The sequence below is a fragment of the Lactobacillus rizhaonensis genome, from assembly GCF_036246345.1.
Lineage (GTDB): Bacteria > Bacillota > Bacilli > Lactobacillales > Lactobacillaceae > Lactobacillus > Lactobacillus rizhaonensis.
Map to the genome: position 1 here is coordinate 403,699 of NZ_BTTV01000001.1, position 57,671 is coordinate 461,369.

57 protein-coding genes are annotated in these 57,671 nt (G+C 35.1%); 16 read left to right on the forward strand and 41 right to left on the reverse strand.

Going from position 1 to position 57,671, the window contains the following annotated elements; genetic code table 11:
* The first annotated feature begins 591 nt into the window (after positions 1–591).
* Positions 592–924: a helix-turn-helix domain-containing protein gene (locus AAA915_RS01935; protein ID WP_338199390.1), complete on the forward strand. Its 333-nt coding sequence runs from the start codon at positions 592–594 to the stop codon at positions 922–924.
* A 68-nt stretch (positions 925–992) separates the two neighbouring features.
* Here AAA915_RS01935 and AAA915_RS01940 read toward each other — a convergent pair whose 3' ends face one another.
* Positions 993–1,721 (reverse strand): YebC/PmpR family DNA-binding transcriptional regulator, encoded by a 729-nt coding sequence (locus tag AAA915_RS01940; RefSeq protein ID WP_338199392.1) that lies wholly within the window; start codon positions 1,719–1,721, stop codon positions 993–995.
* A 262-nt stretch (positions 1,722–1,983) separates the two neighbouring features.
* Here AAA915_RS01940 and AAA915_RS01945 point away from each other — a divergent pair, with 262 nt between their 5' ends.
* From AAA915_RS01945 to AAA915_RS01975, 7 genes are all read left to right on the forward strand, one after another.
* On the forward strand, positions 1,984–3,591 hold the full coding sequence (locus AAA915_RS01945; protein ID WP_420915102.1) for an APC family permease: 1,608 nt from the start codon (positions 1,984–1,986) through the stop codon (positions 3,589–3,591).
* 177 nt (positions 3,592–3,768) lie between these two features.
* Positions 3,769–4,581, forward strand: coding sequence for a Cof-type HAD-IIB family hydrolase (locus AAA915_RS01950; RefSeq protein WP_338199396.1), 813 nt, complete (start codon positions 3,769–3,771; stop codon positions 4,579–4,581).
* Between the two features lie 46 nt (positions 4,582–4,627).
* Positions 4,628–5,329, forward strand: a complete 702-nt coding sequence (locus AAA915_RS01955; RefSeq protein WP_338199398.1) for an ABC transporter ATP-binding protein — start codon at positions 4,628–4,630, stop codon at positions 5,327–5,329.
* A gap of 12 nt (positions 5,330–5,341) precedes the next feature.
* Positions 5,342–8,134, forward strand: coding sequence for an ABC transporter permease (locus tag AAA915_RS01960; RefSeq protein ID WP_338199400.1), 2,793 nt, complete (start codon positions 5,342–5,344; stop codon positions 8,132–8,134).
* Positions 8,135–8,322: 188 nt separating this feature from the next.
* Positions 8,323–9,087 carry an ABC transporter ATP-binding protein gene (locus AAA915_RS01965; protein ID WP_338199402.1) on the forward strand — a complete coding sequence of 255 codons (765 nt, stop codon included), beginning with the start codon at positions 8,323–8,325 and terminating at the stop codon, positions 9,085–9,087.
* Between the two features lie 2 nt (positions 9,088–9,089).
* The gene (locus AAA915_RS01970) at positions 9,090–9,821 is read left to right on the forward strand and encodes a multidrug ABC transporter permease (RefSeq protein WP_338199404.1); all 732 of its coding nucleotides are present in this window, start codon (positions 9,090–9,092) and stop codon (positions 9,819–9,821) included.
* Positions 9,822–9,853: 32 nt separating this feature from the next.
* Positions 9,854–10,540, forward strand: a complete 687-nt coding sequence (locus AAA915_RS01975; RefSeq protein ID WP_338199406.1) for an antibiotic transporter permease — start codon at positions 9,854–9,856, stop codon at positions 10,538–10,540.
* A gap of 62 nt (positions 10,541–10,602) precedes the next feature.
* Here the strand turns inward: AAA915_RS01975 and AAA915_RS01980 are convergent, their stop codons facing one another.
* The 6 genes from AAA915_RS01980 to AAA915_RS02005 all read right to left on the reverse strand — a co-directional run bounded on the left by AAA915_RS01980 (position 10,603) and on the right by AAA915_RS02005 (position 15,896).
* On the reverse strand, positions 10,603–12,510 hold the full coding sequence (locus tag AAA915_RS01980) for a copper-translocating P-type ATPase (protein WP_338199408.1): 1,908 nt from the start codon (positions 12,508–12,510) through the stop codon (positions 10,603–10,605).
* A 13-nt stretch (positions 12,511–12,523) separates the two neighbouring features.
* Positions 12,524–12,895, reverse strand: coding sequence for a cupredoxin domain-containing protein (locus AAA915_RS01985; protein WP_338199410.1), 372 nt, complete (start codon positions 12,893–12,895; stop codon positions 12,524–12,526).
* Positions 12,896–13,030: 135 nt separating this feature from the next.
* Positions 13,031–13,234, reverse strand: a complete 204-nt coding sequence (locus AAA915_RS01990; RefSeq protein ID WP_338199412.1) for a hypothetical protein — start codon at positions 13,232–13,234, stop codon at positions 13,031–13,033.
* Positions 13,235–13,333: 99 nt separating this feature from the next.
* Complete coding sequence (locus tag AAA915_RS01995) at positions 13,334–14,116, reverse strand: ABC transporter permease (RefSeq protein ID WP_046324653.1); 783 nt, start codon at positions 14,114–14,116, stop codon at positions 13,334–13,336.
* 2 nt (positions 14,117–14,118) lie between these two features.
* Positions 14,119–14,916 carry an ABC transporter permease gene (locus tag AAA915_RS02000; RefSeq protein WP_294757136.1) on the reverse strand — a complete coding sequence of 266 codons (798 nt, stop codon included), beginning with the start codon at positions 14,914–14,916 and terminating at the stop codon, positions 14,119–14,121.
* Positions 14,910–15,896, reverse strand: a complete 987-nt coding sequence (locus AAA915_RS02005; protein WP_338199416.1) for an ABC transporter ATP-binding protein — start codon at positions 15,894–15,896, stop codon at positions 14,910–14,912. The genes AAA915_RS02000 and AAA915_RS02005 overlap by 7 nt, the downstream gene beginning before the upstream one ends.
* Before the next feature lie 498 nt (positions 15,897–16,394).
* On the opposite strand from AAA915_RS02005, the gene guaB reads away from it, so the two are divergent.
* Complete coding sequence (gene guaB / locus AAA915_RS02010; RefSeq protein WP_338199418.1) at positions 16,395–17,540, forward strand: IMP dehydrogenase; 1,146 nt, start codon at positions 16,395–16,397, stop codon at positions 17,538–17,540.
* Between the two features lie 58 nt (positions 17,541–17,598).
* Here guaB and AAA915_RS02015 read toward each other — a convergent pair whose 3' ends face one another.
* From AAA915_RS02015 to glmS, 7 genes are all read right to left on the reverse strand, one after another.
* On the reverse strand, positions 17,599–18,024 hold the full coding sequence (locus AAA915_RS02015) for a MarR family winged helix-turn-helix transcriptional regulator (protein WP_338199420.1): 426 nt from the start codon (positions 18,022–18,024) through the stop codon (positions 17,599–17,601).
* Between the two features lie 4 nt (positions 18,025–18,028).
* Positions 18,029–19,426: a DHA2 family efflux MFS transporter permease subunit gene (locus AAA915_RS02020; RefSeq protein WP_338199422.1), complete on the reverse strand. Its 1,398-nt coding sequence runs from the start codon at positions 19,424–19,426 to the stop codon at positions 18,029–18,031.
* Positions 19,427–19,558: 132 nt separating this feature from the next.
* Entirely contained in the window at positions 19,559–21,082 is a 1,524-nt protein-coding gene (locus AAA915_RS02025; protein WP_338199424.1) for a glycosyltransferase, read from the reverse strand.
* Positions 21,083–21,212: 130 nt separating this feature from the next.
* The gene (locus AAA915_RS02030; RefSeq protein WP_338199426.1) at positions 21,213–21,923 is read right to left on the reverse strand and encodes a hypothetical protein; all 711 of its coding nucleotides are present in this window, start codon (positions 21,921–21,923) and stop codon (positions 21,213–21,215) included.
* A 35-nt stretch (positions 21,924–21,958) separates the two neighbouring features.
* Entirely contained in the window at positions 21,959–22,396 is a 438-nt protein-coding gene (locus tag AAA915_RS02035; RefSeq protein ID WP_294764034.1) for a CopY/TcrY family copper transport repressor, read from the reverse strand.
* A 24-nt stretch (positions 22,397–22,420) separates the two neighbouring features.
* Positions 22,421–23,236, reverse strand: a complete 816-nt coding sequence (locus AAA915_RS02040) for a Cof-type HAD-IIB family hydrolase (protein ID WP_338199430.1) — start codon at positions 23,234–23,236, stop codon at positions 22,421–22,423.
* A gap of 114 nt (positions 23,237–23,350) precedes the next feature.
* A complete protein-coding gene (glmS, locus tag AAA915_RS02045; RefSeq protein ID WP_338199432.1) occupies positions 23,351–25,162 on the reverse strand; it encodes a glutamine--fructose-6-phosphate transaminase (isomerizing) in 1,812 nt (603 codons plus the stop codon).
* A 383-nt stretch (positions 25,163–25,545) separates the two neighbouring features.
* On the opposite strand from glmS, the gene AAA915_RS02050 reads away from it, so the two are divergent.
* Complete coding sequence (locus AAA915_RS02050) at positions 25,546–26,559, forward strand: SLAP domain-containing protein (RefSeq protein ID WP_338199434.1); 1,014 nt, start codon at positions 25,546–25,548, stop codon at positions 26,557–26,559.
* 115 nt (positions 26,560–26,674) lie between these two features.
* Here AAA915_RS02050 and glmM read toward each other — a convergent pair whose 3' ends face one another.
* From glmM to murB, 4 genes are read right to left on the reverse strand one after another with little or no spacing between them, the layout of a single operon-like run.
* Entirely contained in the window at positions 26,675–28,027 is a 1,353-nt protein-coding gene (gene glmM, locus AAA915_RS02055) for a phosphoglucosamine mutase (RefSeq protein ID WP_338199436.1), read from the reverse strand.
* Between the two features lie 20 nt (positions 28,028–28,047).
* Positions 28,048–29,025 carry a CdaR family protein gene (locus AAA915_RS02060; RefSeq protein WP_294603063.1) on the reverse strand — a complete coding sequence of 326 codons (978 nt, stop codon included), beginning with the start codon at positions 29,023–29,025 and terminating at the stop codon, positions 28,048–28,050.
* Positions 29,022–29,867 (reverse strand): diadenylate cyclase CdaA, encoded by an 846-nt coding sequence (cdaA, locus tag AAA915_RS02065; RefSeq protein ID WP_294603068.1) that lies wholly within the window; start codon positions 29,865–29,867, stop codon positions 29,022–29,024. The genes AAA915_RS02060 and cdaA overlap by 4 nt, the downstream gene beginning before the upstream one ends.
* Positions 29,868–29,911: 44 nt before the next feature.
* Positions 29,912–30,811 carry a UDP-N-acetylmuramate dehydrogenase gene (gene murB, locus AAA915_RS02070; RefSeq protein WP_338199439.1) on the reverse strand — a complete coding sequence of 300 codons (900 nt, stop codon included), beginning with the start codon at positions 30,809–30,811 and terminating at the stop codon, positions 29,912–29,914.
* 99 nt (positions 30,812–30,910) lie between these two features.
* Between murB and AAA915_RS02075 the strand changes: the two genes are divergently transcribed.
* Complete coding sequence (locus tag AAA915_RS02075; RefSeq protein ID WP_110445887.1) at positions 30,911–31,444, forward strand: 3'-5' exonuclease; 534 nt, start codon at positions 30,911–30,913, stop codon at positions 31,442–31,444.
* Positions 31,445–31,476: 32 nt separating this feature from the next.
* Here AAA915_RS02075 and tsaE read toward each other — a convergent pair whose 3' ends face one another.
* From tsaE to AAA915_RS02090, 3 genes are read right to left on the reverse strand one after another with little or no spacing between them, the layout of a single operon-like run.
* Complete coding sequence (gene tsaE / locus AAA915_RS02080) at positions 31,477–31,950, reverse strand: tRNA (adenosine(37)-N6)-threonylcarbamoyltransferase complex ATPase subunit type 1 TsaE (protein WP_110445886.1); 474 nt, start codon at positions 31,948–31,950, stop codon at positions 31,477–31,479.
* On the reverse strand, positions 31,940–32,938 hold the full coding sequence (gene pta, locus AAA915_RS02085) for a phosphate acetyltransferase (RefSeq protein WP_338199442.1): 999 nt from the start codon (positions 32,936–32,938) through the stop codon (positions 31,940–31,942). The genes tsaE and pta overlap by 11 nt, the downstream gene beginning before the upstream one ends.
* Before the next feature lie 11 nt (positions 32,939–32,949).
* Positions 32,950–33,645, reverse strand: a complete 696-nt coding sequence (locus tag AAA915_RS02090) for a uracil-DNA glycosylase (protein WP_338199444.1) — start codon at positions 33,643–33,645, stop codon at positions 32,950–32,952.
* A gap of 181 nt (positions 33,646–33,826) precedes the next feature.
* On the opposite strand from AAA915_RS02090, the gene AAA915_RS02095 reads away from it, so the two are divergent.
* Both AAA915_RS02095 and AAA915_RS02100 read left to right on the forward strand, forming a co-directional pair.
* Positions 33,827–34,702: a Cof-type HAD-IIB family hydrolase gene (locus tag AAA915_RS02095; RefSeq protein ID WP_338199446.1), complete on the forward strand. Its 876-nt coding sequence runs from the start codon at positions 33,827–33,829 to the stop codon at positions 34,700–34,702.
* 10 nt (positions 34,703–34,712) lie between these two features.
* Positions 34,713–35,234: an LURP-one-related/scramblase family protein gene (locus tag AAA915_RS02100; RefSeq protein WP_338199448.1), complete on the forward strand. Its 522-nt coding sequence runs from the start codon at positions 34,713–34,715 to the stop codon at positions 35,232–35,234.
* A gap of 69 nt (positions 35,235–35,303) precedes the next feature.
* On the opposite strand, the gene AAA915_RS02105 is transcribed toward AAA915_RS02100, so the two are convergent.
* From AAA915_RS02105 to AAA915_RS02160, 12 genes are all read right to left on the reverse strand, one after another.
* A complete protein-coding gene (locus AAA915_RS02105) occupies positions 35,304–36,872 on the reverse strand; it encodes an ATP-binding cassette domain-containing protein (RefSeq protein WP_338199450.1) in 1,569 nt (522 codons plus the stop codon).
* A gap of 202 nt (positions 36,873–37,074) precedes the next feature.
* Entirely contained in the window at positions 37,075–37,467 is a 393-nt protein-coding gene (locus tag AAA915_RS02110) for a MerR family transcriptional regulator (RefSeq protein WP_338199452.1), read from the reverse strand.
* A gap of 13 nt (positions 37,468–37,480) precedes the next feature.
* Entirely contained in the window at positions 37,481–38,335 is an 855-nt protein-coding gene (locus tag AAA915_RS02115) for an aldo/keto reductase (protein WP_338199454.1), read from the reverse strand.
* Positions 38,336–38,422: 87 nt separating this feature from the next.
* The gene (locus AAA915_RS02120) at positions 38,423–38,992 is read right to left on the reverse strand and encodes a GDSL-type esterase/lipase family protein (RefSeq protein ID WP_338199456.1); all 570 of its coding nucleotides are present in this window, start codon (positions 38,990–38,992) and stop codon (positions 38,423–38,425) included.
* A 53-nt stretch (positions 38,993–39,045) separates the two neighbouring features.
* A complete protein-coding gene (locus tag AAA915_RS02125) occupies positions 39,046–39,651 on the reverse strand; it encodes a hypothetical protein (RefSeq protein ID WP_338199458.1) in 606 nt (201 codons plus the stop codon).
* A 140-nt stretch (positions 39,652–39,791) separates the two neighbouring features.
* Complete coding sequence (locus AAA915_RS02130) at positions 39,792–40,424, reverse strand: hypothetical protein (RefSeq protein WP_338199460.1); 633 nt, start codon at positions 40,422–40,424, stop codon at positions 39,792–39,794.
* Between the two features lie 136 nt (positions 40,425–40,560).
* Positions 40,561–41,316 (reverse strand): triose-phosphate isomerase, encoded by a 756-nt coding sequence (gene tpiA / locus AAA915_RS02135; RefSeq protein ID WP_338199462.1) that lies wholly within the window; start codon positions 41,314–41,316, stop codon positions 40,561–40,563.
* A 24-nt stretch (positions 41,317–41,340) separates the two neighbouring features.
* Entirely contained in the window at positions 41,341–42,552 is a 1,212-nt protein-coding gene (locus AAA915_RS02140) for a phosphoglycerate kinase (protein WP_338199464.1), read from the reverse strand.
* A 106-nt stretch (positions 42,553–42,658) separates the two neighbouring features.
* Positions 42,659–43,675, reverse strand: a complete 1,017-nt coding sequence (gene gap / locus AAA915_RS02145; protein ID WP_046331890.1) for a type I glyceraldehyde-3-phosphate dehydrogenase — start codon at positions 43,673–43,675, stop codon at positions 42,659–42,661.
* A 63-nt stretch (positions 43,676–43,738) separates the two neighbouring features.
* The gene (locus AAA915_RS02150; RefSeq protein WP_338199825.1) at positions 43,739–44,770 is read right to left on the reverse strand and encodes a sugar-binding transcriptional regulator; all 1,032 of its coding nucleotides are present in this window, start codon (positions 44,768–44,770) and stop codon (positions 43,739–43,741) included.
* A 432-nt stretch (positions 44,771–45,202) separates the two neighbouring features.
* Positions 45,203–46,195 (reverse strand): ornithine carbamoyltransferase, encoded by a 993-nt coding sequence (gene argF, locus AAA915_RS02155; RefSeq protein ID WP_338199467.1) that lies wholly within the window; start codon positions 46,193–46,195, stop codon positions 45,203–45,205.
* Positions 46,196–46,438: 243 nt separating this feature from the next.
* On the reverse strand, positions 46,439–47,965 hold the full coding sequence (locus tag AAA915_RS02160) for an LBA0864 family S-layer associated protein (protein WP_338199469.1): 1,527 nt from the start codon (positions 47,963–47,965) through the stop codon (positions 46,439–46,441).
* 167 nt (positions 47,966–48,132) lie between these two features.
* Between AAA915_RS02160 and AAA915_RS02165 the strand changes: the two genes are divergently transcribed.
* Together AAA915_RS02165 and AAA915_RS02170 are read left to right on the forward strand one after the other, a co-directional pair.
* Positions 48,133–49,569 (forward strand): APC family permease, encoded by a 1,437-nt coding sequence (locus AAA915_RS02165; protein ID WP_338199471.1) that lies wholly within the window; start codon positions 48,133–48,135, stop codon positions 49,567–49,569.
* 85 nt (positions 49,570–49,654) lie between these two features.
* Positions 49,655–50,101, forward strand: a complete 447-nt coding sequence (locus tag AAA915_RS02170; RefSeq protein ID WP_338199473.1) for a Fur family transcriptional regulator — start codon at positions 49,655–49,657, stop codon at positions 50,099–50,101.
* A gap of 53 nt (positions 50,102–50,154) precedes the next feature.
* On the opposite strand, the gene AAA915_RS02175 is transcribed toward AAA915_RS02170, so the two are convergent.
* From AAA915_RS02175 to AAA915_RS02185, 3 genes are all read right to left on the reverse strand, one after another.
* A complete protein-coding gene (locus AAA915_RS02175; protein ID WP_338199475.1) occupies positions 50,155–50,802 on the reverse strand; it encodes a hypothetical protein in 648 nt (215 codons plus the stop codon).
* Positions 50,803–50,870: 68 nt separating this feature from the next.
* The gene (locus AAA915_RS02180; RefSeq protein ID WP_338199477.1) at positions 50,871–51,380 is read right to left on the reverse strand and encodes a hypothetical protein; all 510 of its coding nucleotides are present in this window, start codon (positions 51,378–51,380) and stop codon (positions 50,871–50,873) included.
* Between the two features lie 236 nt (positions 51,381–51,616).
* Positions 51,617–53,173: an SH3-like domain-containing protein gene (locus tag AAA915_RS02185; RefSeq protein WP_420915103.1), complete on the reverse strand. Its 1,557-nt coding sequence runs from the start codon at positions 53,171–53,173 to the stop codon at positions 51,617–51,619.
* A gap of 312 nt (positions 53,174–53,485) precedes the next feature.
* Here AAA915_RS02185 and clpP point away from each other — a divergent pair, with 312 nt between their 5' ends.
* Positions 53,486–54,070 (forward strand): ATP-dependent Clp endopeptidase proteolytic subunit ClpP, encoded by a 585-nt coding sequence (gene clpP, locus AAA915_RS02190; RefSeq protein WP_034977497.1) that lies wholly within the window; start codon positions 53,486–53,488, stop codon positions 54,068–54,070.
* Between the two features lie 86 nt (positions 54,071–54,156).
* On the opposite strand, the gene AAA915_RS02195 is transcribed toward clpP, so the two are convergent.
* Genes AAA915_RS02195 through AAA915_RS02215 form a run of 5 tightly spaced genes read right to left on the reverse strand, consistent with a single transcriptional unit; the run spans position 54,157 to position 57,537 of the window.
* Positions 54,157–54,900 carry a class II aldolase/adducin family protein gene (locus tag AAA915_RS02195; protein WP_294837158.1) on the reverse strand — a complete coding sequence of 248 codons (744 nt, stop codon included), beginning with the start codon at positions 54,898–54,900 and terminating at the stop codon, positions 54,157–54,159.
* The gene (locus AAA915_RS02200) at positions 54,893–55,162 is read right to left on the reverse strand and encodes a hypothetical protein (RefSeq protein WP_294602029.1); all 270 of its coding nucleotides are present in this window, start codon (positions 55,160–55,162) and stop codon (positions 54,893–54,895) included. The genes AAA915_RS02195 and AAA915_RS02200 overlap by 8 nt, the downstream gene beginning before the upstream one ends.
* Before the next feature lie 14 nt (positions 55,163–55,176).
* Positions 55,177–56,721, reverse strand: a complete 1,545-nt coding sequence (locus AAA915_RS02205; RefSeq protein WP_338199485.1) for a PTS galactitol transporter subunit IIC — start codon at positions 56,719–56,721, stop codon at positions 55,177–55,179.
* A 19-nt stretch (positions 56,722–56,740) separates the two neighbouring features.
* Positions 56,741–57,058, reverse strand: coding sequence for a PTS sugar transporter subunit IIB (locus AAA915_RS02210; protein ID WP_294602031.1), 318 nt, complete (start codon positions 57,056–57,058; stop codon positions 56,741–56,743).
* An 11-nt stretch (positions 57,059–57,069) separates the two neighbouring features.
* A complete protein-coding gene (locus AAA915_RS02215; protein ID WP_338199487.1) occupies positions 57,070–57,537 on the reverse strand; it encodes a PTS sugar transporter subunit IIA in 468 nt (155 codons plus the stop codon).
* Between the last annotated feature and the right edge of the window lie 134 nt (positions 57,538–57,671).

Below are 57,671 nucleotides of genomic sequence, written 5' to 3' on the forward strand. Positions count from 1 at the left end.
TGTCTAACTCTGAAACAATCTTAATTTTTATGTATTACTCATAAATAAATATATTTTTAAAATACATTGATTAACAACCTAAGTGATGATCAGATTAAAATAGTTATCACTTAACCAACTAATTAAATCACTCACATTCGTAAAGATTTTGTATGCTACACATTATATTGTGTAAAGTTAATTAGTTGTGATTGCTAACCAATATAATGCAATAAAAACAATTTTTTTATTGCGATTTTGCTTCTTTGTATATATCATTAATATGGAAGCAAAATGATAAATGGCTTTTTCTTTTTGCTCTAAAACTATCAAATATTTTTATTTAATAGTTTGAATTTGTATCTATACCTACCTCCAATCTCATTTTTAAGTGCATTACTATGGAATATTGAATTTTCTTTAGCCACAAGTGATACGACATAGGTATACAAAAAAGTAGCCAAACTCAAATTGAGGCTACAATATTAACTAACACAAAAGTGAAAATTTTGTGCTTACCACTATGTGGTTAATTTTATTATATTACCATATTTGATAGCGGTCAAGAACAAAAGCAATCATTTGTAATACTTTTTTAAGGACGAAAATAGCATGAATGTTTATTCTCGTATTTACGACTCCGCTAAAGAACACGGAATGTCAATAAAAGAACTGGCTAGGAAAGCCAAAATTGGTGAAAATAGTATTTATCGTTGGAAGACAATCAAACCGTCAATCCAGTCTTTGACTAAAGTAGCTCGACAATTGCATGTATCTACCGATTATTTATTAGGTCAAAAAAAAGAAAGTTCGAAGAGCTATCGTTTGGACATAGCTGATAAGAACATTCACTTACTGTATCACGGACAAGAAGTACCAGAAAAATATATTAAAATGCTTCGTTTTATTATGGAAGAAGACAAAGCAGAGAAACAGGAAAATTAGTGTAAATATTAAAAAAATCTCTGGAATCGCATCTTTGATTCTAGAGATTTTTTAAAATGAATATTTCCTTAATCTTCGTCTGCAGCTGCTGTATAGACATTCTGAACGTCATCATCATCTTCCAGAGCATCTACTAAATGATCAAATTGCTCTTTTTTATCGTCTGGAACTGGGGTAGTTGTTTCAGGTATCATTGTTAATTCAGCATTAGCAAGTTTATAACCCGCTTTTTCAAGTGCATCGCGTACTTGAGCAAATTGCTTAGGGTCTGTGTAAATTTCATATGCATCATCGCTAGTTTGTAAATCATCAGCGCCTGCATCCATTACATCAAGTAGCATTTGATCTTCATCAGCATCAGTTGTTGAGCGATCAATAACAATGTAGCCCCTCCGATTGAACATGTATGCAACAGAACCTGTAGCACCAAGAGAACCACCATTTCTGGTGAAAGCAACTCTAACTGCAGAAGCGGTCCGGTTCTTATTATCAGTTAATGCCTCGACAAAGACAGCTACACCACCAGGTGCATAACCTTCATAAGTAATTTCATCGTAATGTTCGTCTGAATTTCCTTCAGCCTTTTTAATAGCCCGGTCAATATTTGATTTAGGCATGTTGTTGGCATGAGCCTTATCCATTACCATACGCAAATTAGGATTTCCGGAAGGATCAGGACCACCATTCTTTGCAGCCATATATATTTCACGAGATAATTTTTGGAAAATTTTACCCCTCTTTGCGTCTTGCGCATTCTTGCGGCCTTGAATATTGTGCCATTTTGAATGTCCTGACATTTTGAGAATCCTTCTTTCTTTTGATAGCGTATTAACGATATTATCTTAACGCATAGCACCGCAAATTTCAATACTAGCAATTATTTAGCTTTACTTTTTAATATAAATTAATACGTTTTCACTAAAATAAGTTTACCTTTCCTCTGGTCAACTTTTTATTTAATTAGTAAAATAAAAACATTAATTGTTTTCAAAGGAGAGAGTTTTAGTGGAGGAAATAAATTCAAACAAAAAGTACATATCTTGGCCAGTCTTAACCCTGATGGCTTTTTGTACCGTGATCGGCCTGGACGATATTATGTACAACTTTCAAAATCAGGGAATGCCAGTTGTTACTTCATGGATTATCATGTGCTTGTTTTATGTCATCCCCTATTCATTAATGGTGGGGCAGTTAGGATCCGTTTTCAATAATGAGGGTGGTGGCTTATCATCCTGGGTTCGTGGCACTAACGGAGAATTTCTGGGCTATTTTACTGCTTGGACATACTGGGCAGCGTCAATTCCTTATGCCGTTGATTCTGCTAACGAAATAATTGTTGATATTGGCTGGGCTTTGACTGGTTCTGAAAAGTTTCAAAGTCAAATTTCTAATACCAAATTCGCTTTAATGACTTTTGCGATGTTCATTATTTTTATTATTGTTGAACATTATTTTTCTCACTCAATGGAAGTTCTTTCTACTATTGGTGGTGGATTAATGCTCATCATGACCTTGATGTTTGTCTTCCTGGCTTTCTTGGGACTAGCAAAATCTGGTGGTCACATGGCAACACAGCCATTTACTTGGCGGACACTTATTCCCAAGTTTGACATGCATTATTGGACAACCATTGCAATGCTTATTTATGCACTGAATGGTTGTGAATTGGTAGCACCTTATGTGACTAAAATGAAAAAGCCTAAGTCTGATTTTCCTAAAGCCATGATTGCTTTGGCATTAATGACCATTTTCCTAACAGTCTTTGGCTCTTTTGCTTTGGGAATATATTTTAACAGCTACCATATTCCAAATGATTTAAAAATGAACGGTGCTTATTATGTTTTTGATATGGTAGGACGCCAATATGGCTTAGGCAAAACTTTACTTTATGTTTGGGCCTGGACATCTGTCTTCTATAATGCCGCTTTGCTAGCAGTACTTCTTGATGCCATGACTAGAATGCTCATTTCTGACACGGGCGACAAGTATATGCCTAAATTTTTACAGAAAAAAGACAAAAATGGTCTACCTATTAATGGTTACGTTTTAACTGTTTCTTTGTCAGCTTTCATCATGCTGTTAGGTATCTTCTTACCAGATATGAATGATATTTTTAATTGGCTGTTGAATTTGAATGGAATTATTTCTCCAGGTGTAACCTGCTGGATCTTCTTCTCTTTCATGCAAATCAGAAAAAATTCACAAAAATTCACCTCAGACTATGTTTTTATTAAGAATGACAAGCTGGGGTACCTTGCTGGTTTATTTTTACTAATAGTGACTGCTGCGGCAACTATTTTAGGAATTGCACCCCAAGACATCAAGAAGTTTAGTGGTTATTGGTGGTACGAATTAATAATCAATATCGTTGCTATTATTGTCTTAATCGGGCTAGGTGTCATTTTACCAAGCATCAGAAAACGTGAAGAAGAATACGGTATTGCATTTAACAAGAAGCAATGGACAACTATTTTTGTTTTGATAATCGGTTCTATTATTTTTGATCTATACCTGGGTGAAAAAAATACACTATTTCACAATGCCGCAGTTAACTTTGGTCAAATTAAAATTGGTGTAAATATTGTCATGATTATTATTGAAACAATTTTGGCAATCCTAGTTTGCTGGCTTGTTGGCAGAAGAAAGCCTACTCAAGTTAGCGACTAAATTATAAATTACCCCTATTCTCCGAAACTATTTTAGTTTTGGAGTTTTTATATATCAAAAATTCAATAAAATTGCTTTCAAAATAGCGGTATCTAATATTATTTCTCAGGCATTAGTTAAAATATCCGAATATCTACTATATAATAGTAGTGACTAAATTAAATGAAGGAGATCTAAATGACAAATATTCCCTTTAAAGCTGTAGCCGTAGACATGGATGGAACTTTTGAAAATGATGAAAAACAGTTTGATCATGAGCGCTTCGAAAAAGTTTTAACTAAATTGCGTCAAAGACACATCCACTTTATCGTCTCCAGTGGCAGACCATTATCACGTTTACGTCAAGATTTCTATGAATTTTTAGATCGGATTGATATTGTTGCTGATAATGGTTCAATTTTAACCAAAGACAATCAAATAATAGTTCGCCATGTGTTTACTTATAAAACTGGCATAAAATTAATTAATTTTATTCAAACCAATTATCCTCATGTTCAAATTGCTGCCAGCGGCTTGAACAACTCATATCTGAGTAAAAAGGCATTAAGTAACTTTAAAAATTTGATGCATTATTTTTATCCTAATGCCAGCGAAATAGGCAATCTTATAAATATTCCCCCAAGTGATAGCCTAACCAAACTGACCTTAGAATGCTCTGCTGAACTTGCACATGAGTTGGAAACAAAATTTAATCAGACAAATCCAGAAAGAATTCATTGCACTACCAGTGGTTTTAATAACATAGATGTAATGCCGAGTGGCGTTAATAAGGGTCAAGGTTTAAAATATTTTCTGCGTTACTTTAACGTAAAACCTGAACAATTAATTGCTTTTGGCGATGGCTTAAATGATCAAGAAATGATCGAATTAGCAGGATACAGTTATGCAATGAAAAATGGTCATGAAGACCTTAAAAAAATTGCTAAATATGAGGCACCATCTAATAACGAAATGGGCGTTTTGCAAGTATTAGAGAGCTATTTAGATTAGAATAAGAATATGAATATTGTTTTAAAAATGATAAGGACAAATTTTCATGAGCTATATTGACGTACGACACAACTTTAAACGTTACCATACTGGAGACACAGAAATTTTGGCTAATAATGATGTTAGTTTTACTGTTGAAAAAGGTGAACTTGCAATTATTTTGGGTGCATCTGGTGCTGGCAAGTCAACTATTTTAAATATTTTAGGTGGAATGGATACCAACAGTTCTGGTGATGTCATTATCGACGGTAACAATATTGCCAAATATAATAAGCGACAGTTAACTAGTTACCGCCGGACAGATATTGGCTTTGTATTCCAGTTTTACAACTTAATTCAAAACCTGACGGCAAGAGAAAACGTGGAATTGGCGTCAGAAATTGTTCCAGATGCACTTGATCCTGTAAAAACTTTGATCGATGTTGGTCTTAAAAACCGCATTAATAACTTTCCGGCTGAATTATCTGGTGGCGAGCAACAAAGAGTAGCAATCGCTCGGGCAATCGCTAAGAATCCCAAAATTCTACTTTGCGATGAGCCCACTGGTGCACTTGATTACCAAACTGGTAAAAGTGTTTTACAAACTATTATAAATATGAGCCGCAATAACGGCACTACAGTGGTTATAGTTACCCATAATAGCGCTCTGGCCCCTCTTGCTAACCGGGTAATTCATTTCCATGATGGTCAGGTTACGCAAATTGAAGAAAATTCACACCCCGACAGTGTTGCAAATGTTAAATGGTAGAAAAGGCTAATCATGAATAAAGTTATTCTAAAAGATTTTTGGCGATCAATTAAGCATACTAAAGGCCAATTTGTTTCTATCATGGGACTCATGATGATTGGTGCGTTTGCCTTAGTTGGTTTAATGGTTACCGGCCCGGATATGCGCGATACTGGAAATCATTATGCGCAAAAACTCAAGACAGCTGATTTAACGGTCATTTGCAATTATGGTTTAGACCACAAAGATACGCAAAAAATCAAGAAAACTAAAGGCTTGCAGGCCGTTGAGTTTGGTTACATGACGGATACCGTTATCAAAAATAGTCAGGAAAGCTTTCGCATTTTTTCTAAGCCCAATTCTGTGAGCAAGTACGAAGTTCGTAAAGGTCACCTGCCCACTAAATCAGACGAAATTGCCTTAGCAGACCATTATTCCGGTAAATATCAAATTGGGCAAAAAATCAGTTTTACTGAAAAGAAAAATATTTTGGGGACGACTCTTTTAAAACGAAAGAGTTTTAAAATTGTGGGCTTTGTGCGCTCTAGTCAGATCTTATCAAATGTCAATTTAGGTCAAAGCAACAGCGGCACCGGAGAATTGAAAGGTTATGCTGTTGTTGCCCCTAACGCTTTTAACGATACTGTTTATACAACTGCCAACTTAAGATATAAAGATTTGAGAGGGCTTGATTCTTATGGCAAGGTTTACACAAGCAAAGTTAAGAAACATAAAAAAGTTTTACAGGATGATTTAAAAGGCACTGCCCATCAAAGAAAAGAGAGAATACTATCCACTGCTGCCAAAAAGCTTGCACCGCAAGAAAAGAAGATTCATGAAGCTGAGCAAAAATTAAATGCTGCCAGTCATCAAATTAACGCTGCCGAAAAGCAATTAGCCACTCAAAAAGAAAAATTAAATGCAAAAGTAGCTCAGGCTAAAGCTGCTGGTATAAATTTGCCACCAGCTACCCAGGCTCAATTAGAGCAAGCTGAACGAGAAATAGCTGCTGGTGAGCAAAAGCTCCAACAAGAGAAAAAAGTATTTGCGCAAAAATCGCGTGATGCAACCAAAAAGATAAAAACTGGCAAAGAGCAAATTAACAAGGCGAAAAGGCAATTAAAAAAGTTAGCTCTTCCCAGTTACAGCGTGTATAACCGGCGAGAAGTTCCAGGTGGTGAAGGTAATTTAGTTTATACAACTGTGGCACAAGTTGTTGAAGATTTAGCAAAAGTATTCCCGATTTTTCTTTATTTTGTTGCCGCTCTAGTTACATTTACTACCATGAATCGCTTTATCGACGAAGAAAGAATAAATTCCGGCACAATGAAAGCACTTGGTTATGATGATTATGTCATTATCAATAAGTTTCTTGCATATGGCTTCATCTCAGGTACCATCGGTACAATTTTAGGAGTTTATTTAGGCCATACTTTGATGCCGCAAATTGTTTATCATGCATATTACAAGTCATTAACGATTCCACCAATTGAATTGCACTTTCACTGGCAAATCAGTCTGGTAGCTCTCCTATTATCTTGGATCAGTTCGGTTTTACCTGCATACTTAACCGCAAAGAATGAATTCAGAGAAAAGCCAGCTGCCCTATTGTTACCAAAAGCTCCAGCTGCCGGATCCACAATTCTTTTGGAAAAAATTCCTTTCATTTGGAACCATCTTAGTTTTACCCATAAAGTTACTGCTCGTAATATTTTTCGTTATAAGAAACGCATGCTGATGACCATCTTTGGTGTTTGTGGTGCTGCTACTATGCTTTTTGCAGGTTTCGCTGTCAAAAATTCAATTACTAACATGAATAACAGGCAGTTCAACGATCTAATTCATTACAACATGATTGTCGCCCAAAAGCCTGGTATTTCAGTTAACCAGCAAAAGACTCTAAATAATAAGTTAAACGAAAACAGTATTAAATCGGAGACTCCAATTTATTATGAATCTATGTCTAAAATTGCCGGTAAAACCGGTGACACCCAAGACATTACGTTAATTGCACCGTCTTCTGACAAGGTATTAAAAGATTACGTTCAGTTAACTAATCGGAAAACCAAGCAGACTCTGCATTTAACTAATAATGGAGTTATCATATCGGAACGGTTGGCAACTCTGCTTAAAGTAAGCAAAGGCGGATATCTAACGCTCACGGACAAAGATAATAAGTCTAGAAGAATGAAAGTAGCTGGTATTACAGAAATGTACATGGGACACTTTGTCTTCATGAATAAAACTCAATATCAGGATATCTTTAAACGCAATTTTAAATCTAACGCCTATTTAGTTAACTTAAACAATCCTAGTCGCAAAAATACCCGAAATATAGCCGCCCAATTTATGGCTCTATCCGGAGTGGCTGGTGTTGTACAAAACACGGCTGTTAGCCAGGAACTAGATGTCGTAGTCCAATCTTTAAATTTAATTATGTTAGTGCTAATAGTAGTCGCTGGACTTTTGGCAATTGTAATTCAGTATAACCTTACTAATATTAATATTGCTGAAAGAATACGGGAACTTTCAACAATCAAAGTTTTAGGATTCTATGATAATGAAGTAACAATGTATATTTATCGCGAAACCATTCTTTTAACAGGCATTGGTATATTGGTTGGCTATTTAACTGGTGATCTCCTTTATCGCTATATTCTTTACGTAGTGCCACCTGACAATGTTATGTTTAATCCCGCATTATCTGCTCCAAGTTTTCTGTGGCCATTAGGTGTAATTGGTGTGATCACTATCATTTTAGGATTTATCGTTAACAAAAAGTTAAAAGACCTCGATATGTTAGAAGCTTTAAAATCGGTTGATTAATTAAAATCTGCTCTCTGCGAGCAGGTTTTTTATTCATAATAAATTAAAAAATAAATAAAGTTGTGCTATACTTTTCTTATTAGATTTAATGTTCATGAAAAGATCTTCAAATTAACCTGTATACGAAATATTTATCATCCTTCCTTTTTAAATGATAAAGTTACTACAAATTAATTTTGGAGAAAAAATTGAATAATATTTTACAAGTTAAACATTTAAAAGAAACTTATAAGGATAAAAAGCAGGAATTTCAAGCTTTAGATGATGTTTCTTTTACAATTGACCAAGGAGAGATACTGGCGCTTTTAGGTCCTAATGGTGCTGGAAAAACTACTATTGTCTCAATCATTGGCGGTTATTTAATTCCTACTTCCGGCCATGTGATTTTAAATGGTCAAGATATTACCACTGCACGAAAGAGACCAAACATTGGTGTTTCTTTTGGTGGTGATTTAGGTTTTTATCGTAATGCAACAGCCAAGCAAAATTTACAATTTTTTGCTGACTTGGCTAAGGTACCTTTGCGCAAGCAGAATAAAGAAATTGAACGTGTTCTGTCAATTGTTGATCTTCTGAATGTTGCCAATAAAAAAGTAGGAGAATTTTCTAAAGGAATGACGCAAAGACTGCATATAGCACGCTCTTTGCTCAATAATCCTAATTTATTACTCTTGGATGAACCCACAAGTGGTCTTGATGTTGAAATTGCACAAAGTGTGCAGAAGACAATTAAAAATTTGTCTGACTCGGGTATAAGTATTTTATTAACCAGTCATACAATGTCCGAAGTTGAAAAATTGGCTAAACGGACAGTCATTTTAGGTGCAGGGAAAGTATTTTTTACCGGCACCATCAATGCTGTTTTTGGCTTAGCCGAAAAAGAGATAAACCAAAAACCTAAAAATTTAGAAGAAGCCTACTTGGCTTTAGCACCTAAATTAAGGAGAAAATAAAAATGCGTTTTATTCGTCTCTTCCTCTTTCATGTTAAAGATTATCTTTCAGATCAATATTTTGTCTGGTTGACGATCACAAGTACTACTTCTATCTTCTTAATGCAATATATTATGGCGTATGCTACACATAATTTGAATAATACACAAATATGGCTTCAAAGCGGTATTTTTGGAATGTGGACTTCTTGTACAACCGTTGCCGGTTGCATCAGTTTCGAACGTTACAAAGGAACGCTACCATATTTATTAAACAGCCAGTACGATGAAAGAGCTTCCTTAATTACCTTGCTTTTGCCTGCATCCGCCTATGGCCTATTTTCGTTTCCGATTGCATTTATTCTGGCAAAAATTTTAGGAGCAGCTACTGGTACAGTTTCTCTTTACATTATTTTATTAATTTTGCTAATGTGGGTTGGTTGTGCAGTAATGGGCATCTTAATTTCATCTTTTCTAACTTTGTCACCAAACGCAATGGTCTATGAGAGTTTAATCGGAACTCCGATATTACTATTAGCAGGATTATTCGGCAATGATACCGTTTTAGGGCCATTAACCAATGTGTCACAATGGTTTATCCCAATCACGGCAACAATTGCTGCTTTATCCCATAATAAAAGCCTCAACTGGTCTTCTTATTTCTGCAGTTTACTTCTTTGGATTGTATTAATTGTGGTTATTGTCAGAAAAATTAACGACCTGGTAAGAAGGAAAGGAGCTCTGAAAATTATCTAATGTTTGCTACACAGTTCTCGAGCCTTTCATTTTTGAATAATTGGCGGACAAAACTGACCTACTTTTTCATCACGCCAATGATTAATCTGGCCCTGTTAGTATTAATTAATATGCAGTATTCTAATCAGTTTAATTGGGATGTTGCCATTAGCTCCATTGCAATGGATGCGGCGGTACTTGCACTTGAAACATTTTGTTCTGCTGTGATTACCGATGCTAATTTAAAGATTGACTTTGAATTAATTGCCAAAAGACCTTTCAGTATCAGATATTGGCTTACTAAGTGCATTGTTGCCATTATTATAGGCTGCACTTTAGCACTAATTAACCTCTTTCTATTGTACTTGGTAGGAGCTCCATTAGTCATTATTAAGCGCGCTTTACTTATGCTACCACTTTCATGTATTTATGGTTGCGCTTTAGGTTTTGTATCTTGGGCTATTTCCTGGCAAATGAATGATCCTTATTTTTTGGAGAATATTTTTAGTAGTTTAGCCCAATTAATATCAGGAGTACTAGTTGTAATTTCAGCTTATCCTGACTGGTTAAAAGCAATTGCTTTATTATTTCCTTTTTCAGAACCAGTTACTTATATTAAAACAGGTGGTGCTAACCTAGCTTATAGCATATTTATTACCCTCATTTGGCTTATTATTGGTATTTTTGCTTATATTATTCAAATCAAGCCTGTTTTAGCCAAAGGAAAACATCATTATTAAGGCTTACACAGCAAAAAAAGAGCGGTTGAATATAATTCAACTGCCCTTTTACTTTTATAATGCTATATTTTTGCTTTTCCTAATAAAACAGAACTGATAACCACTGATAGTGAACTAAACGCCATAGCTAAACCGGCAATTTCTGGGCTTAGAGTAAGACCCACGCCAGCAAACAGGCCAGCAGCTACTGGTATGCCTAAAATATTGTAAATAAAAGCCCAAAACAAATTTAATTTTATTCTGTTAAATGTTTTGCGACTCAGTTTCAAAGCGCGTACAACATCTTCCAAATCATTTTTAATAAGTACGATGCCACCAGCATCTATTGCAACATCTGTACCAGAACCCATGGCAATTCCTACATCAGCCTGAGTTAAAGCTGGTGCATCATTAATGCCATCACCTACAAATGCAACATGGTGTTTTTCCTGTAATTTCTTAATGGCATCAGCTTTATCAACTGGCAAAACTTCAGCAATTACCTGATCAATACCTACTTGCTTTGCTATGGCCTCAGCTACCTGCTGATTATCGCCAGTGAGCATTACAGTTTTAAGTCCTAATTGATGCAAATCAGATATTGCCATTTTGGCGTTTTCTTTAGGTGCATCTTGAATTGCGATTAGACCTATTACCTTATTATCTAAAACGACTGATACTACAGTTTTAGCGGCATTTGTCAAAGTTTGAATTTTAACTTTAAACTCTGGGGTAATAAAAGCCTCATCCCGATTTTTGGTGCTACCTACCAAAATCTTTTTTCCGTTAATAATACCGCTGATACCTTGTCCTTCAATAACTTTAAAGTCTTCCACTGGCAGAAAAGTAAATTTTTCTTTTTTAGCAGCAGTCAAAACAGCTGGAGCAAGAGGATGTTCAGAAAATTTTTCTAAACTGGCTGCCAATTGTAAAACAATTTTTCTATCACCAACAATATCTGTCACTTGTGGTTTTCCCTTTGTGATGGTACCCGTTTTATCAAAAACAATGGTATCAATGTTATTAGCAGCTTCCAAAATTTCGCCGTTTTTGATTAAAATACCCATTTTTGCACCACGTCCGGTTCCTACCATTAAAGCCGTTGGAGTGGCCAAACCTAATGCACAAGGACATGCAATCACCATCACTGCTACGGCAAAAACTAAAGCCGTAGCAATACTTTTACCGAGAAAAATATACCAAACTAAAAAAGTTACAATTGCAATGATCAAAACAGTAGGAACAAAAATATTAGCTACTTTATCGGTCAATTTTTGAATAGGTGCATGACTGTTCTGAGCCTTTTTTACAATATCCACTATTTGAGCCAGCATGGTATCATTGCCAACTTTTTGAGCTTCCATTACAAATGAACCTGTTTGATTAATTGTTGCACCTATAACCTGGTCGCCACTAATTTTTTTAACCGGCATGCTTTCACCGGTTACCATAGATTCGTCAACGCTGGAATTGCCGGAAACAATTTTGCCATCTACTGGAACTTTTTGTCCAGGCATCACCTGAATTAAGTCGCCCTTAACTACCTGAGTGATGGGAGTACTAACAAAATGATCACCTTTTTTAACCAGTGCATCTTTTGCGCCTAAATTAAGTAACTTTCCCATAGCATCTGAAGCCGTAGACCGCATTTTTTCTTCTAAAACCTGCCCTAGTAAAACAAAAGTAATGACTAAAGCCGCACTTTCGAAAAATACGGGTTTGCCGGTAAACATGGCATAAATGCTGTAAATATAAGTTATTGCTGTACCTAAAGCAACCAGGGTGTCCATATTTGAATGATGTTTTTTAAATGCAGACCAGGCACTGGAAACAAATGGGCCGGCTGAAATCAACATAATAATCGTAGTTGATATCAGCATGGTCCATTCTCCGCCAGGCAACATCCAGCCAGTAAAAGGATGAATGATCATTTCAACTAGCATCGGTAGTGATAATATTAGCGACGTCCAAAAACGTGTTGTTATTTTCATTCTTTTACCCTATCTATTTGACAATAACCTTACCATGAAACATATTCATACTGCATGCCCATTCATATTCGCCGGCTTTGGATGTATCTATTTTAATCGGTTCAGTTTTACCTTGAGGCAATTTCTGATTTATACCAAAATCTGAGAAGATAACATGGTCTAAGCAACTGGAAGAATCGGTTCTTTTAAAGTTTAAGGTAGCCGGTACTCCCCTTTTTAAAATAATTTTTTCTGGAGAATATCCGCCTTTGACCTCAATATCAACACTTTGCTTATTCGAACTAATAGATGCATTTTCTGTTGCTACTTGGTGCTTACCAAAGAACCACCATGCGATAAAGGCAATAAGTGCGAGTCCTAAGCATAAAATAATAATCCTATTCATGATAATTCCTCCTAATTGAAGTTGTGTTTTATGTCTACACTTGTAAACAATTTTTAGTATAGATGATATATTTACAATTGTAAACAATAACGCTCTAAAAAAACTTACTGAAAACATCAGTAAGTTTCATCACTATCAATCGGCATCTAATCGCTTTAACCATTGAGTGAGGTCATTTTTATCTAACATTATTTGCTTAAGTTCTGTTTTATTTTCCGCAGCCAGTAGCATCATTAACTGGAGATATTTACCAACTGAAATACCATATTTTTCCAAATTAAACTTAGCATTTTTTACTACTGCATTATCTAAATTAACTGTAACTAGTTCGTCTTTCACCGCTTATCCCTTTTCCCATATTTTAAAATAAAAACTAACAGGAATATTCTAAAAAAATTTATACGGCTGTGCAAGCTTTATGGAAAACAGTTTACTTAGCTATCTACCAGCTCCATCATACTTCTTGAGGCCTAAATTCCAGATTACATGATCCAGTACTACAAATATTAAAGCAACTAAAAGCTGTAGTAGCAAAATATGCCATTCTTCTGGCCTTAATAGAATAATTGTTGCAGGGCATGCAACTAGGCCAAAAGGCAAAATAAAATTAAATATTATATTGCCCAGGCCACGATAAATACTTGCAGGATAACGACTCATTTGTATCATACTTAAAAATAAATCATTTCTGCCAAAATTAGTTGGAAACCAAAAGGCTGAAATTGTCCAGAGATACCACAATGAATAATATAATATGCAGCCTAATACACAGGAAAATAAGAAACAAACTAGTTGGATAAGACTAATTTTTATTCCTTGACACGCATAAATAATTACTACCAGTCCCAAAACGGAATTTATTAGTTGAGTAAATTCAATGGAACTGAAAAAATAAAATAGTTTAGTATTAATTGGCTTTAGGAGCACCGAATCAAGCGTACCCTCTCTAATATCAGCTTCCATTTTAGGCATCGATTTGACTAAGAAGGCCATCAGGAAGCCATCTAGCATAGTATAAACCCCAACTAATAAGAGGCATTCCTTAAAACTCCAGCCTCCAACAGTGTCAACATTTAAATAAATGACTTTAAAGAAAGCAATTGGGATACCCAACCAAAGTACTGAGGAAATAATACCAAATACAGTATCCAGCCTAAAACTAATAGTCTCTAAAAAGGCTATCTTGATTAAAGAACCGATCAGTTTAAATTTATTTTTCATATCTAACCCATTACATCAGAATATCTCTGAAGCCCTTTTCTATTAACTATTTGTACAATTACATAAAAGATAACTGCCCAAGCAATCTCAATTCCAGTATTTTTAAGCCAAGATTGTAAGGAGAGCCCTTTTACCAAAGTATCTATGGGAAAAGAACTAAAATACTGAAAAGGTAAGCATTTGGTTATTTTTACCAAAAAAGGCGGCAAGATTTCTAAGGGAAAATAAAAACCAGCCAGCAGGTTTACCAACACTTCTTTTACTAGTAAAACAAAGAAGAGGTTATCAAACCAATAAGCAACACTACCTATGATGTAAGAGAAAAGAAACCAAAGCACCGCTGACATAATAATGCTAAAAGCAAATTCCAACAGCACTATCGGTGATATCTGCAATAAATTTTTTACTAGAATGTATAATATTCCAATTATCAGTATTGGAGCCAGTAAAAGTAGATTTGCTAATCGGTCGCCAACCATTTTAGCAAAATAATATTTTTCAATTGCTATTGGTCGATGAATAATGTTTGACAATTCACCCGAATGAATATCATCATTTAATTCCCAGTCAATTGCATACCAGACAAAGGAATTGATAAAGTTAACGCCAATGTAGTAAATGACAATTTGATTTTTAGTAAATCCGCCCACTGTTTGCCCGTGATTTAATATTAAAGACCACAGATAAAACATTACGATACTTGGTACGAGAGCTTGCAGTAGCAAAATCACCACACTGCTTTTATTCGCTAAAATAGACTTGAGGGAAATTTTACTTACTGCACGGTATGTTTTTAACATTTTTGATTCTCCTCGGCAAATAATTCTAAGATAATGTCTTCCAGTTTCAGTTCATTTATTTGATAATTTGAACCCTGCCGGTTTTTAGCAAGATATGCGATCATATCATCAACTTGTTCATTTGGAACTTTGATGGTAATTGTTAAATCATCCTGATTGATTATTTTGCCCTCAATATTCTTCTCAGCAAAACTTTCTGATTTATCAAATGTGATGTACTTATTACTACTGAATTTATCCAGTAAATCCTGTTTCTGACCATTCCACATAATTTCTCCGTGATTAACAATTATTAAGCGATCACAGATAGTCGCAATATCTTCCATATCATGGGACGTCAAGAAGACGGTCAGTTTTTCTTCTTTATTTAGTTGCAAAAGGAATTTGCGGATGTCCCTTTTTGCCAGCACGTCAAGTCCTATTGTGGGCTCATCTAAAAAGAGCACTTTAGGTCTGGTGGCTACACCCGCTAAAAATTCAATTTTCATCCTCTCTCCCAGTGATAATTTACGCGTTTGAGTATCTAATTTTTCCGCAACGTTTAATATTCGCGCTAGATTATTAACTGTTTCTTGAAAAGATGTTTCAGAAATATCATACATTGATTGCAAGAGCTTTAAATAATCTCTGGGAGTTAAATCGGGAAAAAGTTGTGACCTGTTTCCCATCACCACTGAAATTGATTTTTTAAAATCATTGGTCCTTTTGGTAGGATCAAAGCCATTGACCCTGCAGTAACCTGAAGATGGAAAAAGAGTACCTGTTAACATCTTTATAGTAGTAGTTTTACCCGCACCATTTTGTCCAATAAAACCTACTTTCTCTCCTGGCTTAATAGTAAAGTTTAAGGATTTAACGGCATTAACAACCGTTCTTTCTGGCTTAAAAATATTTTTTGCTATAGCATGCCAAGTCTCTCCTCTGGTGGATACCGCATATTTTTTTGACAGATCATGTACTTCAATTGCATTTTCACCCATGTTTCAAACTCCATTTTTTTATCGAATCCGGCACAAAAAGGCAATTACCAAAGGAAGTGACCCATTGATAATTGCTCATATTGAACATATTTACCATACTTTGCTAATGCCATTGGTTTAACCTCATTATCCGATAGATATTTAATCAACAACATTAGATTCAATTTTAGCACAGTCTTAATTATTTTTAAATAATATTTAATCAATTTGTTAATTTTATTGTAAACCCGAACATTATCTAGGTATCATAAATTACTCACCAATAACTAATACTTATCAATCATTGACGTAAGTTGTAAAAAATCTTAATATTTTTACTTTATTACTTACAATATAAGCTAATATAATATATTTGTTCGCCTTTAAGGTTGAAATAGATTCAAAGTAATATTATACTTTTATCAATATAGCTTTTGATTTTAACTTGACCAAGCTCAAAATCACTAGTAAAGTGTAATCAATTTAACTTTGATAATTTTAAAAAGGAGAGTGCATTAAATGTCAAATTGGACAACAAAATTTGTTAAAGAAGGTCTAACTTTTGATGATGTTTTATTAATTCCAGCAGAAAGTCACGTATTACCCAATGAAGTAGATTTACATACTCAACTGGCACCCAATCTTAAACTAAATATTCCAATAATCAGTGCCGGAATGGACACTGTGACTGAAGGTGCAATGGCAATAGCTATCGCACTGCAAGGCGGCTTAGGTGTAATCCATAAAAATATGTCAATTACTGCTCAAGCTGGAGAAGTAGCAAATGTCAAAAATGTTGTTGTCCCAAGTAATATCACTAAAGCAGCTGTCGATGATAATAATCACCTACTCGCTGCAGCTGCAATTGGTGTCACTAGTGATACGTTTGAACGGGCCGAAGCACTTATAGAAAAGGGAGCAGACGCCATTGTCATTGACACTGCACATGGTCATTCAGCTGGAGTTTTGCGTAAGATAAAAGAAATTAGGGAACATTTTCCTGATATTACCCTCATTGCCGGCAATATTGCTACCGGTGATGCTGCTAGAGCACTCTTCGATTCAGGTGTTGATATTGTCAAAGTTGGAATTGGGCCAGGTTCTATTTGCACCACACGTGTCGTAGCTGGTGTCGGAGTTCCACAAATTACAGCGATTTATGATGCGGCTACAGCTGCTAGAGAATACCACAAGCCAATAATTGCCGATGGCGGTATGAAGTATTCAGGTGATATTGTTAAGGCTCTAGCTGCTGGTGGCAATGCGGTTATGCTTGGAAGCATGCTTTCAGGAACTACTGAGGCACCGGGCGAAATTTTTGAAAGTGACGGTCATAAATTTAAGACTTATCGGGGAATGGGCTCTGTCGGCGCAATGGCCCAAGCTCATGGTTCTTCAGACAGATATTTCCAAGGCGGAGTAAATGAAGCTAATAAGTTAGTACCTGAAGGAGTGGAAGCACGCGTTGAATATAAAGGTGATGTCTCTGATATTGTCTTCCAGATTATTGGCGGTTTGCGCTCAGGCATGGGCTACGTCGGTGCCGCTACAATCGATGACTTACGGGAAAATGCACAATTTGTCAAAATTACTAATGCTGGGTTACGTGAATCTCATCCACATGATGTACAAATTACCAAAAAAGCACCTAATTATGAAAGATAATAAAAATTAAACAAAAAACTAGTTATTGCATAAAACAATAACTAGTTTTTAATTTACCCTATTTTTCTGAAATAGCGTCATTTAGTTTCTGTAAATTCTCTACTAACTCCTTTTTAGTTTTAACTCCTAAAATTTCAGCATAGCTATTTTCAGACTGGATAAAATAGTTAGAAATTTTTTGTTCTAAATTAACAGCTTTAGTAGTTAGGATGATAGCCTTTAATCGAGTATCATGTGGATCTACTTTTTTAGTTATTAAATCTTTTTCTGCCATTAAGCGTAAAACATTGGTGGCCGTTGATTTTCTAATATTGAATTCATGCTCAATATCTTTTTGATAAATTGGCTTATTTTGTGCAAATGAAGCCAAGTATTCAATGATTAACATTTGCGTTCCGGTTAAACCTATTTTCCTGGCATAGTAATCAGCATTACGGTTAAACGTATTTTGTACTCTCTGCAATGCTAATCCTAATCTGGTCATTATTTTATCCCTCTGTTTTTACTGGTTTTGTAGCTCGATAAAGTAAGTATACACCAACAAAGACAATAATTAGAATAAAAATTAGTCCAACTTGAGCAGCATCAATGTATTTTCCAGAAGTAGAATTTTGACCGCTCATCTGCTCTACAAATTGCATGATTGCTGAAATAATGGCAGTACCAACCGCACCAGCAAATTGCTGGGCCATATTAAAGAGTCCGTTACCATCAGTACTCTCTTTTTCGCCAAGTTGACCGATAGAAGCTGTCATGGTATCCCCCATAACTAGGCCTATACCCAGCATTGTAATAACATAAAATAAAATAATTTTGCCAGATGTTAGCGATGAAGCAAATAGACAATATAATATGCCACCAATTATTTCAAAAATAGCACCAGTCATAATTGGCTTTCTTGGTCCGTAATTATCAAGTAGCCTACCACTAATTGGCGACAAAATCGCCCCTACTAGTCCACCAGCTAATAGTAAAAGTCCCGCAGTCATCGCAGTAGAATGATTGACTATTTGGACATAATTAGGCAGGATGAACGACAAACCTAAGGTATTTACCTGAAAAATAAAGTAGGCTGTAATTCCTTGAGTGAATCTTATGTTTTTAAAAACACGAATATTAATCAGTGGATTGGTAGTATGCAATGAATGCCTAATAAAAATGATTAAACTTATTATTCCTAATGCTAAAGGTAAAACAAACATGAGCGGTTTTTGTAATATTTTAGATAAGTTGCTAAAAGCAAAAATTAACCCAATAAAAGTTAAAGCAATACTCAGAAAACCGGTAGTATCCAGCCTAGTATGCTTAATATTCTCTGTTTTACTTGTGATTGAAGTTAAGCCCATGATCAAGGATATTACCATCACGGGTATAATAAAGATAAAAATATAACGCCAACCTAAAGTATTAACAACCAACCCGCCAAAACTTGGTCCTAAAGCTGGAGCTACAGCAGTAATCATTGTTCCTATACCCATAAGGAGGCCTAGTTTATCAAGTGGTGTCCTCTCCAAAATGATATTAAACATTAAGGGAATAGCTATTCCTGCGCCCGCGCCTTGAATAATGCGACCAATAACTAGAAAAATAAATTGGTTAGCAACTGCGTCAATTAGCAAGCCACAAATAAATAAAGAAGCGGCTGTCACAAACAGTTTTTTCGAACTAAAGTTTCTTTTTAAATATGCTGATAGCGGCATGATAATGGAAGCAACCAGTAAATAGCCCGTCGTCATCCATTGTACTGTGGCCATATTAACATGAAAATCATTCATTAAAACAGGAAAAGTAACATTCCCTGCCGTTTCAATTAGCACACCTGAAAATGACATCAGTCCAGCTGCGAAAATTGAACAAATTAATTTTGCATCTAATTTTCTTTCCATTCGAATTCCTCCTGAACACTTAGTTAGCAAGCTAACTAAATAACCATAGTAACTCACATTTTTTTGAAATGCAATAAATTAAATGCAAAGAAAAACTCGTCTTGAAATTCAAGGTGAGTTTTTAAGTGATACCTATTTATCTGTATTAATCACATATTTTTGCCAGTATCGCCAAACGTTGTCACTGGAAAAGCGCTTAGCATTTTGATAAGCTCCTTCATTTAATTTTCTCCGTAATTTAGGGCTAGTAAAGAATTCACTAATTTTAGCTGCTAAGTCATCAATATGACCACTTGGCACGATAAAACCACTCTGACCATCAGCAATTAAGTCTGCTGGACCATAGTTAATATCATATGCAAATACTGGAACGCCGTGTGATTGAGCTTCAACTATTGAAAGGGGGGCTCCTTCATATCTTGAAGAAAGAATTGAAAGTTGAGCATTATCATAAACATAATCCATATTTTGGGTGTAACCCATAAAGTGAACTACATTTTCCAACTTAAGATCTTGCACCAGCTTCTTCAGCATGTTTTCTTCTTTGAAATTATCCGCGCCATTGCCATAACCATAAATATCTAGAGTTAGTGCATCATCATTTTGATAAGCTTGTTTAAAAGCCTTAATTGCGTCATCAATTCGTTTTTCATAGAATAAACGAGCTACAATTATTATTTTTCCTTTTATTCGTTCACTCATTGGGATATGCTCAGCATGTAACTGCTCATCTGGTACTATTCCTACAGGTATAGCAACTATCGGCACTTGCGTTCTTAGTCTTCTTCTCATGTCATCTGCTTGATGTTTTCCAGGAGTAACTACTAAGTCGGTTTTACTGAGTAATTCATTATTTGAAATTGAGTTGTAAGTGAGAGGAGAACTAGGGTCCCAGTAGTCTCTGAAGTGAATATTATGAAAATGTTCGATTTTTCGGGCTGGCGTTTTCATATTAATCATTGGCACATTAGTAATATTACTACGATCAGAGATGAAAGTTGACCTCTCATCTCCATCCTGCTGGTTTAATTCATCAAGCATAATAGTAAACGCTTGGCCACTATTCATAAGTGAATGAACAACACCTTGAATATCAGTCAATTGAATGTTAGTTGCTGGATATGAATTCGGTCGTTTTTCATAAGAAATCTCGTAATAGATGGTATTGTCGGGGCGGAAAAATAATTCATAGACTAAGTGTCCATCTGCTGTATCATAAATTTGTGTTAGACTTTTAAAACCACGAGTATCATAAAAATCTTGCTTAATACAATTGACATCACCATTATAATATTTAATCGTGTCCACACTACCATTAGGCAACATATTAATAGTCATAGTTTTTCGATTGTCTTCATACACCTCATAACCATTATTGATTTTTTTTACCTTATTAAAGCTAGGGATCGGTAGATCTTTTATCGTGACAACACGATTAGCAAACTTCACTGTACCGGCAAAAAAGTCAAACATATTGACATAATCATCATCAGTCATGCCATACAAAGGTAAATTACGATGTGCAAAGCGATTAAACTCCGACATAACAATCTTTGCTTTAACATGATTACGTTTAAATAACTTTAGTCTTTTAACTTCTGCGTGCTCTATTCCTGAACTATTTGCATCTAATCTATTATTTAAAAAGTAGTACATTAATTTTTCCTTTATTTATATATTCAAATCATCATTATTAATTTTAGCATACATTTAATAGGTATAGACGTTACATTAAAATAAAAAGCATTAGCCTAATTTTTTAGGTAATGCTTAATTATAAAATATATTATTCCTTTTTTGTTAGCTTTAAAACCAACGGCCAAATTAGTGCTGTTATCACTCCTACGGCCAATCCGCCCCATAGAATCGGAGAAACAGTTAACGAAATTCCTTGAGCAACGTTACTTTCCAGCCATTGTACCAACTGATTGGCTATGAACTGTAAGACCCCAAAAGATCCCACAGATCCAATTAACAAAATAATTGCAGCCCAATATTTACCAAATAATATTAACAAAGCCGATAGGATGAAAATTAATATTGTTGCAAAAAAGCAATAATGGAAAATAGTGATACTCTGATTAACCTGATCCTGATTTTCTTTCAAACCGTCATTAATTTTATTTAGTAAAAGTTTGCTGACTGCTTTTTGCACATCATTATTCTCTGGAAAAGATAAACTTTTAGCTGTCACTTCTCCATTTTCCTGGTAACTTGCACCTAAATTGTACAAGCTGGTATAAGACATATCATGATGATATTTTTTAGGTAATTGTTCGAGGATTTTGTCTTCAACACCAAAGTCCTTAGCCAGTTTCAATGTACTCTTTAATCTCGAGTCACCCGTATTGTTAACACTCTTTTTGATGACAGTTTGAGCCATACCACGAACATTTTGCACGTTGACGGTGATAGGAGATTCCATCATTAGAAACCCTGAAACACAGACTGCTGCAACAAAAATTAGCCGTAACAAAATACTAGCGAATTTTCTCATTTAGTTAACCTCCTAAAAAATATTAACTGTTTAATCTAACATTCATGTTGACCCGAAGCTAAACAATTACAATTAACCATTTCAGGAGCATGCTCTTTCTTGAGAGCAAGTTCACTTTCGATCTTGGTGATATCACCTTGAGAAAGAGGCATATCCTTGAGAATTGCTATCATTACCTGACCCTTATGCATATCACACATATGACTCATCATTTCGTTAGTGACTTGAATCATCATTTCTATTTGCGTAACGGTAGCGGAATAAACAAAACGGCGACCGTCCTTACGGGTTTTTAGCAGACCCTTTTTGACTAATCGACCCATCAGAGTTTTAATAGTCGACTCAGACCAATCCTTTTTTGCTTGCAGTTGCTGAATCACATCACCAGTGTGAATTTCTCCTAAAGTCCACACTATTCTCATAACTTCCCACTCAGCTTCGGAAATATTATGTTCTTTATTTTTTTCTACCATAATAATCAACCTAGCTTTATTTTACTACAGAACAAACTTTTTTAGTGCTTTGGCAATTCCGTCATTGTCATTATCTGCGGTCACATAATCTGCATAATCCTTGATCATCCCCACAGCATTACCCATCGCCACTTTTTTAAAATCAGGATTAGTAAACATCGAAATATCGTTGCCCTGATCGCCAAAAACCATAACTTGACTCGGCTTAATTTTCAATCTCTCTGCTAATTGCTGGACTGCATTACCCTTAGAAGCATCTTTAATGTTAATTTCAACAATAGAAGAAAAGCTGCGAACAATATCATACTTGGCAAAAGCCCATTGAGGGATATTATTCCATAATTTATCAACTTCACGTTCATCTTTAAGAACACTAAGTCCCACTTTATTAAAAGAAAAATCTTGTGGTATTTCTTCTACTTTACGTACTTTAATCACATTTTTAGTATAAGTAGCGTTTCTAGCTAAATTTACTCCTATGTCACGATCACATGTCCAGTAACACTCAGGAGTTTCAAAATGAAGGTTAACATGGGCTAATCTTTGCAAGCGACGCATATTAGAGAAATCATGGTAATTCATTTCTTCATTCATTAAAATATTTCCCGCTAGGTCCTGGATTACTGCACCATTAAAAACAATGTCATATTGTCTTGCGCCTTGTAAACCTAATTGTTTATTAAATTCAATAGTACCGGACAATGGTCGACCTGTTGCCAAAACCACCTTAATGCCTTGACTGTCAGCTTGCTTCAGTGCCCTTTCAGTTTCCGGTGAAATCTGCTTAGAGGTGGTAAGTAAAGTACCATCTAAATCAACCGCAATCAATTTTATTGCCAAAATAATATCCTCCTACACTTTTTCACTATCTTCTTTATTATACAAAAAGTCGTAATTACTTACGACTTTTTCAAAAAATATTCTCTTTTAAAACAAAACAGAAACTCAAAAAGTTTATTCTACAGTGACGCTTTTCGCTAAATTACGCGGCTTATCAACATCTAGTCCTTTATCTTTAGCTGCAAAATATGCAAATAATTGTGCTGTAACTACACTAACAAGTGGCGAAAGATAGTAATTAACTTCAGGTAAAACAATATCATCGGTAGGTTTAGCTAATGATTTACGTGCAATAGTAATAACGGTTGCACCGCGTGCAATTACCTCTTGAATGTTTCCCCGCATCAAATCCGCTGTAACAGAATCATTAATCAAAGCGATTACAGGTGTGCCTTTTTCAATCAATGAAATTGTGCCATGCTTTAATTCTGCTGCCGCAAAACCTTCTGTTTGAATATATGACACTTCTTTAAGTTTAAGGGCTGCCTCCAAAGCGACTGGATAATCAATCCCTCTACCAATGTAGAAAGCATTGCGACTTGATATAATATCCTTCTGAGCGAGCTGCTCAATTTTTTTCTGATTCGAAATCACTTGCTCAATTCCTTCTGCAGCTAAAGCAAAATTCTTTTTCAAATCAAAAGCTGCAGCATCTTTAACACCTAATTTTTCTCCTAATGCCTTGGCAACTATAGCTTGAACGGCAACTTGGGCAGTATAAGCTTTAGTTGAAGCTACAGCAATCTCAGGCCCTGCTTCAAGTGACATAGCATAATTAGCTTCGCGTGCCAAAGTTGAATTGGGAACATTCGTCAAAGTTAGACTGGGAATGCCACGCTTAATCGCCTGTTGTAAGACAACGCGTGAATCAGCCGTTTCACCTGATTGCGATAAGAAAATAAAGAATGGGTTTTTTGACATCATTGGAAAATGGTAACCTGCTTCAGATGCAAATCCTACTTCAGTTGGGATCTTGGTCAGCTTCTCAAAAAGTTGTTTACCAATTAAACCTGCATGGTAACTTGTACCAGCAGCAAAGATATACAGTCTATCTGTCTGAGATAGAGCATTAATAATTTTAGCATCTACTTTAGGGTCACCAGTTTGATCAAGATAATGTTGATCTAAGTGCCGTAAAACACTCGGTTGCTCACAAATTTCTTTAAGCATGTAAAATTCATAAGTGCCCTTAGAAGCAGCATTTTCGTCAATATTTAACTCATAGTGTTGATGATCAACCTTTTGACCAGCAATAGTTTCAAGCTGATATCCATCTTGAGTAATGTCTCCGACCTCACCATCTTGTAAATCAACGAAAGTTTTGGTTTGATCCAATACCGATAAGGCATCAGATGCGATAACATTAAAGCCATTACCCAGTCCCAGCATCAAAGGAGATTTATTTTTAGCAATAAAAATATGATTTGGATTTTGATTGTCAATTAATAAAAGAGCATATGATCCCTTAATCACTTGTAGGGCCTGCTTTAGAGCCGTAAAGGCATCTTCATTTTTTTCACGAGCAAATTTACTAACTAATTGAACTATTACCTCGGTATCAGTGTCAGACTTAAAGGTAACATCATTTAAGTATTGCTTTTTTATTTCTTGGTAATTTTCAATTACGCCATTATGAACTAGATAAAAGCGTTCAGTTTCATCAAATTGGGGATGAGCATTAGTTTCAGTGGGCTTACCATGTGTTGCCCAACGAGTATGACCAATACCAATCATACCCTGCTCTTCTGGAGTCATTTTGTTCTTCAAGTCCTCAATACGACCAGCAGTTTTAGTTAAATATTCTTTTCCTGCCAAATCATTGAGGTAAATTCCTGCAGAATCATATCCGCGATATTCAAGCTTAGACAACCCATTTAAAACAATTTCTCTAGCAGACTTTCCAACTATGCCAACAATTCCACACATATTCTTCTCCTTTGGTCTAGTAAAAATAATTAATTTGGATTAATTAGTTAATTCAACTTACGTATGGAATATTAGCCTTTTTTAATAAATTGGTCAAGCAATATTTTAAAAATTGGTCTATACAATAATGTAAAATTACTATTACTAACACAAAAGTTTGCCCAAATAAGTGATGAAAATCTTAAATTGAGGCCAGTTAAACAGTTATACATTTAAATAAGCATATGCTTAAGCTGTTGTGTAAAATGCAAAAGTGATATTTAAGTATTATTCAGAAAAAAGCGGGCTTCTTGCTATCTTTTTTGTTTTACGTAAAGTTGTCATTCTTAATAGACAATTTAATAGCTAGCTATTAGAATTTAAGGATAAAAGGGGTAATTACAATGAAAATTAACAAAAAATTGTTTATTAGCTTAGTAGCTGGAATATTGACAATAGCATCAATAGCAGGTACTACAACTAATATTGCTCAAGCTCAAACTACTACGTCAAATGTAAATTCTGAGCAAGGCAAGCTAACTTTAAATCATAAGACTCGTGTTTATAACAAAAAGGGTAAGAAAAAATATTCTTATCTTAAAACGAATGGGTTGCTAAAAAAGGGTGCTTCAGTAAGATACGTTGGCAAAATTAAAGCCTTATCTGATCCAGATACTAAACGTTATACCTTTAATGACAAAGATATGAACTGGTATTATCTACCATATAAAACAATTAAAGGTAAGGAGTATTACAGTATCGGTCATGGCGGTTATATTAAAGTTATAAATGTTGATAGTATCAATGGAAATAAGTTATTTACTAATTATGCTACTGTTACAATAGCTTCCTGGCCGTTTTCTTCTGATAAAGATTTTACAAAAGCAAATCTTGTTAATAATAAAGGTGAATTTACCGATAAATATGTTAAAAAGGGTACAAAACTAGTGGTTGATCGTCGCAGTAATAGAGAAGAACTAGCGGGGACGACTAAAATTGATATGCTTGATAATGGAGTAGTTCTAGAAGTATTCCGCATAAAAAACAATAAAAATCTGTTTGTTTTAAGAGACGACCTTAAAACGCAGCCTCGCCAGCAACTAATACCGTATACTAATATCATGCATGTAAGATTTGTGAATGACGCATATCTTTATAATACAAAAGGAGAATTTGCGGACGATTCATGGTTCAGTTCAGGTGATACGGTTTCGGTTACCAGTTTAAGATATATATGGGTTCCAGAAGATAAAAAAGCAGAGCTGTTTTATGAAGTTTTAGATTCACCTTCATCAATGTTAAACTATAATTTTGTAAAAGTTTCTACTGCTAAATATACTTTTGGCAATCATTTAAAGCCAGTGAATACAGCAGCTGATGTCACGCCAGCCAACATAGAAAAAGATGTAAAAGAATAATACAAATATTTTTGAGTAAAGTTTGTATAATAAGACCCCAAAATTGAAGTCAATTTTGGGGTCTTATTATTATTTACCTGCTTTTTAGCTCAAAAATGCAATGGGTTTATTCTACTTACACGCCCATTTCCTTTTCAACTACATCAGTTATTCTCTTCACATAGGCATCAGTTTCCTCTTGGGTTGGTCCTTCAGCCATTACACGCAAAAGTGACTGTGTTCCGGAAGGTCGCACTAATACTCTACCATCGTCACCCATATCATTTTCAACCTCTTTTATTACATCTAAAATAGGTTGATGCTCTTTCCAGGAGTTCTTATCTTTTACCGGAACGTTTACCAGACACTGTGGATATTCTTTAAAATCAGTTAGTAACTCAGTTAGAGTTTTGCCAGTTCTTTTCATCACTAACATCAAATGTAAACCTGTCAACATTCCGTCACCTGTATTATGATAATCACTCATAATCACGTGACCAGATTGTTCTCCACCTAAATTATAACCATGCGTACGCATTTCTTCTGAAACATATCGGTCGCCCACTTGAGTCCGAACATTTTTAATACCACGTCTTTGCAACGCTTTAGTAAATCCCAGATTACTCATTACAGTGGTAACGATTGTATCTTTTTTCAAACGGCCACCATCTTCCATATAGCTGCCAAGTATATACATAATATGGTCACCATCAACCTCGTGACCATTTTCATCGACAGCGATACAACGATCAGCATCACCGTCAAATGCAAGACCAAGTTGTGCGCCCTGTTTCACTACTTCTTCCTGCAGTTTTTCAGTATGAGTGGCTCCAACGTGATCATTAATGTTAAGGCCATCGGGATGAATAGCAATAGTAGTGAAGTCAACACCACAATCAGCAAATAACCGAGAAATTAGGCTGCTGGCGGCACCATTTGCACCATCGATCACAACCTTAATACCACTAAGGTCTTCAGGAATAGTATTTTCAATAAACTGTAAATATTTGGCACTACCTTCATGAAAATCGGTGACGGAACCTAATCCTTTAGCAGAAGGTCGAGGTAAACTATCTTTAGGGGCATCAATCAATTTCTCAATTTCGCCTTCCATTTCGTCCGACAATTTCAAACCATCGCTGCCAAAGAACTTAATACCATTATCTTCAACAGGATTATGGGAAGCAGAAATCTGAACACCTGCATCAGCGCCTTGAGCACGAACTAGGTACGATAATCCCGGTGTAGTAATTACACCTACCTCCAAGACCTCAATTCCAACAGAAAGAAGTCCTGATATCAAGGCGTATTCCAACATCTGCCCAGAAATTCTCGTATCACGAGAAACCAAAACTTTGGCCTGTTCTTCTTTAGACTTGTTTTTTGTTAAGACGTAACCACCGTCTCGCCCTAACTTAAATGCCAACTCAGGAGATAGATCTTGATTAGCGACCCCACGTACACCATCAGTGCCAAAATATTTTAACATTACTAAACAACCTTTCTTTCTTATTTATCAACATTTTGTGTGTCTTTTGTATTTTCTACCTTTATATCAACATTGATTTGCCTTGGATTCGATTTAACTACACCGTCAGGTAAATTGAAAGTAATAGTTTTGGTAGCAGAAACGTTAACAGAACCTAAATCAACGGGAACTTTCAAGCGCTTAACTTTAGCCAGAGCATCTTCATTGCCATATAAAGTTACGTATTTGGTTTTAGCAGTCAGTGAATAAATTTTATTTGTTTTTTCATGTTCTGGTTCAAGCTGAACTTTTACTACTTTTTTTGCCGTTGTGATAGGTATTGTTACTTTAGCAGTTGCAGGATCAATTATTACATTCAACTGTCTTCCCTTATTATCTACTGCAATCAAGTTTACCTGTCGCTCATAAGTGTGATCAATACCATTAGGTAAAACCACCTTGGCAACAATCTGATCAATTTGATCAACTTCTGAGCGAGCCCCGGTTACCTCCACCTGTTGCGGGTAAACGCTGGAATGACCTCTCTGATAACCAGGAGCTACAGCACCTTTATTATACTCTATTTGTACAGGCATTGTAGTTGACTTACGTCGCTGAATGTCGACAGTAACATTTCGCGGCTTAACTGAATAAGATATTTGCTTATTAATACCATTAATATGAATTTTGACATTATGCTTACCAATGCTTTTTTTCGTCAAGTCAATGTAAGCTCTAAAATTTTGAGTATTAATAGTAGAAGTAACAAGTGCTGTAGACCCTTCCAAAGTAACACTAACTCTTTCGGGATAGCCCACAACGTAATACTTGTCCGTATCAACTGAAACCTGCAACGGTACTTTGATTGTTTCAGTCTTATTAGCAGTTTGCTTTGTCTTTTCAGTTTGTCCCTGAGATAAAAATCCTTCTTGGGTGGAATTGACATAAATAACCAATAAAACTGCAATTAAAAGGGAGACCAGCCTGATAAACCAAGATTTTTTCCAAAATTCTTTCATCGGTCAGCACCCCATTTCCATATTTTACGGATAATTTTTTGGTACCATTTATCATTATCATTTTTCTTTGGTACCAATTCAGCATTAAGATATTTTAGATATTCATCCCGAGTCATATCGACCATAAAGCGACCGTTACGGGTAATTGTTACCCCACCTGTTTCCTCGGATACAACGACGGTAATTGCATCTGTCACTTCGGAAATACCAACAGCAGCTCGGTGACGGGTCCCCAACCTTTTAGGAATCATACTATTATCTGAAAGTGGTAAATAAGCAGCTGCCACTGCAATTTTGTGATCCTTGTTAATAATCACGGCACCATCGTGTAAAGGAGTATTAGGAATAAAAATGTTAATTAATAATTCTCCTGTGACATCGGCGTTAAGCTTGATTCCAGTTTCGATATAATCCTCTAGGCCAGTTTCCTGTTGGATAGTAATTAATGCCCCAATTCTTCTTTTCGACATATATTGAATGGCTTTATCAAGTTCATTAATGAATTTAATTGATTCGCTTCGGGCACTATCCTCGCGACCGCCAAAAATAGGCAGGCGTCCTAAATGTTCGAGACCACGTCTAATTTCTGGTTGAAAAATCACAATAATTCCAACTACAGACCAAGAAACAATTTGGTCAATCAGCCAAGTCGTAGTATGTAGTTGTAGTATCCCTGCAATAATGCGCACGATAAAAATCAGCACAATTCCCTTTGCTAACTGGACAGCCTTAGTTCCCCTGATTAAAATAACTAAGTGATAAACTACAAACCAGATAATCAGGACATCAAGAATTGTAGATAAGTTGCCCCAAGTAAAAATATGTGCTCCGCTAGTTTGCATAAATACTCCTTTCTCTAATGTGTGAACATAATAATTGTATCAGTTTACTCATCAGGCTCGCCAATAATTCTTACCTCAGTTTGTAAATCCAAACCAAATTGAGACTTGATTTTTGTTTGTATTAAATGAATTAAATTAAGGTAATCCGTCGCAGTAGCATTACCCTTATTCACAATAAATCCAGCGTGCTTGGTGGAATCTTGAGCGCCGCCTATTTGCTTTCCTTGCAAACCCGCCTTGATAATCATTGGGCCAACATAGTGACCAGCTGGTCTTTTAAAAACACTGCCACATGAAGGATATTCAAGCGGCTGTTTATATTTACGCAAAGCATTAAGATAATTCATATCTGCTAAAATACGATTTTTGGCAGACTTTTTTAATGCAAAAACAGCCTCTATGACAATATCACCATTATCCTGAACTAATGAATGTCTATAAGAAAAATTCATTTCAGACAAAGAATATTTTTTTATTTCTCCCATACGCGTCATAACCTTGACGCTTTGAACAACATTACTAGTTTCACCCCCATAAGCACCGGCGTTCATGAAAACTGCACCGCCAACACTTCCTGGTATTCCAGCTGCAAATTCTAATCCACTTAGGCCATGATGTGCAGCTGTAAAAGCCGTATCCACAATAGTCGCTCCTGCTTGAGCAACAACCTGATTATCTTCAACCTTAATTTGGTTCATCGCGGTCAAAATTAAAACCAAACCTGAAATACCGCCATCACGTATTATTAAGTTAGAAGCATTGCCTATTACAGTTAAGGGAATCTTGTTATCATAAGCAGTAATTACTAAATCTCTTAATTCATTTTCATTGTGAGGAAAAGCAAGAAATTCAGCTGGACCTCCTGTTTTTGTAAATGTATATTTACTAAGTGGAACCTGTTTTTTTATTTCTAAACCTTTTTCGGTTAAATCTGATAACTTCAAAACCAAAATCCCCTTTTATCTAATCTTTTTCTATTTTACCTCATTCAGTTAAGACCTTCATCATATGTTATACTAAAATTAAAATTTAAAGGAGATAACATGAATTTTATTGCGATGGATTTCGAAACAGCCAACAGACATCCTGAAAGTGCCTGCTCTTTGGCCTTGGTAATGGTTCGGAACAACCAAATTGTAGATCGCTTTTATACTGTAATTAATCCGCAAATGCCTTTTGATGCACGCAATATTCAAATCCACGATATCACTGCAGAAGACGTTAAGGATGCCCCGACTATGGCCGAAGTCTGGCCTAAAATCAAAGCACTCTATCAGCCTGGGATGCTGGTTACAGCACACAATGCTCGTTTTGATACTAATGTAATGCGGCAAAGCTTAGCTCGCTATGATATTCCTGAACCACATTATTTCGTCATCGATACCTTGCAGACCAGCAAATTATTTGAACCCCAGCTGCCTAACCACAAACTGGATACAGTTTCTAAAGCTCTTAACGTGGAATTATGGCATCATCATAATGCTCTCAGTGATAGTGAAGCCTGCGCAGGAATTTTGATAGCACAAAATGAAAAATATGGAGATGAGGCTCTAAAAGGTTTGGTCTACCAAATATAAGCAAAAAAAGCAGGGTTAAAAAACCCTGCTTTTTAGGTTAGTAGCTGCAAAATATTTTTGACCCATTGTTTATATCTTTCACCCTTTGCCTCAAATTCAACTACTCGTTTAGTTGAAGACCAACTATCATCTACTCTTTTAATGGTAAGTTGTAAAAATTGCTCAGGAAGCTCTTTTTGGATTACGTCTGGCCATTCGATTACAACTATTCCCGGTTCAGACAAATAGTTAGTTAGATCGATTGAAGATAAATCATCATTTTCTAAGCGATAAAAATCCATATGAAATAGAGGCAGTTTGGCTTCAGGATATTCCCTAACAATAGTAAACGTGGGACTTTTTACTGGTCGTTTAATTCCGAGTGCTCTGCCGATTCCCTGAGTCAAAGTTGTTTTACCAGCACCGAGATCGCCATTTAACAGTAATAAGTCATGTGCCTGGGCAGTCTGAGCAATAGCTGCACCAAGCTCCTGCATTTTTTGAGCAGAATCAATACTAAGCTTCATTTTTCTCATCCCTTAATAGCGCCTGTGCAGCAGTTAAAATCGCGATATTGTAAACGTCCTGTGTACTGGCACCGCGTGACAGGTCGTTAACAGGTTTTTGTAATCCCTGCAAAATAGGGCCAATAGCTGCAAAATTCCCCAAACGCTGAGCAATTTTATAAGAAATATTGCCAGATTGCAGTTCAGGAAATATGAAGACATTTGCTTGTCCCTTTATTGCGGAATCAGGAGCCTTTTGTGCCGCCACAGCAGGCACAAAAGCGGCATCGAATTGCAGTTCACCATCTGCTGAAATTTCAGGATGTTCTTTATGAAAAATTTCAGCAGCTTTCTTAACTTTGGTAACCATATCTCCTTTAGCTGAGCCTTTAGTTGAAAAACTCAAAAATGCAACTTTAGGATTAATATCAATCATTTTGGCAGTTTGAACGGATTGGTATGCAATTTCTGCTAATGTTTCACTATCTGGATCTAAATTAATAGCACAATCTGCAAAAATATATTTCTCATCTTGGCGTTCCATAATGAAACTCCCAGAAACACGTTTCATCCCTTCAGAGGTATGGATCAACTGTAGAGCAGGTCTAACTGTTTCAGCGGTTGAATGAGTTGCTCCAGATACCATGCCATCGGCAATACCCATTTCCACCAACATAGTACCAAAATAGTTTGGCTCATTTAATATTTCAGCAATATCAGCCTGCGGGACATTTTTTCTACGTGCCTTTATAAAACTCTGTACCATCGCTTTTTTGCTTTTATAGTGAATCGGATCAACTATTTCTAATTCGTTAAAAGCTAAATTGTTTTTGCGGATTTTATCAGTTATTATTCCGGTATTACCTAATAAAATAGGTTTAATAATATTTGCCAGGGATAACTGACTGGCTGCATTTAAAATACGTATGTCGTTTCCTTCCGGGAAAACTATCTGATACTTTTTTTCTGAGTTTTGTACCTTATTTTTTAACAAATCAAAAACGCTCATTTATCTCCTACCTATGCTAAATCTGCTTGTGTAACCTTTGTGGGTAATTGCCAATCGATTGGGATTTCGTCAAAATTTTTCAGCGCTTCATTACAACGCGAAAATGGTCTTGAACCAAAAAATCCCCTATCAGCTGAATATGGACTTGGATGAGCTGATTTAATCACAAAATTTTTGTCTTGGTCAATTAAAACGATTTTGTTTTGAGCGAAGCGCCCCCACAAAATAAAGACCACTTTGCCACGATCACTCAAAGCTTTAATTGCGGCATCGGTCACGGCTTCCCAGCCCTTTCCCTGATGACCATTAGCATGACCGTATGGAACCGTCAAAACAGCATTTAACAGTAATACTCCCTGATCTGCCCATTTTTTTAAGTAGCCGTGATTAACTGGACGGCAACCAACATCGTCATATAATTCTTTATAAATATTTTGAAGAGAAGGGGGCAATTTCACTCCCGGATTAACCGAAAAACTCATTCCAGTTGCCTGACCAGGATTATGATATGGATCTTGTCCTAAAATCACAACTTTCGTATTTGCGAACGAGGTTAGTTTGAAAGCAGTAAAAATATGATACATATCAGGATAAATTTTCTTTGTAGCATATTCTGTTTTTAAAAATTCATGTAATTGCTGATATTCTTTGCTTTCGAAAACGGGAGCTAATATTTCATCCCAGTCGTTACCAATAAACTTTTTCATTACTTCAACAGGCCTCTCTTTCACTAACTTTTATGGTATCATGAAATTAATTATCGATGTGGTGAAATTTAATACATTTTAGCTCTTTTTATTATCTAAAATTATAAAAGTGAGAATTTCTTCATATATGGTAATATGGTAGATAAAGAAATGATCTGTAACTAGGAGGAGTTAATTATCTGTGATTAAATTAGTAGCTTGTGATTTAGACGGAACCCTTTTTAACAGCGATATGAGAATTTCAGACGAAAACGTGTCTGCAATTCGGGCAGCACAAAGAAATGGAATTGAATTTTTAGTAGCTACAGGGCGTGCACCACGGCAATCACGGAAAACTATTAGAGATTATGGCTTAAAAACGGGTTTTATTAATATCAATGGTGCCTTAGTATATGATGAAAATGATAATTTGCAGATTAAGCATAAATTGCCTAATGAGAAGGCACATGTAATCGCAAATATTCTTGAACAAAACAATATTTATTTTGAATTAGTTACCGCCGAGCAAATATATTCAAGTGATATCAGTAAACGTGTGGTTAACTTAGCTCGTGCACTAATGACTCTGAACCCAGGAGTAACTTTTAAAAAAGCAGTTGCAACTGCGGCTGGTAGTAACGCTATGTTTAGTATGACCTTGGAAAAAAACTTTGATAAGTTATTAACTAACCCCAAAACCGAAATTATGAAAATAATTGCTTTTGATGCACATGGACCTGCTGCTTTTACCAAAGTTAAAAAAGAAATCAAGGATGTAGACGGTGTTGTTGTGACATCAAGCTCTGCAGCTAACATTGAGATTAACGATATTAAAGCACAGAAAGGCCCTGCTCTTTTAGATTACGCCAGAAAAAAAGGTATCAAAACAGAGGAAGTAGCCGCAATCGGGGATAATCTCAATGATGCCAGTATGATTAGGGATGCAGGTGTTGGAGTAGCAATGGCAAACGCAGTACCCACTATTAAGAAATTGGCGCAAGTTAGAACTAAATCAAACAATGATAATGGAGTTGCTTATATTTTAAGGAAATTTATTAAAAATAACGCAAAAGAATAGAGGTGCTTAAATGCGCTACTTATTGGAATTAACTCAAAAACAGGAATATGGTCAAATACCTGTCGCAAATGAAAAAGACAAAATTGAATATATTATTCAAGGCAATTTAGATAATCCCAATCATACCCTGTACTTAAAAAAGTTTACTGGCAAAGAAATAGGACGGCTGTACACTGATGGTAATGGCATCATCTCTTCTTACACCATTGATGTGGTTAATCACTCTTTGGTTAAAGTTAAAAGGTTAAACAATAAGGTAGCTAACCTTTTCTATGTTACTCGCTTAAACTACATAGTTACTGGCAGTATTAAAAAAGGAAGCTACAAATTTCTTTTTGGTATCAAAAAAGTTGCCACTGTTAGGACAGTTGTTCGCAGTGAAGGGGTCGTTTTAATTTGTGATATTGATCGTCCTGAAGATGTACCCTTTATCCTATTGTGTGCCACGCTTTTTACTCAATGGCATACCACCCCGTTACGACTGCCAACTTTTCCACCCGTCGGTCGTAAATATAATGTTAATTTTAATTAAAAAGGCGCTACTTGCAGGATAGCTTAGCTAAACTGCTAGTAACGCTTTATTAGGCTAGTTTACAAAATATTATTTTAATACCAAATTTTTGAAGGAAAAGTTAGCAACTTCTGCACTTCGATGTGAAACAACAATTACGCTTTCCACCCTATTTAATAATTTTTGCAATAAATCTTGTGCTGTTTTCAGGTCAATACTGGAAAAGCTCTCATCCAGTAAAATTAATTTACCCTTAGTATCGATTAGTCTAGCTAACGCAATACGTTGAGTTTGACCGCCAGATAAGGAATTATAATGCCAATTTTCATTAACTTCAAAATCTTGTTTTACCCTATCTAGACTTGCTTTATTATAGTTTCGTCCCAGCAAGATATTATAATTAATACTGCGAGGAAACACTGTCACTGTCTGGGGCAGATAGATAATTATTGAGTTTATTACGTTACGGGGTATAACAGTAATATTGATCCCATTCAGTAAAATTTCGCCTTTAGTAGGAGTAAGTTGACCCGTTGCCAATTTAAGTAACGTGGATTTACCCCGGCCAGAAATCCCATTTAATTTATAAAAATCACCTTTTTTAAAGACATAAGAAAAGTTATGCAGAATTTTTTCTTTTGCATTAGGATATGAAAAGGTGACATTTTTAAATTCCAGTGACTTAAACTCCATTGAAAAATTAATTTTAGCAAAATTGTCATTTTCACTCTCTTCTTGTCCTTTCAGCTCATTAAATTTAGCAAAAATACTGGAAGTAGAAAGCAATTGTGCAAAGTAACGATTAATAATTCCGGCAGAGTCAAAAACCTTAGTAGCTAATTCAGCCGTGGACAAAATAGCACCTGCACTAATTTTTCCTTGAAAATGAAGAAGCCCTGTAATACCTAGAATAAGAAGTTGACTACCAATATTGATTACACCTGTAATAATATCCACAGCGGAACGTCTGACAGTGTTATGTACATTTGCCTGCTTTAAACTTTGTGATCCCGTCGCAACTAACTTCTTGATTTCACCCAAAGCGTTAAAAGCGTATAGAGTATCATAGCCGTGTAAACCGCTACTAGTAAATTTTAAAAAATTTTCGTTAGCCTGAGAAATTTTAGTAACCCCTGCTGTCAGAAATCTTTTGCAGAAACGCGGGACTAATATAATCACTAAAACTAACAAAATAGCTGCAAGAAATAGAATATTGCTATAAAGGTATAAAGCTATTAACGCAAAAATTGCATTACCGCTAAAACGTACTATTAGAAAAAAGGTATTAAGACCTTCTTTTTGAATTAAATTGACGTCATTTTGCAGGTAAGATTCATAATAATCCACTGGATTTTGTTTAAATTCATTTTGAGGAAGTTTAATTAGACTAGTAACTATGTCATTGCGAATATTGCCGAGAATATCTTGTGTAACTGTTTCTTGAATATAACTTTCCAGAAAAGAAATAAGAAACGTGAGAAACCAAAGTAAAAAGATCATTACCAACATGCTAACAAAAGGCCTAATTTTACCGGCAATTAAATAATTTGCCAGTACGGCCATTTTGGTAGCAGCCAAAACTTGCAACATAGAATCTACTAAAAGTAATAGACAAGCTGTTATAACTGCAAATGCATGTTTTTTGAGATAATGATACATTTTGGCCCTCCTTTATTGTTTCTAATGGCAGTAAAACAATTTTAACTGTTTATTTAATTATTCTTTAATGTATTAGCAATATTAACAAATTAAATTATGTTAGACAAGATACAATTGTAATCGTGCCCCATATTGGCTCAATACAATAAAAAACGTCCCTAAAATTAATAATTAGTTTTAAGAACGTTTATCTAAGTATGGTTTAAATTTGTTTATCGTATGCTAGTTTTTCTTTTTCGAAACTTAACAATTGGTCATCAAAATGATCAATTTTATAATCTAGATAATTAACTGTTTTTTTAATATTTTTAATTTCTTCATCTAACTGATTTCGTTGCTTAATTAGTAATTGCTTTCGTCTTTCTGCGGTTGAATTATTTTCCATATATAAATCTACAAATTCTTTTAATTTTTTGATAGACATCCCCGCATTACGTAAAACCATAATGTAAAAAATCCAGTTTTGCTCCTTTGTGTCATACACGCGATAGCCATTTTCGTCCCTTTTAACAGTAGGTATCAACTTCTGTTTTTCCCAGTAACGTAAAGTATCTTTAGATAAGCCAAATTTTTTACTAATTTCGTTTATTGTCAAAATTCGTTTTCCTTTAATCAACATTTCTAATTAAATCATGAATATTTCTCACTGCTGCTGGATCACGATGATCAAAAAACTGACTTTCGTTTTTATCCAGATTTTTTATTTGTGCCATTTCAGCTGGATTTAATTCAAAGTCAAAAATTTTACTGTTTTCTACCAAGCGATCGTGATGAATTGATTTTGGAATTACTACTATTCCTCTTTGAACTAACCAGCGTAAGATAACTTGACCAGTTGTTTTATGATGATCTGCAGCTATCTGCCTAATTAACGAATTAGTAAACACATTATGCTTTCCTTCCGCAAAAGGTGCCCAAGCTTCGGGTTGAATTTTATTTTCTTGGAGGAAAGAAACCTCTTTTGCTTCTTGCATCCAAGGATTAATTTCAATCTGGTTAACAGCAGGACGAATATCATTATACAAACTTAAATCGAGAACACGGTCTGGTGAAAAATTAGAAACCCCAATTGCTCTGATAATTCCGGCCTTATATGCTTCTTCCATTGCACGCCAGGAACCATAAACATCACCATAAGGCTGATGTATTAGATACAGATCTAAATAATCAAGCTGTAATTTTCTTAGAGAAGTGGCAATTGCCCGTTTGGTTGCCTCATAACCTGTATCAGATACCCATAATTTAGTGGTGATAAACAAATCAGTTCTATCAACTCCACTGTTTTTAATGGCCTTGCCTACCGCCTCTTCATTACCATAGGATGAAGCTGTATCGATCAGACGATATCCTATTCGAATTGCATCTTCAACTACATTTTCAGCCATAGTCAGGTCAGTTATTTGAAAAGCGCCTATACCTAGAGTAGGCATTGATATACCATTATTTAGTGTTGTTTCTTTCATTTTGGTACTCCTTTATCATTTTGAAATAAAGTGTATACCTTAGAGTTAGCTCCATAGCAAGGATTTTTCTAATACTGAGCTTGATTCCTATTCTTGCAGTTTTTTAACTATTAAATTCGCTAATAGGTTATATCCTTCTTTTCCAAAATGTAAGCCGTCATCCAATTGCCCTTTACAGAGTGTTGTTAAATTGCCATGATCAATCATAGCTTGGAATAGATTAATAAAATTTAAATTGTAGGTTTCTGCTAACTTGATCAGCTCAGCATTATAAACAGCAATTTCACGGTTGGTCCGCTTATTTTGCCTATTTTGATCAACAGCAGAAGGGGAAATTAAAATTACATTTTGTGGATAATATAAACAAATTATGCTAGATATAATAAGAGCCATGTTTCTCTTGAATTGAGCGATAGGCACCCGCTTGTGTTTTGCTATATCGTTTGTCCCTAAAAGCAATACCAACTTATCGCAGCGTTCAATTTTTAGGATCAAATCTGGCAGTAATGCATAAAAAGCTCCCGAATTTACTCCGGAAACTGCAGTATTGACAATCTCAATATCTGGTATTTTTGCTTTAATTGCATTATTAATACGAGGTGATTTTAAACCTTCTTTGCGAGCAATAATGCTATCGCCTGTTAATAATAGTTTCACTTTTTCTCCTTTTTAAAAGCTGCAATCACAATATTAAGATCGCAGCTTCATAATTAACGTGGGTTAACTTTATTATATTTCACATTTTTAAATTCATATGCACTATACTTATTTGTTAAAGATTTTGTTTTAAAAAATTGGTTAGTTACTAAACCATTTTCTGGATTACTTTGAAATAAAACTTTATGTTTTTTACCAGCTATTTTTTCAGTCTTAACTGTGAAAGCATTTCCGTTTTTAGTTGTTTTTTCCTGTACCGGACTTAGTATGATCCATCTACTCCCATGCATTTTTTTGCTGGACACTCGCAAATATTTTGCTAAAATGCTCTGATTTTCCTCTTGCCAAGCTGAAGGCATTTCCCAAGTATATTTCTTTGTACCTTTGACCATTCCGACTTTAATTACCTTGATATAATCATTGGTTAACGGCATATTGATCGCAGACGTATGAATATTCATGGGATTGGGAGTAAAATTGTTATTGCTATACCATTTGCCACGCCAGGTTTTGGGAAATTTAAATTGTTTTCCAAAACCATATTTGTTTTTCTTAGTTTTCGCAGCTTGCACAATTTTTGGTTGAACATTTGCAAGTGGCACTGTCATAGGTATAGCTAAGCCTGCTAATGCAAATATAGTAATAATTTTTTTAGCCATTTTTCTCTCCTGTAAAACAATATTGTGTTTTTATTTATAGTAATAATTATAAACTGGTTGATTGTATAAAGTAATTCAATTTATTAAAAAAACTAATTCCTTAATTGAGAATTAGTTTTAAAATCAGATATTTTCTTTACTTAATACTGGTTAAATGAAGGTGCATATGTTTCACCCTTAAAATTATAGTGTTGATATTTTTGCGCTAATTTTGGTGAACGGAAGAACTGGTCAACGATTTCACCGGTTTTAGGATTAGCTTCAAATATTACTTTTTGAGTTTTACCAGCAACTTTTTCATTCCTTAATCTAAAAGCGAAGCCAATTTCAATATTGTTTTCATCTATTGGACTAAAGACAATCCATTTTTTATTGCTAATCTTATTAGTGGTTACTCTACCCAAATGTTTGAAAATCTTGTCATGCTTGGTAAACCAACTTTGAGGCATTTGCCACAAGTATTTATTGGTGCCTTTTACTTTACCTGCTGAAACCAATTCAACATATTCTCCGGTCCAAGGCGTATTGAAACCGCTCTTTTTAACGGCCATTTTGCTTAACTTATCATGGGTCATACTATACCATTTACCACGCCATGATTTAGGAAACTTAAAGTCTCTCTTAAAACCATATTTTGTTTTGTTAGTAGAAATTTTGGCATTTTTAGAAGTACTTGCCGCTTGAACCAAATTCGTCTGATTAACACTAATTCCACTTGTTGCAGCTAAAGCAGCCACAACAACTGCCCAAGTAATTGTTTTACGTAATTTCATAATCTTTACCTCCCATATTGGAATTATTTCATCCTATTATGGACACGCATTATGATAAAAGCAAGCAATAGTGGAAATATTAAACAAAAAAGCCTCTGAAAAATCAGAGACTTATTTTATCGTATACAGTTAAAAATTAATCTTGATAATTTACTAATTCTAAGAATGAATCAGGTTTAAGTGAAGCACCGCCGACTAAGCCACCATCAATATCAGGTTTTGCCATTAATTCCTTAACATTGCCTGGATTTACAGAACCACCATATTGAATTCTGACATTCTCTGCAGTTTCTTCATTATATAAATCCTTGACAGTATCGCGAATAGTCTTGCACATTTCTTCAGCTTGATCAGAACTGGCAGTCTTACCGGTACCAATAGCCCAGATTGGTTCATAAGCAATAACTAAATTAGATACTTGATCGGCTGACAAACCAGCAAGTGCAGCCTTGATTTGACTAACAACCCAATCTTCTTGCTTATTAGCTTCACGTGTTTCAAGTGATTCACCACAACAAATAATTGGGGTAATGCCGTTAGCAAATAAAGCCTTGGCTTTCTTGTTAATGTCTTCATCTGTTTCATGGAAATAGCCACGACGTTCAGAGTGACCAATAATACAATAGTTCATGCCCATTTCTTTTAAAACTTTAGGTGAGGTTTCACCAGTAAAGGCACCTTCATCTTCGAAATAAGCATTTTCTGCACCGACGCGCAGGTTTGAACCAGCAGCTGCGTTTGCTAAACTTTCAAGATCGACGGCAGGAGCACAAATTAGTGCTTCAACCTTACTTGCTTCTGGCAATTTATCCTTTACAGCAGCAACAAACTCAGTTGTTTGCTTAGGATTCATATGTAATTTCCAGTTACCAGCAATAATTGGTGTACGCATGTAAATAATGTCCTTTCTTAAAGTTTACTTGTCTGAAATGCAGGCAATTCCTGGTAATTCCTTACCTTCAAGGTATTGTAAGGAAGCTCCACCACCAGTTGAGATGTGGGTAATCTTTGGAGCAATACCAAGTTGTTTAGCAGCTGCTGTCGAATCACCACCACCGATAATAGTAGTAGCATCTGTCAAATCAGCAAGGGCCTTACCAACTTCCAATGTACCTTCAGCAAAGTTTGACATTTCAAAGGCACCCATTGGTCCGTTCCAAACAACAGTCTTAGCATCTTTTAAAACATCTTTGAACTTAGCAACAGTCTTAGGACCTATATCAAGACCCATCATGTTTTCTGGAATGTCATCGCCGACAACTTTACGAGCAGCATCGTTTGAAAACTCAGTTGCTGCAACATTGTCAACAGGTAATACAATCTTACCATCAGCGTCTTTCAACAATTTTTTAGCAAGATCGACTTTATCTGGTTCAAACAATGATTTACCAATTTCATGACCTTGGGCTGCTAAGAAAGTATAAGCCATACCGCCACCAATTAAAATGTGGTCAGATTTTGGAATAAGGTTAGTGATAACATCAATCTTATCTGAAACTTTAGCACCACCCAAGATAGTAACAAATGGATGTACAGGGTTAGCAACAGCATCGCCTAAAAACTTAATTTCTTTTTCCATTAAGAAACCAGCAGCAACAGGCTTGCCATCCTTCTTCATAGCTTCAGCAATACCAACATTGGAAGCGTGGCTTCTGTGAGCAGTACCAAAGGCATCGTTAACATACATATCTCCTAATGAGGCCCAGTATTCACCCAGTTTAGGATCATTCTTACTTTCACGCTTGCCAAAGTCATTGTCAATATCTTGGAAACGAGTGTTTTCTAGAACATCAACGTCACCGTCTTGCATCTTAGCAACGGCATCTTCAACTTCTTTACCTTCGTTAGCCGGAACAAAGGTTACAGGTTTCTTTAAAAGTTCACTCAAACGTTCAGCAACTGGTTTTAATGACAATTCTTTCTTATCGTCATCTGACTTTACACGTCCCAAGTGACTGAGCAAAATTGCCTTACCACCATTTTCAATGATGTATTTAATGGTAGGAAGGGCAGCAACAATTCTGTTGTCATCTCCAATAACACCATCTTTAATTGGCACGTTAAAATCAACACGAACTAAAACCTTTTTGTCTTTTACATCAAGGTCAGAAACAATTAATTTAGCCATCTATATCCTCCAATAACTTAATTATTTTTATTTTGAAAAAAAGGCGGAAGGAAGAATTTCCCTCCGCCTTCTCTTTCACCACTTAACAGTAATCAAATATTACAGATTAAAGAGTAGCAAATTTCAACAAAGTACGAACCATTTGGCAAGTGAATGAGTATTCATTGTCATACCAAGCAACAGTCTTAACTAATTGATTGTCACCGGCAGTAGTTACCATAGTTTGAGTTGGGTCAAAGATTGAACCAGCAGTCATACCAACTACATCACTTGAAACGATTTCGTCATCGTTGTAAGCAAATGATGGGCTTTCGTACTTCTTCAATGCTGAGTTAACTTCGTCAGCAGTAACTTTCTTGTCAAGGATTGAAACTAATTCAGTTAATGAGCCATCAGTAACTGGAACACGTTGTGCGTGACCGTTAACTTTACCGTTCAATTCAGGAACAACAAGACCAATAGCCTTAGCAGCACCAGTTGAGTGAGGAATAATGTTAACTGCAGCGGCACGAGCTGAACGCTTGTTACCACCACGAACAGGACCGTCCAAAAGCATTTGGGTTGAAGTGTAAGCGTGGATAGTAGTCATAGTAGCTACCTTGATGCCAAATTCTTTTTGCAAAGCGTCAACCATTGGTGCTAATGAGTTAGTAGTACATGAACCAGCTGAAACGATCTTGTCGTTTGCATCTAAAGTGTCATCGTTTACTGAGTAAACAATAGTCTTTAAGTCATTGCCAGCAGGAGCTGAAATCAAGACTCTCTTGGCACCTGCGTCAAGGTGAGCTTGTGACTTAGCCTTGCTGGTGTAGAAACCAGTACATTCAAGAACAAAGTCAACACCGTCATTCTTAACCCAAGGAATGTTTTGAGCTTGTGGTTCTGCGTATACACGGTATTTCTTACCATCTACAACGATTGAATCTTCAGTAGCTGAAACTTCGTGGTCAAAAGTACCATGAGTTGAGTCATATTTTAGCAGGTGTGCTAAAAGTGCTGGGGTAGTCAAGTCGTTAATAGCAACAACTTCAATATCCTTTGACTTTTCGCCTAAATCCATGATCCGACGGAATGCCAAACGACCAATACGGCCAAAGCCGTTAATACCAATTTTAACTGTCATATTCTAAAGTCCTCCTTAAGAACTATGTAAGAACTGTAAACATCAATTTATTTTAAATGAGAATTACTTCTCCTTTAAAATCTTCTCTGAGGCTCCCTCATCAGTAATTAACCAGGTTTGATGCGGAGCATTGGGCATATATGCCTTGATTGCCTTAGCCTTACGGCTGCCACAAGCAAATGCAAATATATGAGGTATTTTATTTAGATTCTCAAACTGCAAACCAACCTGATGTACGCGGTCGACAATCTTTCCTTCGCCATCGAAGAAACACCCAAAACATTCGGTGACTACATGTTTTTCACGCAATTCAGATAAACGAATTGAATCGTATCCTCTACGTCTTGCCATGTCGTGAGCTAATCCAATTCCATGAATTACTACATCCGTCTGAGAAATATCCTCTAAGACATCAGTAAAGGTAGATTCACGAATTAGCGAATTGTAAGCTGCTTGAGAAATCTGTTCTGGTAAGTACAATGTTTTATATTTACCACCAGTTTCAGCAGCCATTTTCTGCACAATCGTATTGCTTTGAATAGCAACATTTTCGCCTAGAGCCCCACGACCTGGCACAAATTCCAGTTGTCGATTTTTACTTAAACTTTTAGACAAATTCCTAGTTGATTTTGCAAGAGCCTCACCACCCAGAACAGTAATAATTGAATGGCCTAGGGGTAGCAATAAGTCAAGAGCTGCATTAAGTTCTTCACCCATTCTCTCATAAACCAATTCTTGTAAATCACTATCGCCCGGCACAATAATCGTGCGCTCGATACCGAGTTTACGCGCTAAATCAATTTCTGTTTTGCGCGCGTTAAATAACCGATCTATAAGAGGAGCCGCCTCTTGCAATATCTTTTTGCCCTTCTCTGTCATAAACATGCCAAAGCTTTTAATCTCAATCAAACCTCGATCACGCAGATACTCAGTTTCTGTTCGCACATTTCTTTCAGATAGTCCTAAAGACTGAGCTACGCTTCTACGGCCTATTGGCGCATTAAGCGATACTTGCTCAAGGACAAGATATCTTTGTCGAAAAACTTTTAAGATGTCAGGAACGAGAGCTTCAAGCACAGGAAATTCCGAGTACATTAATTTCTCTCCTTCTTCTGGGACCAAATTGACCCATTTGTTGTCATTAGGTGTCCCAGATTGTCTAAAAATATATGAGAAACGTAAACCGACAGTAATCAATTTATCCATTCCTCAATCGACAAATACAGTATAGCAACACTCAAAAAATAATTCAAGTGAAATCGCCGCAATTAGAAAGTCTTAACAAATTAGTTGGTACATGCAGAAAAGCGTGCAAAACGTCAGCTCTTTTATCAGTATCAAGAAAAAACAATTCAATTTTTGTTTTATTTCTGTTATACTTGTTGTTGTGCAAATTCGGGTCCTTAGTGTAATGGATCGCACGTAAGATTCCGGTTCTTAAAATCTGAGTTCGACTCTCAGGGGACCCATTGAATTAATTAAATAAAGAGTATTTATTGCAATTTAGCAATAGATACTCTTTTTGTTTTAAGCTATTAAATTTTGTAAACGTTCTTTTGCTACATTACTTAGTTGATCTTTAAGTAAATAAGTAAATACTGCTCTCATCGCTGTCTTTTTATTTGCTGCTTGTTGCCAGACAATGGATTTTTTACCGTCAAGGACAGAGACTGTAACCTCTTCACCTCTGTTTGCTGGCAAACAATGCATGAACTTAACATCAGGATTGTGTGTCTTAGTAAGCATCTCATCATTAACTTGATACTTAGGATAAAAGATTTTTAGATATTCTTTTTGATCTAGCTCTTTATCATATAGGCCATACCAAACATCCGTATAAATAAAATCAGCATTTTCTAAGACTTTTTCATCTTCAGATAGAGTAATTGAACTACCATTTTGCTGAGCTATTTTTTCTGCTTTTCGCAATATTTTTGGAGATAATTGCTTTTCTTTAGGACCATATTGGACAAACTGCATTCCCATTTGAGCACACAAAAATAATGCTGAAACAGTAATTTGGGTTGCATCCCCTACAAAAACCAACTTCACATCGGAAATTTTCTTATCCTTAGGTAAAAATTCTTTAATCGTAATTAAATCTCCCAGTGCCTGAGTAGGATGATCGTTATCACTCATAAAATTAACAACAGGAGCCGGCGAATTTTGCGCAATCGTAACAATATCGTCATGACTAGCGGTTCTCACACCAATAATATCGACCAAGTCGCCTAAAGCATGACTAGTATCTGCTAAGCCCTCGTGACCATTCTCTCCTAGTTGTATCTGCCCTGGAGCCAAATACAAGGCATGTCCTCCTAATTCAGTCATTGCAGTTTCGGCAGAGCAGCGTGTTCTTGTAGATACCTGATCAAAAATCATTCCTAAACTCTTACCTCTTAATAGCGACGGATAATAACCATGATTAATAGCTTTTTTAATTTTTATACCTAAATCAGCTAAAAATTTCATTTCGTCTCTTGAAAAGCCACAAGTATCAATAAAGTCTCTTTTAACCAAAAAATCCTCCTTTTAGTATTCTCTATTTTTCTTGTCGCGTACCATAATACAGAAAACAAATTTATTTGAAAAACAATTACATTCAAATATAGAAAGTCTTAAATATTTTAGGAATAAAAGTCTTACTAAAATAAAAATAGCCACTGAAAATTTCAGTGACTTATATAATTTATTTGATTGCCAATTCGAATTTTATCAGTTGTCAAAAACTTTAATGATTAACAAACTGCTTAAAATAGTTTTTTAATTTGTATTACCAGCTGTTAATTCTCCACGCTGGGCAAATTCAACGTAAAGCTTGCTACCAGATGAGGACAAGCCTTCAATTTCACGCCTTACGTGAAGATGATGGGTACTCTTATATGTTCCATCTTCATCAACCTTAAAGATATAGTCATTAAAACCGATATAAAATTGGTTATGATTTTGATCGTACGTGAATCCTTGAACTGGAGAACCATTGCTTACAAAGTTACCTTTAGTAGCCCCTACCTCAACGGGAGTCCAGGAATCCCCATTGCGAGTTACTTTCCAATATTCATAATAGCCGTTTCCACCATTATGGAATAGACAATACATTGTATTGTCACCAGCAAACGTAGCATTATGAATATATCTAGGACTACCATAGTTAGAAATCCTAAAGGTCCAGATTTGATTAATCTTCATATCTGATTTACGTATTTGCAAAATTTCCTCAGAAGCATTTGAATTGCTAGAAGTATTGTTATTAGCAATAACGTAAATGTATGCAGAAGATGATCCTATTGCTTGACCATGACCTAATTTAATATAAGGACTAACTTTAATATGAGAGGCATATTTCTTAAATGTTGACCATCTCAATGTTTGTAAATTTTGCGCCTTAAATTTATTAATATGTTTTAAATTATAAGAAACTAAATGACCGTTTTGTGCACTACTTGAATTAAACAGAGCAACCGTAAAGTCTGAACCATTCACAGTTATGCCCTCGGGAATTACGCCTACTTGTCCCATCTTATCACCAGATTGATTGTAGCCCAGACTGACAAAACGAGGCTGGAACAGCTTGGTTTTTAAAGTTAAACCATTAGCTTTAAACGTGTTAGATCTTGTTTCGGAAGTATAATGATGCGCTGCGTTCCAGTTTCTGGAAGAAGACTTGGAACTACCTTTCCAAGTTGAGACTTCCTTTGGTCCGTTCAAAGGCGTTTTAGCAGCTCTTGCTATACCTTCGTTCTTATCTGAACGAACAGTCACATCGACTGTAGCTTTAGCCTTACCATAACTATAATCAACATTGGTCTTACCAGGGGTGCCAGAATTAATCTTTGACTTAGAAACTGTTACCTTGCTTGTGTCTACTGCTGTACCAGCACTATTAGTCACATAATTGATAGCATCCTTAGTATTAAACGAATATTGATTATTTTGTACTAAACTTACGTTCTTTGCTACAGAAATCTTATTTCTGGCAAAAAAGTTCTGATTAACCCAGCCGACCGTGCGCCCGTCAACAATTATCTTCCAAAACTTGCCTTTCCTAGTGGCAATTGACTGTTTAGACTGAATTTGTGCGTGCTTGAAATATTTAGTCGATGTAAACTTGCCAGATGGCCCCATTTTTGAAGCATAATGATAAACTGCATAATTACCATTACCTGCTATCTTGGTTACTGCTTTATGATAACTTTTGGCAGATATATATGAACTGTTACTCCCAACAAATAAGCCAACTGCAGCTATAATCCCAGCAACCAGCAGTTTGCTTTTAAATTTTCTTTTCATTAAACTTACAACCCCTTTTTCTATTATATAATAATAGTTTTACACTTTTTTAATTCATATATCAATGATTATTATTGTTATTAATTTCAAGTGACTTATTATTAGATTTTTAAAAACATTTAAGTTAAAATAAAAAAATTGTTATTTTTATATAAGGGAGCAGTTTCATGGGTGAAACACCAAACAATTCTAAAAAGATGATGTGGACAACGCTGGCCACTATGGCTTTCTCTATTGTCTGGAGCTTTGGCAACGTTGTTAACGGATTCATATATTTTGATGGCACCAAGGTAATTTTCAGCTGGATTATTATTTTCCTGCTTTTCTTTATTCCCTATGCCTTAATGGTCGGTGAACTTGGATCAGTTTTTAAAGACTCTGAGGGTGGCGTTGCTTCCTGGATTAACGCTACTATTGGACCAAAATGGGCTTATTATGCTGGCTGGACATTCTGGGCAGTACACGTGGTTTATATTTCCAGTAAGGGTACAACTGGCTTAAGAGGGATGGCTTGGGGCATTTTTGGTAATACTAAATGGTACGATAGTTTGCCAACTGCCTGGACACAATTAGCCACATTGGCAGTATTTTTGTTCTTTTGCTGGGTAGCCAGCCGTGGTATTCCAGTAATTAAAACATTATCAACAATTGCTGGAACTTCCATGTTTATCATGTCAATTTTGTTTATTATTATGATGTTTGCGGCACCGATGATTAATCCGCATGCTAGTTTCAACAGCATAAACTGGAATTGGCAAAACTTTATGCCAGATTTCAACATGAAGTATTTCACTTCACTTTCAATTTTGGTATTTGCTGTAGGTGGAGCTGAAAAGATTTCACCATATGTTAACAAGTTAAAAAAACCTGCAAAAAATTTCCCTAAAGCTATGTTAGGATTAGCAGGAATGGTAATGATTTCTGCCATCTTAGGTACTATCGCTTTAGCATTAATGTTTGATCCTAAAGTAGTTAACGGTAATTTGAATGAATACATTTCAAATGGTCCGTACATTGCTTTTCAAAAATTAGGTGAATATTATGGCGTTGGCGGATTATTCCTTTATATATATGCCTGGTGCAATGTTATCGGCCAATTCTCCGCACTAGTTATCAGTATTGATGCTCCTTTGAGAATGCTTTTAGGAGGTAAAGAAGCAAAAGACTTTATCCCAAAGAAGTTATTAAAAGTCAATAAACATGGAGCTTACATTAATGGTATCTGGATGATTGTCATTCTTTCTGGTGGTATCATTGCATTGCAGGCTGTTATGCCTGATGCACAAACTGTGATGGCACAATTAGTTAAACTAAATTCGATAGTGATGCCAATGCGTTATTTATGGGTTTTCATTGCCTACTTAGCTTTGCGTAAACAACATGAAAAATTCCATAATGGTTCTGATAACTATCAAATGACTAAACACCAGTGGTTAGCCTATACTGCCGGAATTTGGGGATTAGCCGTTACAATTGCCTGCTGTTTAATGGGAATGTATTCAAATGATCCATTTACGCTTTGTTTAAATATTGCCACTCCAGTGGTATTATTCCTACTTGGTTTAATTATGCCAACAATTAGACGAAAACAAGAGAAAAAATAAGCTAAATAATACTTAACCGCCTAGCAATAGGCGGTTTTTTTACATAAAAAATGCTATACTCTAATTAATTGAGGAGATGAGAATCATGCCTAATTTTTCTGATGAAGCAGGAAGTCTGCTACGTAGCCATCACTTAAAAGTAACTAAACCACGCTTAAAAATACTTGAATATTTAATGGTACATCATAATCATCCCACTGCTTCAACGATTTTTACAGCAATCAGTGGAGATAAGCCAGCTTATCGTGCCACCGTTTATAACAATCTTAACAAACTAGTAGACGCGGGTATCATAACTGAAATAAAAAATGGTGATGATTCTCTGCACTATGACTACTTTGTAAAGCCACACTTTCATATTATTTGTAAAAAGTGCGGTAAAATTGCTGATGTTTATTATCCTGACTTTGGTAGAATTGAAGGGCAGATGAGAAATGAGGCAGATAAACAAACAGGTTTTGTCACTTCTTCAAGTCACGTTGAAATCTACGGCCTTTGTCCTGACTGTCAAAACAAAGAAAAAAAGAGCTAAAAGCTCTTTTTTAAATCAATTAAAATACCTAAAAAGTAACAATTAAAAGTAATTTATTTGTCAGTTTTTAAATAATTAAAAGCTTCATTATTTTTCGTAAATTTAGAACCCTTTCTTCCGAATAACTTAAATAAAATATCTTCCATCGCCATTTTAGCGTCTGGATTGTCACCATCTGGGCTGAACATATTATACTCTTTATTTTTATTTACACTGGAATTACTATTTTTTTTACGTATATAAATGTGTACATGATCACGAAGCCTTCTAAGTTTATGTATTGTACAAAAATCTGCCTCAGTGAGATTATAATAATCTGAACTATTTTCTTTTTCTTTTTTTATTTTATCATCAAAAGACATTTTACGTAAATCATTCTTATCAATATAAGAGCATAGATGAAAATGAAAACATAATTCAACAATAGACACACCTGTAATTATATAGTTTTTTACTATCATAGCTTTTAAAACCGGAGTTAATACAAGACTATCATATTCAAACTGAAGAAATTCGAGATATTCAAAATTATAGAAAAGATTTGACTTTACTTCATCATTTAATGTTTTATCAAGCGGGTCCGAAAGTTTAAAGTAATTTTTTTTGACTTTTGGTGTCCATCTTTCACTTGAACTCAGACCACTACCATCTTTATGCTTAGCTGAATTTAAAAGACTATAAAAACTATCGTCAATATTCATTTTTTCTCCCTCTATAAATAAAAATCAAAACAAGTATGTTTAGATACTAAAAATAAATATCTACATAATCATCTATCACCAAGCTCATTATGTATTTTATTTTTCACTTCTGAAAGTTTAGAATAATACTCTGGAAAAACTGATTCCAAATATTTATCATCTTTTTTTAAAAATAGAACCTCGCTGTTAGGAAACTTGACGAGAAGAGATTTAATTTTCTTCCATTCGGATGAATATTTCCTTTTATTAATGTTGACATCAGACTTTAGGCTTACCAAAGCTGTAGTAAATGGCTGATAATCAGAAACAAATAAAAGATGGGTTTGGTTTAATTGATTTCTAATTAAGTATTCCATTGACTTTTTTAATGCTTCTAAATTCATTTTGTATCCAGATTCACCGTTTTCACCATGTCCCTGTTTTGGTATTACTCTATCCTTGTCTTTACGATCAATTATGTAAGCCCATGCACATTTCGTGATACTATTTAACTTTCTATGAGAATTTTTGTGCATACCTTGAAGATAAATGATGGTATCAAAATTTCTATTTTCTGAGTTTATATTAAAATAACGCAAAATTAACCTTCCTTTAAATATTCTACAATAATATAATTGTTAAAAAAGACAAACAATATAAAATTTAGATAAAACTTTTTACTTGTTTTTAAATGAACTCTTCTTTTCTAAAAAATAATATACAGGTCTACTATTAAAACTATATTAATAATATAACTTATTTATATACTTGTAAATACTAAATTTTTCGTTGAACTAAAAAAGAGCCTTTCAGCTCTCATTTAAAAATATTTATTTTATTTAATATTCATGCTTACCAATAATTCAGCTCTTTGTGCAAGGTTTACATACAATTTATTATCACTAACTGATAAACCTTCAATTTCACGACCGGTATCAAAAGAATAAGTATCTTTTAATTTGCCATCGCGGCCAATCTTAAAGATTAAGTCATTGAATGCCAGGTAAAAGTTCTTATTCTTGGTATCATAAGTAAATCCTTGAACAGGTGAATTATTATTAACAAAGTTGCCGTCAGTTTTACCGACTAATTTTGGATACCAGTTATCCCCAGTACGAGTGAATTCCCAATATTCATAACAATTATTGGCAGTATCATGGTAAACAGTGTACATATCCTTATCTGATACAATTACACCATTTTGGAAATAACGATTACTCTTGCCATCATCAATCCAAGTTTTGATTGTCCAAATTTTGTTAATTTGTAAATCACTCTTACGGATTTGAAGTAATTCTTCAGAGTCATTAGTGTCATTTAATGTATTGTCATTATTTAACACATAAATATACTTATCACTTGCGCCCAATGCTTGACCATGACCAATTGGAATATATGGACTTACCTTGATGTTTTTAACATAACTGTTAAACTTCTTTTGCGACATATCAAGTAAATGTTGCGCATCAAACGGGTCAGTTAAAGTATTCAGATCATAACCAACAATATGACCAGATACCAAATTTGTGTGGCTTAAAAGACTAGTATATGCCCAGCCATTAGAAACGGTAACACCTTCTGGAATGTGACCAACACGGTTAATATTATCATCTGATGGATCAGCTACACTTAGTAAAACTGGTTGATATAATCGTGTTTTTAAGGTCAAATCACCACTAGTCAAAGTATGTTTATTGGTTTCAGGCGTGTATTCTGTTGGACTAATATAATTTAATGATGAACCGTAATGGGTTTTCCAAGCCTGATAGTCATTGGTACCAGGTTGCGCCGGGAAGGAGGTAACGGTATTTGCATCAACCACTCCTTCTTTTTTACTTTTTCTAACAGTTATTTTAACTGTAGCAGTCGCATCTCCATAAGTATATTTAACTTTATATGTCTTAGGAGTTCCGCAATTAATGCTATCTTTTGAAACAGTTACTTGACTATTGTCAATCACCGTACCCATGCTGTTAGTAATATAAGAAATAGCATCTCTCGTAGGGAAGTTATAGAACTCATTGCGCACTAGAGATATAGTTTTAGGAACTGCAATTTGGTTTCTGGCAAAGTAACGTTCATTAACATACCCTACTTGTCTGCCATTAACATAAATGCGCCAGTAGCGATACTTTTTAGTTTCAATCAACTGATCTGATTGAATATGACTATAACGAAAGTTAATACCGTCAGCTACTTTTGTGCTAACCTTCCCGTCATTTACTTCTTTCCAGACCTTATAATTTTTGTTGCCCGCAACTTTGGTCATCATAGAAAAACCAGTAACAATTTGTTTAGGCTTAGGCTTTTTAGTATTAGTGTCGTCTGTCCCAGTTTGATCAGATTTACCTGTTTGATCATTAGTGGCATTATTATCATTATTTACATCAATTGAGTTGTTCGATGACTTGTTGCTGTCATCTTGAACTGGCGGTTGAGCGCTATTCGAATCTGCCGCAACTGATGTAGTTGACAAGCCGGTACAAACTAGTAATCCGACAACCAATGTCAGTAAATATGGTAATTTTTTCTTATAAAGCTTCAAAATATATCCTCCAATATTTAGTTTACCTTTAAATTATATAATAAAACCCTCACTAAAAAGAATACAAAATTAATACACTTTCATTGACAGCAGGTAATGTAAGTGATTTAATTAGCACTGTACTTGATAGAGTGCTAATTATATTTAGGAGGTAGAAAGATGCTTGTACCTACAGTTATTGAACAAACTGCACGTGGCGAACGCGCATATGATATATATTCACGTTTATTGAAAGACAGAATCATCATGCTTAGCGGCGAAATTAACGATGATATGGCCAATTCAATTATTGCACAATTACTATTTCTTGATGCTCAAGACAACACCAAGGATATTTCACTTTACATTAATTCACCGGGTGGTGTGATTACTTCTGGTTTGGCGATCATGGATACCATGAACTTTATTAAATCGGATGTTTCAACTATTGCCATCGGCATGGCAGCCTCTATGGCTTCCATTTTACTGACTAGCGGAGCAAAAGGTAAACGTTTTGCATTACCTAACTCAACTGTTTTGATTCATCAACCTTTAGGTGGTGCACAGGGTCAGCAAACAGACATTCAAATTGCTGCTAATGAGATTTTAAAGAGTCGTGAAAAAATTAACCGGATCTTACATGAAACTACTGGTCAACCTTTAGAAAAAATTCAAAAGGACACTGAGCGGGACAACTACATGACCGCACAGCAAGCAAAAGACTATGGCTTAATCGATGAGATTATGGTTAACCAAAAGAAATAAATTTATTGCTAAGTGAAAAAGGAAGTTAAACAATTTGTTTAACTTCCTTTTTTATTTGAATAGATATCTATATTTCGTGATTCGCTTTAATTTACCATACCATCCGTGCTTTTACCTCGAGACTGATACTGATCAATAATTCCCAATTTCTTAAAAATTGCTTGTTTATAAGCTATCTCAGCATTCCATTCCACTGTTTCCAAAACTTGAGCTGCTGCATGCAAATCTGTTTCAGTAATTAAAACTCCATGACTATTTAGCAGAAAAATATTTTCTTTAGCGCCAGTACCAAGTTTCACTAGCTCATCATGGACTAAATCAGCGAGTTCTTTACTACATGCTTCACGATATGGTAAACACTTAATTTTTCCAAGAGGTACATTAAAAGATGTAATTTCTGTTAAGTTAGGCATGTCCTGGCCTAATGTAGCCCAAAACATACATTTTGGTGCATGAGAGTGATAAACTACTCTAATGTCTTTATTTGCCTCATATGCTCCAATATGCATATTGATTTCTCGTGTTAGCCGACCCTCTCCCGCTAGTTTTTTACCTGTTTCTAAATCAATAACTAAGATTTGAGAAGCATTTAGCTTTGAGAACCATGCTTCAGACATAAAAGTAGGAGTCATCAACAAATAATCATGGTTAGCATAATATGTCTGATTGTCATAAGAGAATGTTTCATCTGGCGTAATTTTGACAGAGATGTTTCCTCCAGCAATATTTGTTAATTTGCGATTAAACATTTCACGAGCGACTTCAGCTATATCTTTACGTTCATTTTCGAAAGGAAGCCTTTCTTTAGTTATATTATAGTTTTCAATCATCTAATTTATCTCTTTTCCTTAATTTATATTGTTCACGTTTTTTATACGCAGCTCGATATCTAATTTCTTGTTGACGGTTATATTTTTCAAAAATTATTGGATCTCCATATTTAGCTATAAAAAGTCCAAATAGAATTACACTTATACAACCGAAAATATTTTGAGTAAAAATTGCTTCAATTGTTAAGATGACATTTATGAATAAAGCAAATGACCACCATATTTTTTGTGATAATTTTGAATTTGAAGATTTATCTTTCATTTAACTTCTCCGCATTACCTGGTAAAGTTTGAAAAATCCACATCATTAATATCATTAATTGAGAATTTATCCTTAGTAGATGCACTTATAATATGTTTATGAACATTTTCGAAATTCATACCATCAATGCTGGAAACAGACCACGTATCATTTCCTTTAGTAATATCTGTGGCTTCTGAAACATTTTCTACATTATCAACTGTACCCGTATTTAAGGCATAACGTTTACTAGGTAAAGCAATTTTATTTTGATCTTTGTAAAGCCAAATAAAAATCAATAACCATACCAAAGCAGCTGCAATTGCCCACCATTTACCATTAAATGCCTGTGCAAAGAATAATCTAAAATCTGGTCCTTCAAAAGTTGACCAAGATAATTGTTGACCAGGATTAACGTGTACTGCTCCTGTAGATTTTGCGAGATTTGTGATTACTGGAGCAAAATAAGTAGCTCCGTATAAGAAAATTGGCGTAGTAATAATGCCTAATGTCAACATTCTCCATAAATTAGCTCCAGTTAGTAATAGGGCTGCAACTACAAACGAAAGATTGATTATTCCAGCAAATGGTAAGACAGTGTTGCCCGGTAATACCATAGCCATGATTAGCATTACCGGTACTAAAATAATTACTGTTACCCATAACTCATTTCTTCCTGCAAGAATGGGCCAGTCTAATCCAATAAATACTTGCCGACCTTTGAAGTGTTTTTTCATCATCTCATTCATAGCATTAGCAATCGGGTTCAAAGCTTCCATAAATAATTTGGAAATCATGGGAAACATTGTCATAGCTGCTGAAGCTTCGATAGCAAGTTTTAAGGATCCTGAAAGTGAATAGCCAGCCCCAAATCCTAATAGCACACCAATAATTGCACCCATTACAGAATTATCAGCAAAAATACCAATTTTCTTCTGGATAGCATTAGCATCAGCTGGTTTATTCATTATTGGAATAAAATCTAGCAGTTTATTAAGTGGCATAAGTACAACTGCAAATAAGGTTACGAAATGAGGAACAGTAACTCCCGGAATTCCAGTCAGGTCTTGAATGTGCCTTTGCCACATGTCCCCTGCTTTTAGTTCTAAGACGATCTGAATGCCTGCAACAATAAACCCATAAATGGCGTTATGTGTAAAGTATAAGACTACTACATAAGTGAAAATCTTGTTCCAAACATTCCACATATCTACGTTCAAAGTTTTTGTCCAATTGAAAGTTAACATTATGAAATTGATTAGTAACAAAAACGGGAAAAATAAAAATGCTGCTTTGTATGACCAGGTAATCGCAGCTACGCCAGGCCATCCTTGGTCGATAGCGTTAAGACTTAAATGCAACATCTTTGACATTGCTTTGGCAGCCGGTGAAATTGAATCAGTCATGTAATTAACAACCAAAGTCATTCCACTGAAGGCAACACCTAAAGTAAGGGAAGCTTTAACGGCCTTGCTCAATTTTAATCTGGCTATCAAAGAAATGACAAACATAATCAATGGTACAAAAACGGCTGCACCCAAGTTAAGGACATAGTTGACTATGTTTTTTAGTATTTCCATTTAGAATCACTTCCTTTCTTTATGACCTGCTTTTTAATGTCATCATGGCATTAACTAGTTCTAAATAAGTATTGTCACCTTTTGATCCTGTCAAAATATCAACACCATTAACTTCCGGAATACCTTCTTTTTTGCATATGTCATGAATTTCAGGTGTGGGCTTTGCTAGCCATACATAAATATCATAATTAGGTAACACACTAGGTAGTTGCTTAAAATCTGTTGCTTCAACATCAACTCCCTTTACCGAATGATCCTCTAAAAATGACTTCACTGTCCCTACAACAGTTTCACTAGTAGCAATTCCACTTCCACATGCAACGACAATTTTTAACATGACAAACTCCTTTAAAATCGATCTCTTAAAAACTCATAAACTTTATCAGGTTGTGACAATCCTTTAAATGAGTTGACAAAGCTTTTATCATTCATTAATTGCATAAATCTTTGTAATAACTTGACTTGCAAATCCTGCTTTTCTTTGACAATTCCTAAAAAGAAAAAATATTGACTTTTCATATCTTCATTAGTCCCCATTTGTTTCATGTTGATTTGAGAAGTGGTTTTCACAACAGCTATAAATGCCTTTTTTACATTTTCTGGATTAGCATGTGGTAAAGCAATAGGTAAATACTGCGTATTTAGCCCAGTAGGAAATTCTTTTTCTCTTTCAGTTAAAGCCTTAAAATAACTTGTCTCCACTACATTAGCACCCTCAAGCCTATTTGCTATCTTTTGATATAAATCCGTGCAACTATCTGCATGAATATTCCAAAAAACAAGATCATGGTCAAATAAATTTGCGTAACTACTCATTGAATCCTCCTTTTGTTCATTTGTTCGAACTTTTATGAACTTTATATTTACAATAAGATTATAAAACGCTTCCAATATCATTTCAAGAGTTTTTTTAAGCAAATATCATTATTTGTTCAAAAATGTTCAAGTTT

What these genes read in the sequence shown, in the direction of transcription:
- glmS (WP_338199432.1), bottom strand. Translation starts at nt 25,162, where the DNA reads ATGTGTGGAATTGTTGGCATAGTTGGAAAGTCTGCTAGAGAAATTGTT.
- AAA915_RS02030 (WP_338199426.1), bottom strand. Translation starts at nt 21,923, where the DNA reads ATGAGAAAATTCGCTAGTATTTTGTTACGGCTAATTTTTGTTGCAGCA.
- AAA915_RS02200 (WP_294602029.1), bottom strand. Translation starts at nt 55,162, where the DNA reads ATGAAAGATAAATCTTCAAATTCAAAATTATCACAAAAAATATGGTGG.
- AAA915_RS02170 (WP_338199473.1), top strand. Translation starts at nt 49,655, where the DNA reads ATGCCTAATTTTTCTGATGAAGCAGGAAGTCTGCTACGTAGCCATCAC.
- AAA915_RS02090 (WP_338199444.1), bottom strand. Translation starts at nt 33,645, where the DNA reads ATGAAAAAGTTTATTGGTAACGACTGGGATGAAATATTAGCTCCCGTT.
- AAA915_RS01995 (WP_046324653.1), bottom strand. Translation starts at nt 14,116, where the DNA reads ATGAAAAATAAATTTAAACTGATCGGTTCTTTAATCAAGATAGCCTTT.
- AAA915_RS01935 (WP_338199390.1), top strand. Translation starts at nt 592, where the DNA reads ATGAATGTTTATTCTCGTATTTACGACTCCGCTAAAGAACACGGAATG.
- AAA915_RS02050 (WP_338199434.1), top strand. Translation starts at nt 25,546, where the DNA reads ATGAAAATTAACAAAAAATTGTTTATTAGCTTAGTAGCTGGAATATTG.
- pta (WP_338199442.1), bottom strand. Translation starts at nt 32,938, where the DNA reads ATGAGCGTTTTTGATTTGTTAAAAAATAAGGTACAAAACTCAGAAAAA.
- AAA915_RS02140 (WP_338199464.1), bottom strand. Translation starts at nt 42,552, where the DNA reads ATGGCTAAATTAATTGTTTCTGACCTTGATGTAAAAGACAAAAAGGTT.
- AAA915_RS02015 (WP_338199420.1), bottom strand. Translation starts at nt 18,024, where the DNA reads ATGACCAGATTAGGATTAGCATTGCAGAGAGTACAAAATACGTTTAAC.
- tpiA (WP_338199462.1), bottom strand. Translation starts at nt 41,316, where the DNA reads ATGCGTACACCAATTATTGCTGGTAACTGGAAATTACATATGAATCCT.
- AAA915_RS02115 (WP_338199454.1), bottom strand. Translation starts at nt 38,335, where the DNA reads ATGAAAGAAACAACACTAAATAATGGTATATCAATGCCTACTCTAGGT.
- AAA915_RS02000 (WP_294757136.1), bottom strand. Translation starts at nt 14,916, where the DNA reads ATGTTAAAAACATACCGTGCAGTAAGTAAAATTTCCCTCAAGTCTATT.
- AAA915_RS02075 (WP_110445887.1), top strand. Translation starts at nt 30,911, where the DNA reads ATGAATTTTATTGCGATGGATTTCGAAACAGCCAACAGACATCCTGAA.
- AAA915_RS02150 (WP_338199825.1), bottom strand. Translation starts at nt 44,770, where the DNA reads ATGTACTCGGAATTTCCTGTGCTTGAAGCTCTCGTTCCTGACATCTTA.
- AAA915_RS02025 (WP_338199424.1), bottom strand. Translation starts at nt 21,082, where the DNA reads ATGTACTACTTTTTAAATAATAGATTAGATGCAAATAGTTCAGGAATA.
- glmM (WP_338199436.1), bottom strand. Translation starts at nt 28,027, where the DNA reads ATGTTAAAATATTTTGGCACTGATGGTGTACGTGGGGTCGCTAATCAA.
- AAA915_RS02130 (WP_338199460.1), bottom strand. Translation starts at nt 40,424, where the DNA reads ATGAAATTACGTAAAACAATTACTTGGGCAGTTGTTGTGGCTGCTTTA.
- guaB (WP_338199418.1), top strand. Translation starts at nt 16,395, where the DNA reads ATGTCAAATTGGACAACAAAATTTGTTAAAGAAGGTCTAACTTTTGAT.
- AAA915_RS01945 (WP_420915102.1), top strand. Translation starts at nt 1,984, where the DNA reads ATGGCTTTTTGTACCGTGATCGGCCTGGACGATATTATGTACAACTTT.
- AAA915_RS02175 (WP_338199475.1), bottom strand. Translation starts at nt 50,802, where the DNA reads ATGAATATTGACGATAGTTTTTATAGTCTTTTAAATTCAGCTAAGCAT.
- gap (WP_046331890.1), bottom strand. Translation starts at nt 43,675, where the DNA reads ATGACAGTTAAAATTGGTATTAACGGCTTTGGCCGTATTGGTCGTTTG.
- clpP (WP_034977497.1), top strand. Translation starts at nt 53,486, where the DNA reads ATGCTTGTACCTACAGTTATTGAACAAACTGCACGTGGCGAACGCGCA.
- AAA915_RS02125 (WP_338199458.1), bottom strand. Translation starts at nt 39,651, where the DNA reads ATGGCTAAAAAAATTATTACTATATTTGCATTAGCAGGCTTAGCTATA.
- AAA915_RS02005 (WP_338199416.1), bottom strand. Translation starts at nt 15,896, where the DNA reads ATGGGTGAAAATGCAATTGAAGTACATGATCTGTCAAAAAAATATGCG.
- AAA915_RS01950 (WP_338199396.1), top strand. Translation starts at nt 3,769, where the DNA reads ATGACAAATATTCCCTTTAAAGCTGTAGCCGTAGACATGGATGGAACT.
- AAA915_RS02035 (WP_294764034.1), bottom strand. Translation starts at nt 22,396, where the DNA reads ATGGTAGAAAAAAATAAAGAACATAATATTTCCGAAGCTGAGTGGGAA.
- AAA915_RS02105 (WP_338199450.1), bottom strand. Translation starts at nt 36,872, where the DNA reads ATGTATCATTATCTCAAAAAACATGCATTTGCAGTTATAACAGCTTGT.
- AAA915_RS01985 (WP_338199410.1), bottom strand. Translation starts at nt 12,895, where the DNA reads ATGAATAGGATTATTATTTTATGCTTAGGACTCGCACTTATTGCCTTT.
- AAA915_RS01980 (WP_338199408.1), bottom strand. Translation starts at nt 12,510, where the DNA reads ATGAAAATAACAACACGTTTTTGGACGTCGCTAATATTATCACTACCG.
- tsaE (WP_110445886.1), bottom strand. Translation starts at nt 31,950, where the DNA reads ATGAAGCTTAGTATTGATTCTGCTCAAAAAATGCAGGAGCTTGGTGCA.
- AAA915_RS01940 (WP_338199392.1), bottom strand. Translation starts at nt 1,721, where the DNA reads ATGTCAGGACATTCAAAATGGCACAATATTCAAGGCCGCAAGAATGCG.
- AAA915_RS01960 (WP_338199400.1), top strand. Translation starts at nt 5,342, where the DNA reads ATGAATAAAGTTATTCTAAAAGATTTTTGGCGATCAATTAAGCATACT.
- AAA915_RS02210 (WP_294602031.1), bottom strand. Translation starts at nt 57,058, where the DNA reads ATGTTAAAAATTGTCGTTGCATGTGGAAGTGGAATTGCTACTAGTGAA.
- AAA915_RS02160 (WP_338199469.1), bottom strand. Translation starts at nt 47,965, where the DNA reads ATGAAAAGAAAATTTAAAAGCAAACTGCTGGTTGCTGGGATTATAGCT.
- AAA915_RS01970 (WP_338199404.1), top strand. Translation starts at nt 9,090, where the DNA reads ATGCGTTTTATTCGTCTCTTCCTCTTTCATGTTAAAGATTATCTTTCA.
- AAA915_RS02165 (WP_338199471.1), top strand. Translation starts at nt 48,133, where the DNA reads ATGGGTGAAACACCAAACAATTCTAAAAAGATGATGTGGACAACGCTG.
- AAA915_RS02020 (WP_338199422.1), bottom strand. Translation starts at nt 19,426, where the DNA reads ATGGAAAGAAAATTAGATGCAAAATTAATTTGTTCAATTTTCGCAGCT.
- AAA915_RS01955 (WP_338199398.1), top strand. Translation starts at nt 4,628, where the DNA reads ATGAGCTATATTGACGTACGACACAACTTTAAACGTTACCATACTGGA.
- AAA915_RS02215 (WP_338199487.1), bottom strand. Translation starts at nt 57,537, where the DNA reads ATGAGTAGTTACGCAAATTTATTTGACCATGATCTTGTTTTTTGGAAT.
- cdaA (WP_294603068.1), bottom strand. Translation starts at nt 29,867, where the DNA reads ATGCAAACTAGCGGAGCACATATTTTTACTTGGGGCAACTTATCTACA.
- AAA915_RS02100 (WP_338199448.1), top strand. Translation starts at nt 34,713, where the DNA reads ATGCGCTACTTATTGGAATTAACTCAAAAACAGGAATATGGTCAAATA.
- AAA915_RS02060 (WP_294603063.1), bottom strand. Translation starts at nt 29,025, where the DNA reads ATGAAAGAATTTTGGAAAAAATCTTGGTTTATCAGGCTGGTCTCCCTT.
- AAA915_RS02205 (WP_338199485.1), bottom strand. Translation starts at nt 56,721, where the DNA reads ATGGAAATACTAAAAAACATAGTCAACTATGTCCTTAACTTGGGTGCA.
- AAA915_RS02195 (WP_294837158.1), bottom strand. Translation starts at nt 54,900, where the DNA reads ATGATTGAAAACTATAATATAACTAAAGAAAGGCTTCCTTTCGAAAAT.